The sequence below is a fragment of the Streptomyces sp. NPDC017529 genome, from assembly GCF_044329785.1.
Taxonomy (GTDB): Bacteria; Actinomycetota; Actinomycetes; order Streptomycetales; family Streptomycetaceae; genus Streptomyces.
In genome coordinates, this window is sequence record NZ_JBIRJY010000004.1 from 1 (window position 1) to 57,671 (window position 57,671).

Consider the following 57,671-nt stretch of genomic DNA (forward strand, 5'->3'; position numbering starts at 1 on the left):
GCGGTACGGCCGTCGATGGCCGCCGAGGAGTAACTGAGCCCCAGCTTGGGCTTGAGATCGCCCGGAACCGACGGCACCTCCATCGGGTACGACCAGGAGAAGGCGCCCGCGTTGCCGCCCGCCTTCCAGGAGCCCGAGGGAGAGAGCGGTGTCGCCTTGAAGTCGCCTTCGCCGCCGGACGGTGCGGCCGTCGCGGCGAGAACGGTTGCCGCGGAGGCGTGGACGGACATCGTCCGCATCTGTGGGGCCTTGCCCCCGGCGTCCTCGTCGGCCCGTTCGTCGGGGGACCGGTGGTCCTCCGCCACGGCGACGTCGGCGGTCACGGTGCCGTTCTTGGGGTCGTTGTGCGTCACCAAGGGTGTCGCGGTGCGGCAGCCGTCCTTGTCCGGTGTGGTCAGCACGCATGCGGGCAGCTGTACCAGTTGGAGCCGTGCGCCCCAGTTGGCGCCGTACGCGTCACGGAAAGCGTTGTAGTCGAGCTGCACCGAGGCGCGGCCGGCCTTCTTCCCGCCGTCGCTGCGGTTGATGCTGAGCAGGACGCCGTCGATGCCCGCTCGTGCGGTGCTGTCACGGTCGGCCAACCGCACCTTGACCTTGGAGGGGTGCTCCGTACCCTCGGCCTTCAGGTCAGCGGACCTGCGTATGCGGCCGTTCTTTTGTGTTGAAGCTTCGCCGGAATCGCCGCCGACAGCCGGAGCGATCTTTACGGGGAGGTTGCCGGCAGCGGTGTACGGAACTGCCTGGCCCGAACGGCTCAGCGAGGCGGTTTTCACGGACGCCGTGCCGTCGTTGCCGAGGTTGACCTCGCTCTCCCCGCCCTTGGGCCAATTCACCTTGGGTGGCGTCCACGGGTTCTTGTCCGTGTCGCTGAGGGGAGTGGGCGCGGTCTTCGTCAGCGGAGAGCCCGTGACGGAGGACGTCTCCTGCACGGGGCGGAGCTTGAAGTCCTTGGCGGCGGCGGTGGCGAGTTCGCTCGGGAGCAGCGAGACGATCATGGTGCTCGCGAGCAGGATGCCCGAAGCGGACGTGACGCGCTTCCACTTCTCGCGGCCGCTGGGCGTGTGTCGGTCTTGAGCTTGTTCGTCCGGTCTGTGACGGAAGCTCAGGGAGCGCGCTCTAGGGCGCAGCATGGTGTCCCCCTGGTCGTACTGGATGAGTGCCTCGAACTGAGGCGAAAGGGGGACGATAGGTAGTTGATCACTTACAGAGCAATAATTTGTAGTGGCCAACCGTTAAATGTGACTAGGCTGTTATGTCGGCATCTGCGCCTTATAAAGAGAGTGTAGGATGCGTGGTTCAGTCAGGTGCACCTCCAAGTGGGGGGCTGGCCCTCTCGTTTCCGAGGGTGCCGGGCGGGAGAGTCGAGATGACTCTCACCGGACCCGGCTCCACGGAGGAACCCCATGAAAGCTCTGCTCTGGTTGCTGCTTGTCGGTTGCCTGTTGGCCAACGTGTTCGTCAGCCTGGTGGTTGGGGACGGGGTGCAGCGCGTTCTGTTGAGCGTGGTGAGTGGCATCGGGGTGATCGGTGCCGGTACCGGGTTGTGGCTGACCCGGGAGCGACGTTCATGATGTCGGAGGCGTCGGCAGTGCCGGTGTCCGCTTCGGGGTGGTGCTGCACAGGGCCTGGGCGTAGAGGTCTTCCTTGGCGTAGTCGATCGGGTGCAGCTTCGGCGCGCCGTTCGCGTCGAGTTCGTTGTAGCGGGTCAGGTTCGTGCCGAGGGAGAACTGCCGGCTGCCGTCCGCGCTGGACAGGGACATGGTCTCGGAGCCCGGGACCATTCCGTTGTGGCCCCAGAACTGCCCGCACGGCCAGTCCCACGACAGCAGGCCGAGGCCGTACCGCATGCCCGGGGTGCCGGTCGGCACCGTCGTCTTCATCTGGCGCAGTTCGGCCTGGCCGATCAGTTTGCCGGTGAGCAGGGACCGGTAAAAGCGGTTGAGGTCGTCCATGGTCGAGACCAGCGAACCGGCGGTGCCCGCCCAGGACATGTCGTAGACGCTGAACTCGCGCGGTGGGTCGAACAGCCCGAACAGGGCCTCGTACATCTTGGAGTGCGGTCCGGTCAGGCGGGCCGAGCGCGGGAAGTACGTGTGCCGCAGCTCGGCCTTGCGTATGACGTGGTCGGAGATGTACTTCTCCGGTGCCTGGCCGGTGACCTTCTGGAGCAGCAACCCGGCCAGTACGTAGTTGGTGTTGGCGTAGTGGTGGGCCTCGCCGGGCTTGCCCGTCGGGGGCGCCGCCAGGGCCAGGCGGACCAGTTCGCGCGGGTCCCACCGGTGGAGGCGCTGGGTTTCCAGGTCCTCCGGCTTCTTCCAGAGCGCGTAGGCGTAGTCGGCGATGCCGCTGGTGTGATTGAGCAGCATCCGTACGGTGATCTTGCGGCCGCGCTCGCCGGGGACGAGGTCGGGCAGGTAGCGGCCGATCGGCGCGTCGAGTTCGATGCGGCCCTGGCCGACCTGCTGGAGCACGGCGATGGCGGTGAAGGTCTTGGTGACGCTGCCTATCCGGTGCTGGAGCTGTGGCGTCGCGGGGCGGCCGGTCTTGACGTCGGCGACGCCCGAGGCGCCCTGCCAGGACGCGGCGCCGTCCCGTACGGCCGAGTAGGCGCCGGGCATGCCCGCGTCGTGCAGCTTCTCCAGCGTCCGGGCCAGGGCCTCGCGGTCCAGGCCGGTGTGGTGTGCGGCAGCTGTCGCGGCCGGGGAGGAGGGGGCGGCGGGCGCGGCGGTGGCGGCGGTCGCCGGTGCGAGCAGGGCGAGTACGACGGCTGTGCCGGTCGCGGCCAGTCTCGTCCGGCGGCGGCTCGTGGCGGACAGGGGCATGGTGCGTCTCCGTGAGGTCGTGACCGGTGGCTCGCGCGGAGCCGGCGGTGGGCGGATGTTCGGATTCGAGCGATCTTTCGCCGACTTCGATGTTCCCGGCCGCGCAGCCCCCGGGCATCAGCCTTGGGGACGGGTTCGTTCACACGTTCGTGTGACGCATGTCAGGTTTAGAGCAATGGCTGACGCTGGCCGGGCAGCGGTCGGTGTCGCCCGGCAACGCTCGGAAAATCGTTGGCCCTTGGCGCCACCCAGCGGTGACACTTCCGGCGTGACGCTTCACGAGAACGAAATCCCCGTCGACGAGACGCTGGTTCGGTCCCTGCTGAAGGCACAGTGTCCGGAGTTGGCCGACCTGCGGCTGTCGCCCGCGGGCGCCGGCACGGACAACACCATGTACCGACTGGGCGACGACCTGCTCGTACGGCTTCCGCGTACCGCCGGCGCGGCGCGGTCCGTGCGCAAGGAGCAGGAGTGGCTGCCCCGGCTGGCGCCCCTCCTCGCGTGCGCGGTCCCCGAGCCCGTCCACGCCGGGACGCCCACCGGCACCTTTCCTGTGGCCTGGTCGGTCTACCGATGGATCGACGGTGACGAAGTCCGCCAGGACACCGTCCGGGACTGGGCCGCTTTCGGAGCCGACCTGGCGGCGGTCGTGAGGGAACTCCATGGCATTGATCTCATGGGCGCGACTCGCGCAGATGGCCTCGGTTGGTACCGAGGAGGCAGCCTGGGACCGTGCGACGAGTGGGTCGGCGGATGCCTCGACGACTGCCGGGCCGTCGTGGGTTCCGCACTCGACATCGACACTCTCGGACGGCTGTGGCGAGACGCGCTCGCCCTCCCCGGGCCCTCCGGACCGCACGTGTGGCTCCACGGCGACCTCAAGCCGTCCAACCTCCTGGTCCGCGACGGCAAGCTCCACGCAGTCATCGATTTCGGAGCCCTCTCGGTCGGTTTTCCCGACGCCGAGCACGCCACGGTCTGGGACCTGCCACCACAAGCACGACCGGCCTACCGGGACACCCTGGACCTCGACGGCCTGACCTGGGCCCGCGCCCGCGCCTGGGCGATCGCGGTGGGCGTCAGCGGACTCTCGTACTACCGGCACACCTTCCCCGCCTTCGCCGCCGAGTGCCGGGCCCGGCTTGAGGCCGTCCTCGCCGACGCCGCCGCGCGCGGGCTGTGACCCATACCACACCTTGCGCGCCAGGTGAAGAACCTGCGGAAAGAAGGCCCCGCGAGGCGCAACCAGGGCGTGTCGTATGACCATCTAATGCCTCGGAGAGGCTCGCTGCCGACGGCAGGGCCAGAACCACGCCCACGTCGCCTGACCTGTCCTGGAAGCGAGATCCCCGATGAGCCTGACGGGCACGCCCTTCTTCCTCACTGTGATCGCGCTGCTGGTCCTCGCGGTCGTGCTGCCGTTCGCGCTGTGGAGCCGCGTGCGCGGCCCGAAGGTGGTGCGGGCGGTGTCGCGCTTCGCCATGCTGCTGTTCGCGCAGGTCGCCGCGGTCACGATGGTGTTCGTCGTGGTCAACAACGCCAACAGCCTCTACGACAACTGGGACGACCTGCTCGGCACGTCCGACCACGTCGAGGCCGCCAAGGACCTCGGGCCCGACGGCATGGGCGGGCTGCAGGCGAAGGACGCGCCCAAGCAGCTCGCGAAGTTCGGGCCGCCGAAGGACCCGGTGGTCGGCCAGGGCGTCCAGGAGACCGAGTTCAAGGGGCGGATCTCCGGGGTGAGCGGCGAGGTGTACGTGTGGCTGCCGCCGCAGTACAACGACCCCGCGTACGCGGACAAGAAGTTCCCCGTCGTCCAGCTGCTGCCCGGTTTCCCCGGCTCGGCCAAGTCCTGGCTGGGCACGCTCAAGGTCGCCGAGCAGGTGAAACCGCTGATGCAGCAGGGCAAGGTCAAGCCGTTCATCCTGGTCGCGCCGCGGACCACGCTCCTGGGCAACGTGGACACCGGCTGCGTCAACCTCCCGGGCAAGGTCAACGCCGACAGCTGGCTGTCCGTGGACGTACGCCAGATGGTGATCGACAACTTCCGGGCCGCGGACAAGGCGGACTCCTGGGCGGTGGCCGGCTACTCGGCCGGCGCGCACTGCGCGACGAAGCTGGCGCTGGCCCACCCGGACCGCTACCGCGCCGGCGTCGGCCTCTCCGGCTTCAACGACCCGGCCATCGAGCCTGCCTCGCTCGCGGGCCAGGACCCCAAGCTGCGCGTCGAGAGCAACCCGGTCAACATCCTGAAGACCGCCAACAAGGCGGGCAAGCCGCCACGTACCGCGCTCTTCATCTCCGGGGCCGCCGGGGACGGGTTCGAGGCCGGGCTCAACCTCAAGCAGCTCTCCAAGAAGCCGACGACGGTCAGGGTGAAGCTGATCCCGCCGGGCGCGGGCGGCCACGGCACGGCCGTGTGGAAGAACCAGATCCCCGAGGTCTTCCGGTGGCTGAGCGGCGTGGTCAAGCCCTGACGGCGGGCGGCGCCCGACCGCTTCAGGGCCTCGGGGGCGAGGGGATGCGGGCGGCCGTGAGCGGGGCGTGGTACTGCCAGCCCAGTGAACGGTAGAGGGGGCGCCCTTCGGGGCTGGCCACCAGGATGCCGTGGACGGCGCCCAGCCGGACGGCGTGGGCCGTGAGGGCGCGCATCAGGAGGCTGCCCAGGCCGCGGCGGCGGTGCGCCCGCGCGGTGTTGATCTTGTCGTAGACCGCCGAGGGGGGCGCGGAGGCGTGGGTGAGCGCGGCCCGGCCCCACGCGGCCGGCTCGCCGGTGGCCGCGTCCAGGACGCGGCAGTCGATGATGCCGGTGCCGTCCTTGTCGGCCGTCTCGACCGTGTAGCCGGGCGGCGGCGCCACCGGACCGGCGGACGCCGGCAGGGCGGCCGACATCAGGAACTGGGGCTCGACGAACTCCCAGGCCGGGGGCAGGAGCGGCGCGATCTCCGCGCGCGGGGCGCAGACCTTGATCCACAGGTTGGGGACGGTGATCGAGGCGGCGAGGTCCCGCAGGAGACCGCGGTCCGCGACGGGGAGGACATAGCGGCCCGCGTGCTCCGGGAGGCCGATGTCGATGCGGAAGCCGCCGGGGACGGCGAGGGGGGCCGCGGTGCCGCGGCAGCGGGTCCAGCCGTGCACCCAGGTCCGGACGAGGTCCTGGTGGGCGGCGGGGAGGGGAGTGGAGTGCGAACCGGCCGTGTCTATAGGGGGGTTGTCTATAGGGAGGCTCATGCGGCCGATCTTACGGCGGGCCGCTGTACGGGTGGATGGGTCCGGCGGCGGCCCGTAACAGGGGGAGCGGGCCGCCGCCTTTCCTCTCGGCGGGGGCGGCCGACGACCGCCGGGGCGGAATCCGGCGGCGGTGGGGAGTCGGCCGCCTGATTGAGGACGCTAAACCTCGGCGACCCCGAAAGGGGAACGGTTGCCGGGCATTGCCCGCTTTCGGTGTTCCGGTGAGCGCGGATGACCGCGGCGGGATGCGTTCGGGAGGTGTCGGGTACGGGCTCCGACCGATGCGCCGGAAGAGGCGTACCTGAGTGCGGAGCGGTGATATGGGAGGGCTACGATCCACCACTATGGACGTAGTAACCAAGGTCTTCGTGGGCCTGCACATCATCGGCATCGCGTCGCTGCTCGGCGGCTTCCTGACCCAGATGAAGCCGATGAGCGCGGGCACCGCCCGCTTCACGCCGGCCATGCTGCACGGCGCGCTGACGATGCTGGTGACCGGCGTCGCCCTGGTCGGCCTCAACCAGGCCCAGGACCACTCGCTCGACAACGTCAAGCTGGGCGTCAAGCTCGCCGTACTCGTGGTGATCCTGGGCCTGGTCTACGTGAAGCGCGACGAGGAGAAGGTGGACAAGCCCTTCTTCCTGGCGGTGGGGCTGCTGACGGTGGTCAACATCTTCATCGCGCTGCTGTGGACGTGACCGGTTCCGGCAGATCCTGACCGGCCGCGGGGCAGTCACGCCCCGCGGCCGTGTGGGGTGTACGGGTTACGCGGGCCGTACGCTCCCGTAGATCGGCATGTAGTAGATCGACTCCACCCGCACGCTCGCGCCGGGCTTCGGGGCGTGGATCATCTTGCCGTCGCCGATGTACATACCGACATGGCTGATGTCGTTGTAGAAGAACACCAGGTCACCGGGCTTGAGGTCCTTGGTCGCCACCCGGTCGCCCGCCTTCACCTGATCCCAGGTGGTACGCGGCAGGGACACGCCCGCCGCCTTCCAGGCCGCCTGCGTCAGGCCGGAGCAGTCGTAGGAGTTCGGGCCGGTCGCGCCCCACACGTACGGCTTGCCCATCTGGGCGCGCGCGAACGCGAGGGCCTTGGCGGCCTTGCCGGAGTACGAACCGTCGTCGGTCCGGCCGCCGCCGGAGCCGCCGTCCGGTGTCCCGGAGCCGGTGCCCTGGCCCGGGCCGTCGTGCCGCTCGCGGTCCGCGCGTTCCCTGCGCTCCTTCTCGGCCTGCTTGCGCGCCAGCTCCTCGGCCTTGCGCTTGGCCTCGGCCTCCTTCTTGCGCTCCAGCTCCGCCAGCCGCGCCTTCTCCTGGGCGGTCAGCCGCGACAGCAGCTGCCGGGCCTCGGCCAGCTTGTCCTGGACGTCCTTCTTGGACTCCTTCAGGGACGTCTGCGTCTCGGTGAGCCGCTCCAGGCTCCGGGACGCCTCGGCGCGCTGCCGCCCGGCCGCGGCCTGCTGCTCCTGGTAGTCGGCGACGGCCTGCTGCTGCCTGCCGGTCAGTCGGTCCATGAGGTGGCTGCGGTCGGCGAACTGCTGCGGATTCTGCGCGAGGAGCAGCTGCGCGGTCGGGCTCAGACCGCCGGTGCGGTACTGGGCCGAGGCGTAGACGCCCAGCTCGCGCCGGGCGTCGTTCATCTTCTGGGTGCGCCGGGCGGACTCGTCCAGCAGCCGGTCGACGGTGCCGCGCTGCCGGTCGGCCCGCTCCTTGGCGCCGTTGTACTTCTGTGTCGCCACTTCGGCCTGGCGGTACAGGTCGTCGACCTTCTGCTTGACCTCTTCGACGGTCGGTGCGGGCTGCCGTGGCGCCGCCTCGGCGCTCTGCGAGAGCAGGGTGACGGAGGCGAGGGCGGCGGTGGTGAGCCCGGCGGCCGTACGGCGGCTTCCGGGCGAGGCGAGTATGCGGGGACGCGGCTTGCGGTGTGACACCAAGGCCGGCGACTCCTTCCGTGGACCGCCTACCGGGTTAGCTGTCAGGTTCGGGCGTACGGAAGGGTGCCCTACGGGCCGTACGGCCGCGGGAGAGGTCCTGGGGTGGTGCCCCGGGTGGTGCTCCGAGGCGCCTCTCGTCGTCGCCGTACCGGCCCGATTCACCTCGGTGGTACGTGTGGGTCCCCGGCTCCGGGTGCCTCGCGGCAGGGCCGGACTCGGCGGGGGCGGCCCGTGCGGACGCTGTCGACCGCGGGGACGCGGGCTGCCCGAGCGAGCACGGTAGCCAACCCGTGTGGCTCCTGTGAAGGCTGATGTTCGATATGCCCGAAACCTTTTCGTTATCTGGTCGAGTCCGGGACGTGTCTTGGGCCACTTCTGTCCGTACGGGGCCGTGGTTGCGGTGCGGTCCCGTACGGGGGCGTGCTAGCTCACACGGCCGGTTTTCCCGGTACGGGCCGGGCTGTCAGTGCGGCGGCCTAGACTCGGTGGGCGATGAGCAGCCTCTTTGACGACAGCTTCCTGGCGGACCTCGAACCCACGGGTGAGGGGCCCCCGCCGCCTCCCGAGGACGAGGACGGTCCGGCACAGGAGGAGATCCCGGCCGACCTGTTCGGCGGGCGCTTCGACGTGCCCGGCGGCCTCCCGCACGCCGTCGGCCCGGGCCGCGACCCGTACTACCGCGACGGCGCCCCCCGCCCCGCAGTGGATCCCGCCGCCCTCCTGGAGGGGCTCAACGACCAGCAGAAGGCCGCCGTGGTGCACACCGGCGGCCCGCTGCTCATCGTCGCCGGCGCCGGCTCCGGCAAGACCCGCGTCCTGACGCACCGCATCGCGCACCTGCTCGGCGCGCGCGGTGTGCACCCGGGCGAGATCCTCGCGATCACCTTCACCAACAAGGCCGCGGGCGAGATGAAGGAGCGCGTCGAGGAGCTGGTGGGCCCCCGGGCGAATGCCATGTGGGTCTCCACCTTCCACAGCGCGTGCGTGCGCATCCTGCGCCGCGAGTCCAAGAAGCTGGGCTTCACCTCGTCCTTCTCGATCTACGACGCGGCCGACTCCAAGCGCCTGATGGCCCTGGTCTGCCGCGACCTGGACCTCGATCCCAAGCGGTTCCCGCCCAAGTCCTTCAGCGCCAAGGTCTCCAACCTCAAGAACGAGCTCATCGACGAGGAGACCTTCGCGGACCAGGCGGCTGACGGGTTTGAGAAGTCCGTCGCCGAGGCGTACCGGATGTACCAGGCCCGGCTGCGCGAGGCCAACGCCCTGGACTTCGACGACATCATCATGACCACCGTCAACCTGCTCCAGGCGTTCCCCGATGTCGCCGACCACTACCGCCGCCGCTTCCGGCATGTCCTCGTGGACGAGTACCAGGACACCAACCACGCCCAGTACACCCTGGTGCGGGAGCTGGTGGGACCGGCCGAGACCGCCGGCGAGCTGTGCGTGGTCGGTGACGCGGACCAGTCGATCTACGCGTTCCGCGGCGCCACGATCCGTAACATCCTCCAGTTCGAGGAGGACTACCCGGACGCCACGACGATCATGCTGGAGCAGAACTACCGCTCCTCCCAGACGATCCTCAGCGCCGCCAACGCCGTCATCGAGCGCAACGAGAACCGCCGCCCCAAGAACCTGTGGACGGACGCCGGCGAAGGCCCCCGCATCACCGGGTACGTCGCCGACACCGAGCACGACGAGGCGCAGTTCGTCGCCGACGAGATCGACCGGCTGACCGACGCGGGCGACGCCAAGGCGGGCGACGTCGCGGTCTTCTACCGCACCAACGCCCAGTCCCGCGTCTTCGAAGAGATCTTCATCCGCGTCGGCCTGCCCTACAAGGTCGTCGGCGGCGTGCGCTTCTACGAGCGCAAGGAGGTCCGCGACGTCCTCGCGTACCTGCGCGTCCTCGCCAACCCGGAGGACACCGTCCCGCTGCGCCGCATTCTGAACGTGCCCAAGCGCGGCATCGGCGACCGCGCCGAAGCCATGATCGACGCGCTGTCCGCCCGCGAGAAGATCACCTTCCCGCAGGCGCTGCGCCGCGTCGACGAGGCGTACGGCATGGCCGCGCGCTCCGCCAACGCCGTCAAGCGCTTCAACACGCTCATGGAAGAGCTGCGCACCATCGTCGAATCCGGCGCGGGCCCCGCCACCGTCCTGGAAGCGGTCCTGGAGCGCACGGGCTATCTGGCCGAGCTCCAGGCATCCACCGACCCGCAGGACGAGACCCGCATCGAGAACCTCCAGGAACTGGCCGCCGTCGCCCTGGAATTCGAGCAGGACCGCGGCGAAGAGAACCCGGGCACCCTCGCCGACTTCCTGGAGCAGGTCGCGCTGGTCGCCGACTCCGACCAGATCCCGGACGAGGACGAGGAAGGCTCCGGCGTCATCACGCTCATGACGCTGCACACCGCCAAGGGCCTGGAATTCCCCACCGTCTTCCTGACGGGCATGGAGGACGGCGTCTTCCCGCACATGCGCGCGCTCGGCCAGACCAAGGAGCTGGAGGAGGAGCGGCGCCTGGCGTACGTGGGCATCACGCGCGCCCGCGAGCGGCTCTTCGTGACCCGCTCGACGATGCGCAGCGCCTGGGGCCAGCCGTCCTACAACCCGCCGTCGCGCTTCCTGGAGGAGATCCCGGAGCAGTACGTCGACTGGCGGCGCACGGGCCCCGCGACGCCCTCCGCCTCCATGGGCGCGCTGACGGGCACGGGTGGCGGCGGCTTCGGCTCGGGGCTGTCCTCGTCGCGTACGAAGGCCGGGCCGAGCGGCTTCGCGACCCGGCGCGCCAAGGACCGCGAGGTGGTCTCGCTGGCGGTCGGCGACCGCGTCACGCACGACAGCTTCGGGCTGGGCTCGGTCGTCGCGGTCAAGGGCAGCGGCGACAACGCGGAGGCGACGATCGACTTCGGCGGCGAGAAGCCGAAGCGGCTGCTGCTGCGTTACGCGCCGGTGGAGAAGCTCTGACGGAGCGCCGCTGAACCGAAACCGTCCGGCGCCCTGGGGGCGCCGGACGGATTGGCCGTCTGCTGGGCCGGTCAGTTCGGGTTCAGGCCGTGGCTGCGCAGCCACGGCAGCGGGTCGACCGCCGAGCCGCCGCCGGGCCGCACCTCGAAGTGCAGGTGGGGGCCCGTGGAGTTGCCGGAGCTGCCCGAGTAGGCGATCTGGTCGCCGGCCTTGACCTGGCCCGACCGGATCTTGGTGCTGCTCAGGTGGCAGTACCAGGTCTCGGTGCCGTCGGGGGCGGTCACGATCGCCATGTTCCCGTAGGCCGGGTTCCGCTGGGTGCGGACGGTGCCGTCCGTGGCGGCCATGACGGGCGTGCCGTAGCCGACCGGGAAGTCGATGCCGGTGTGCACGGACATCCAGTTGACGCCCGCCTGCCCGTACAGGGCGCTCAGCCCGTGCTGCGCGACCGGCAGCGCGAACTTGGGGCGCATGGCCTCCTTGCGCGCCGCTTCGTCGGCCTTGCGCTTCTTCTCCGCGGCCTGCCGGGCCTTGAGGTCGATGCGCTCCTGCGTACGGCTGGCCCGGTCGGCGAAGTCGTCGGCGCCGGCGCTGAGGCTGGCGAGCTGGGTGTCCAGCTTGTTGTTGGCCGCGGCCTGCTGTACGGCTCCGGAATCCCCGGCGGCCTGGGTCGTCGTAGCGTCCTTGGCGCCGTTCTCGGCGCCGCTGGTGACGGAGGCGGCGGCCACCGCGCAGACGCCCATGGCGGCGACGGAGGGCACCGCGACGGTCAGCAGCGCGGAGCGCTTGGCCGTACGGCGGCGGCCGCGGCCGGAGGAGCCGCTGCCCTGGGACGCGCGGCGCGAACGGGAGGCGCGCGGGCCGGGTCCCGCGTCCGCGGCGGAGCCGGCTGCGGGGGTGGCGTCGGCGGCGTCGGGGGAGATGCCGTCGAAATCGGCGGTGATCGCCGGCGTGGTCTGGGTGAGGGCCTCGGCGATGAAACGGTTGTCCACCGCGTCAGCGTTCGAGGGCGCCTCGAATGCCCCGTACGGGGACTCGTACTGATCGTTCGGGGGCGCGTACCCGTACTGGTCCGGGGCGGCCCAAGTCATGGTTTCCCACTGGTCGGTGGCGCCCGGATCGTACGCATAGTCACCGGTCTGCGGGGGGCCCGCCTGCGCCGGGATGCCGGCGATCAGGTCGCTGTCCACGGCCTCCCAGACCGCGGTGGCCTCGTAGCCGTTGGCGCCGCTCGGGCCGTCGGTCCCGCTCGGGCCGTCGGCCCCGTAGGCGCCGGTGTCGTACGCCGTGTGGGAGTACGGGTCGTAGGCCGTCTCCGGCTGTGCGCCCGAAGCGTGCGCGCCGGAGTTGAACGTTCCGGTGGCGTAGGTGTCCGCGGGGTGGGTACCCGCGTCGTAGCCGCCGGTGTCGTACGCGCCGGTCGGATACGCGGCCGTGGCGTAGGCATCGGTGCCGTACGGGGCGGTGTCGTACGCGGTCGCGCCGTACGCCGCGCCGTCGTGCGCGCCGGGGGCCTGGTGGCCGGGGGCGGCGCCGAAGAACGCGTCGTCGCCGCCGTATCCGGCGTGGCCGACGTGGGTGTCCTGGTGCCCGAAGGACTCGTAGGCGGGGTAATGCGCATACGAGGCATCGGTGGAGGGGACGGCCGGAGCAGGGGACTCCGGTGAGTGACGGTCGTTCACCACCACTTCTCTTTCGCCTCGGCAGCAGGAGAATTAGCGGCGACTGTACCCGGCGGTACGTGACGGCGACAATCTTCGGCAGGTTTCGGGCTTCTTGACAACGGGCATTTGGCCGCCTTTCGGCGGACACTATGCGCGTTCTTGGCGCCGCGTTCGAGGGCCGTTCGAGCCGCCCCGGGGCGGCAGGGGATCAAACGGAAGATCAACCGGCCGATCCGCGGCAGATCGGCCGGGAGTCCGGCCGGAAGGACGAATGGGCGGGTACGACCTTGGAAAGTGCCCGCCCCGAGGCGACCCGGAGAAGCCGGACGAAGCGGTGGTCAGGCGACCGAGGACGTGCTCGCGCTGCCCTCCGCTTCCTCCTCGGCGCTCAACACCTCCCGTATTCCGGCGGCGACCGTGCCGTTGACCGCGAGCGTGAGATGCCCGAGCCCGGATACCCGCACGCTCCGGGTGATCAAATCCTGGTGATCGATACACGCGGTCTTCGACGGGATCATCAGCTCGTCCAAGTCGCTCCAGAAGCAGACGAAATGCGTCCGGCAATTCGGGGCGGGGCGCTCCAACTCCACGATCACGTCGGAATGCGGACCCAGCTGCCGTACGAGCGGGTGGACCGATGCCAGGGAGGCGAGCCGGGTGCCGCCGTGCGGGGTACCGAGGGTGACCAGGGTGCGGACGCGGAGGTCGCCGCCGAGACGCTGGACGTAGTAGCGGGCGACCAGGCCGCCGAGGCTGTGCCCCACCAGGTCGACCCGGCTGTGGCCGGTCCGCCCGCAGAACTGCTCGACGTGGTCGCCCAGCAGTCCGGCGGCCTTGCGGAGGTCGCAGGTGAGCGGCGAGTAGTTGAGCGCTTCCACGTGGCGCCAGCCGTGCCTCAGCAGTGAGCGGCGCAGCGCGACGAAGACGGAACGGTTGCCGCTGAGCCCGTGCACCAGCAGGACTGGCGGGTGGCCGCGGCCTTGCGTGGTCGGCGACGTCGTCCGTCCGGCTGCTGCCGGGGTGACCGTGCCGATGGCGGTGCCGCCTGCGGTGCCGATGCCGATGTCGGGGGCAGTGCCGATGTCGGTGTCGGTGTCGGTGTCGGGGTTGGGGCCGGGGTCGGTGCCGAGTCCGTGTCCCGTGCCGGGGGCGGTTCTGGGCTGTTCCTGATGGATGCCGGTCGGATACAGCAGAAGGTGCCCGACGATTAACGCCAGCTCCACCACCGTCGCGCGCAGCAGTACGGACGGGCGGGCCAGACAACAGAGAAAGGGCAAGGCCTTCATGGCCGACCTCCCGAATGGCACGCGGGAGATCACTCTGTCCCCCGTATGCCCTCATGGGCAGCCGATTCCGGCGACGTACACGTACATGAACGAGCGGCTGCCAGTGAACGAGCTGCTGCCCGGACGTACGGATGCGAAGGCGGATGCGTTCAACGGCCGGGCCTCCGTGCCGTGCGGCTGACGGCGCGGAGGCTCGGCGACCTCACTGCGGCTCCCCGAGCGCCCGTCCCGCATACCTGAAGCGACGCGGAACGCAACGCGTAGCGAACGTGTCCCAATGTGTGATTTCCCCCTCCCTCCGTGTCACGAAACGGCCGCGTACGGGATGCTGGCGATAACGTTCGTTCACGCTTGGGGCGGCCGACGCGGCCGCTATTCGGTTGTCGGCCGGCGGCCCTGTCCCGTACAGGTGCCGTCCGGTGCCGAGCAGGGCTGGGAGGCAGTGATGGGTGTGCAGGGTCCGATCCGCGTGGTGGTGGCCAAGCCGGGGCTCGACGGGCACGACCGGGGGGCCAAGGTCATCGCGCGGGCGCTGCGCGACGCCGGCATGGAGGTCATCTACACCGGGCTGCACCAGACCCCGGAACAGGTCGTGGACACCGCGATCCAGGAGGACGCCGACGCGATCGGGCTGTCCATCCTGTCCGGTGCGCACAACACGTTGTTCGCGAAGGTCATCGAGCTGCTCAAGGAACGGGACGCGGCGGACATCAAGGTGTTCGGCGGCGGGATCATCCCCGAGGCGGACATCGCGCCCCTCAAGGAGCTGGGAGTCGCGGAGATCTTCACGCCGGGGGCGACGACCTCGTCGATCGTGGAGTGGGTCCGGGCCAACGTGCGCCAGCTGGCGGCCTGAGGCACCCGGGAGGCGGGCGGGCCGGCTCACGGGGCCAGCTCCGCCCGCATCGTCGCGCGCAGCCGCAGCGTGCCCACGAGGCGCTGGAACGCCTCCGACCAGTAGCCGACCGCGCCGGGCGAACCGTCCGCGGGCTCGTCCGGGGTCGCGGTGAGCATGTCGAGCCGGTCCGCCGCGCCCGGGTCCAGGCACCGCTCGGCCAGGCCCATCACCCCGCTGAAACTCCACGGGTAACTGCCCGCGTCCCGGGCGATGTCCAGCGCGTCGACCACCGCCCGCCCCAGCGGCTCCGACCACGGCACCGCGCAGACCCCGAGCATCCGGAACGCGTCGGACAGGCCGTGGGCCGCTATGAACCCCGCGACCCAGCGGGCACGTTCGTCCGCGGGCAGGACCGTCAGCAGCTTCGCCAGGTCGCGCGACGAACCGGCCGCGCCGTCGGCGCCGGTGGTGCCGCCCGCGGCGGCGGTGGCGGTGGCGGGGGAGCCGAGCAGGGCGCGCGCCCAGGAGGCGTCACGCTGCCGTACGGCCGCGCGGCACCAGGCGTCGTGCAGCTCGGTGCGCCAGCCGTCGGCCACCGACAGGGCGACGATCGCCGCCGGCTCCCGGCCGCCCAGCCACCGGCTCCAGCAGCCCAGCGGGGCGGCCTCCAGCAACTGCCCGAACCACCAGGCCCGCTCGCCGCGCCCGGTCGGCGGCCGGTGGACCACCCCGTCGCGCTGCATCGCCGCGTCGCACGCACGCGGCGCCTCGACGGCGAGCGTCCAGGAGGCGTCCTTACCGGAGGCGTCCGTATCCGAGGTGCCCGTATCCGAGGTGCCCGTACCGGAGGCGCCCGTGTTCGTGGCGTCCGTGGCGCTGCGCTCGGTGCGCACCAGAGAGACGCAGGGCCGGGCGCGGGCGGCCATTCGCGCCGCGAGGGCGGTACCGGGCAGGGACGAGAGCAATTCCGCCGCCGTGCCGCGGACGTTGCGGCTGCGGTCGGACAGCGCCTGCTCCAGGAACGGCTCGTCGGCCACCGTCAGGCCCTCCCGCAGCGAGTCGAGGAACATCAGCCGGTCCTCGGCGCGTTCGGATTCCCAGGTGGCGGCGAGGAGAGCGCGGCCCGCCGCCGGGTCCCGGCGGCGCAGCGCCGCCAGCAGCGAGACGCGCTCCGCGAACAGCCCCTCCTCCCAGAGGGCGCGTACGGCCTCGGGCTCGTCCGAGCCGGGCAGCGCGGCCGCACTCCCGATGCCGCGCAGCGCGAACTTCCACTCGCCGTTGAACCGGGCCAGCCACAGCGCCCGCGGACCGGCGAAACCGAGGGCCGCGGGGCGCAGGTCGGTCCGCGCGCGGGCCGCGTCGAGCAGCGCGGGCAGCAGCGCCTCGGGAGCGCGGTAGCCGTATCGGGCGGCGGCGGTGAGCCACTGCGGCAGCAGTTCGGTCAGGTCGGGGGCCGTGCCGCGGCGGTGGCCACCGGCGGTGCCGTCGCGGTCGGCGAGCAGCAGGGCGAGCCTGCGCCGCGCGGCCGGCGGCAGCGGGGGGCGCGGGTCGGGCGGCGCCGGTACGGGGCGCTCCCGGGCGGGCGCGGGGCGCAGCGCGGCCCGGCGCCGGACCGTGCTGACCGCCGCCGCGTCCAGCAGCGCGGCGGCGGCGCTCTGGCCCTCGCGGGCGGTGACGGGTGGCGTACGGCGTTCCGTACCGAGAAGCGCCGCGCTCACCAGCTCTTCCCAGGAGGGCTCGGCAGCGGCGGTGGTGCCGTGCTGCCTTCCGGCGCCGTGCTGCCTTCCGGCGCTGCGGTCGGTGTCGATCATGGTCATCCCCCAGACGGTGATCGTGCGGGCGGGCGGTCGGATGGACGGTCGGACTGACTGGCGGTACAGGCGGGCGGGCGGTGGTGCGTGCGACCCGGCCCGCCGGGGTCACAAGGCGACCGGCTCCGGGTCCCAGGCGGTCAGGGGAGCGAAGCCGCGGTGGCCGCACTCGCCGAAGACCGTGACCGGCTCGCCGCCGGATATGGCGGCCAGGCGCCACAGTCCCGCGCGCCCCGCGCAGCGCGGATCCACGGGCAGCGCGGACTCGCCGTGCGCGTCGGCCAGTTGCCACCGTTCGCCGTCGCGCCCCGGTATCGGTACGACGTCCTTCAGGACCACCGGCCAGGCGTCGAGCCACGGATCGTCGCGCAGTGCGTGACCGTACGCGGCAAGCGCGGCATCGGTGCCGCCGCCCGGCGGCACCGCGCCGCCCGGAACCGGGTCGGCGTGCCGCGCGCCCAGGGCGACGCGCAGCGGTCGGGCTCCCGGGTAGAAGGCGAGGTCGGCATCCAGGACGAGCCCCCGCGGCAGCGAGAGGTCCAGCGCGCGGCCGGGCCCGCCGAAGGAGAGGTGCAGCGCCATGCGCCCGGTCCGCTCACCGCGCAGCCATATCCGCCTGCTGGTCAGCATGGCTTCGGTGGCGTCCTGTTGGGCGAGCACCAGCCAGCGGTCGCGTACGGTCGCGGTGTCCGGGCCGGCGAGGACGTCGGCCGCTTCGGTGGTCAGCCCGACACGGGTGCGGACCGTGGCGGCGAGGGCGGACGGCAGGCGGTCGATACCCAGGAACGCCTGGTCGAGCAGGTGGATCAGCGCGCAGTCGGCGAGCAGGCGGGACGGCCAGTCGGAACCGGACGCCACTACCGGGCCCAACTCCCGTACGCGTGACGCGAGGCCGGGCGCTTGGGCGTCCACCATGCGGGCCGCCGTCTCGTCCCACGCGCCGTACCCCTCCCTCTCGACACCGGCCAGCCCGGAGCGCAGCAGGTCCTCCAGGCGCTGCTCCAACTCCGCGGCCCCGCTGCCGATGCGCTGGGCCCGCAGAACCGCCCGCCGCCGGGCAGCCTCCGGCCCGCCCCCGGGCGCCGAACTCCCGCCGCTCCCACTCTCCTTACGGGTGCGCTGTCGGTGCGCGGCGAGCCACTCCTCCGCCCACGCCGGAGGCTCGCCGTCGACCACGACGCCTTCGCCGCCCACCCGCAGAAGCATCAGGCCCAGCGCGTGCTTGCAGGGCAACTTGCGGCTCGGACAAGAACACTTGAAGGCCGGCGCGGCCATGTCCACGACGGTTTGGTACGGCCCGCCGCCGCTCCCCTGACACAGCCCCCACACCGCGTCGCCCCGCATCCCGCTCTCCGGCCACGAGCCCGGCGCCGCCAGCTCGCCGCCCGCCCTGCGCGACGATTCGTCGGGCGCGAGCGCGAGCACCCGGTCCGACGTCCGGCATTCCCCCTGCTGTTTCATGCCCCAAACGCTACGAGCCCCCACTGACAATCGCCCTGCCCGCGCACGAAGTAGCTGGTCAGGGCGGGCTTTCCGGTGATTGTCAGTGGTGTGGTGCAAGGTGGTTCACGCAAGCGGCCGGCGGTTGGCGGGGTGCGGGCCGCACACCTTGCGACGAGGGGGGACCATGCCCGAGAACACCACCGGAGGGCTCGGCGGCGACGGACCGGCGCAGGCGCTGCGCCCGCACGCCGAGGACGCGTTCGCGGACGAGTTGAAGGCCCTGGCCGCGGCCGACGACCGGCCGCGGCCGGAGCGCTGGCGGCTGTCGCCGTGGGCGGTGGCGACCTACCTGCTCGGCGGCACCCTGCCGGACGGCACGGTCGTCACGCCGAAGTACGTGGGCCCGCGCCGCATCGTCGAGGTCGCGGTGACCACGCTCGCGACCGACCGGGCGCTGCTGCTGCTCGGTGTGCCCGGCACGGCCAAGACGTGGGTGTCCGAGCACCTGGCGGCGGCGGTCAGCGGCGACTCGACCCTGCTCGTCCAGGGCACGGCGGGCACACCGGAAGAGGCCATCCGCTACGGCTGGAACTACGCGCGGTTGCTCGCGCACGGCCCGAGCAGGGAGGCGCTGGTGCCGAGCCCGGTCATGCGGGCGATGGCACAGGGGATGACCGCGCGCGTCGAGGAGCTGACCCGCATCCCCGCCGACGTGCAGGACACGCTCATCACCGTGCTGTCGGAAAAGACGCTGCCGATACCCGAGTTGGGCCAGGAGGTCCAGGCCGTACGCGGCTTCAACCTGATCGCCACGGCCAACGACCGCGACCGCGGGGTCAACGAACTCTCCAGCGCGCTGCGCCGCCGCTTCAACACGGTCGTACTGCCGCTGCCCGCGACGCCCGAGGAAGAGGTGGACATCGTCTCCCGGCGCGTCGAGCAGATCGGCCGCTCCCTGGACCTGCCGCCGGCGCCCGCCGGGACGGACGAGATCCGCCGCGTCGTGACGGTCTTCCGGGAGCTGCGGGACGGCGTCACCGCCGACGGGCGGACCAAGCTGAAATCCCCCTCGGGCACGCTGTCCACGGCCGAGGCCATCTCCGTACTGACGAGCGGACTGGCACTGGCGACGCACTTCGGCGACGGCGTGCTGAGGTCGGGGGACGTGGCACCGGGCATCATCGGCGCCGTGATCCGTGACCCGGCGGCGGACCGGGTCGTCTGGCAGGAGTACCTGGAAGCGGTCGTGCGCGAGCGCGACGGGTGGAAGGACTTCTACCGCGCCTGCCGTGAGGCGGGGTCATGAACCGCCGGGCGGACCGGCCGCTGCTGCTGGGGGTGCGGCACCACGGCCCGGGTTCGGCACGGGCGGTGCGGACGGTCCTGGACCGGTACGCGCCCCGTGCCCTGCTGGTCGAGGGCCCGCCGGAGGCGGACACACTGGTGGCCCTCGCCGCCGACGAGGCGATGCGGCCCCCGGTGGCGCTGCTCGCCCACGTGCCGGCCGATCCGGGCCGGGCGGCGTTCTGGCCGCTGGCGGAGTTCTCCCCGGAGTGGGTGGCGATCCGCTGGGCGCTGGCCCGTGACGTACCGGTGCGCTTCATCGACCTGCCGGCGGCCCACTCCCTGGCGCTCGGCGAGGAGGCCCCGGGAGAGGAAGGCACGGAGGAGACAGGGACCGGCCGGGCGGTCGAGGCGCGGATCGATCCGGTGGCGGTGCTGGCCGAGACCGCCGGGTACGACGACCCGGAGCGCTGGTGGGAGGACGTGATCGAGCACCGCGCCGGCGGCAGCGGCGAGGCGCGCCCGCAGGACACCGCGGGCGGTACCGACCCGCTCGCGCCGTTCGAGGCGCTGGCCGAGGCGATGGGCGCGCTGCGGGAGGCGTACGGCGACGGCGGGCACGACCGTGACCTGGTGCGCGAGGCCCATATGCGGCTGCGGCTGCGGGAAGCGCGCCGGGAGTACGGCGAGAACGTCGCGGTGGTGTGCGGGGCGTGGCACGTACCGGCGCTGGACCTGCGGACGACGGTGACCGCCGACCGGCAGCTGCTCAAGGGCCTCCCCAAGGTGAAGCCCGAGGTCACCTGGGTGCCGTGGACCCACCGCAGGCTCTCGCGCCGCAGCGGGTACGGGGCGGGCATCTCCTCGCCCGGCTGGTACGGCCATCTGTTCGGCGCGCCGGACCGGCCCGTCGAGCGCTGGATGACGAAGGTCGCCGGGCTGCTGCGCGAGGAGGACTACGCCGTCTCGTCCGCGCACGTCATCGAGGCCGTACGGCTCGCCGAGGCGCTGGCGACGCTGCGCGGGCGGCCGCTGGCGGGGCTGGCGGAGGCCGGTGACGCGGTCCGCGCGGTGCTCGGCGAGGGGTCCGACGCGCCGTCCGCGCTGATCCACGACCGGCTGGTCGTCGGCGACGTACTGGGCCGGGTGCCGGACGGTGCCCCCGCCGTGCCGCTCCAACGGGACCTCGCCCGCAGCCAGCGGTCGCTGCGCCTCAAACCGGAGGCGGCGGAGCGGGAGCTCGACCTCGACCTGCGCAAGGAGACGGACGCCGGGCGCAGCCGGCTGCTGCACCGGCTGCGGCTGCTCGGCGTGCCGTGGGGCGAGCCGGTGCGGGCGCGCGCGAGCACCGGCACGTTCCGGGAGAGCTGGCGGCTGCGCTGGGAGCCCGAGCTGTCCGTCCGGGCCGCCGAGGCGGGTGTCTGGGGCACGACCGTGGAGGCGGCCGCGACGGCCAAGGCGCGGTCCGACGCCCTCGGGACGACCTCCCTCGCCGCCGTGACGGCCCTCGCCGAGCGCTGCCTGCTCGCCGCGCTGCCCGACGCGCTCCCCGTGGTCGTGCGGGTGCTGTCGGACCGGGCCGCGCTCGACGCGGACGTGGGACACCTGGCCCAGGCGCTGCCCGCGCTGGTGCGCTCGGTGCGCTACGGCGACGTACGGGGTACGGGCACCGCCGCGCTGGGGGAGGTGGCCACCGGGCTGGCCGAGCGGATCTTCGTCGGCCTGCCGCCCGCCTGCACGGGCCTGGACGCGGACGGCGCCGAGCAGATGCGCCGCCACCTGGACGCGACCCACCACGCGGTGGGCCTCCTGGACGAGGGCACGGCCGCCGCCTGCACGCCCGCGGCCGGCAGCGACGCCGGGCCGGCCACGGGTGGCGGCCTGCGGGAGCGCTGGGCCGTGGTGCTGCGGAAGCTGGCAGAACGGGAGGCGGTTCCCGGCCTTATACGGGGGCGGGCGTTGCGGCTGCTGCTGGACGACGGGCGGCTGGCTGCCGAAGACGCCGAACGGCTGATGGGGCTGGCCCTGTCGCCAGGGAGCCCGCCACCCGAAGCGGCGGGCTGGATCGAGGGGTTCGCGGGCGGTGACGCCGGGGGGTTGCTGCTGGTGCATGACGAACGGCTGCTCGCCCTGGTGGACGGCTGGCTGACGCGCGTACCGCCGGATGCCTTCACGGACGTACTGCCGTTGCTGCGGCGGACGTTCGCCGCCTACGACGAAGGAGTGCGGCGCATGCTCGGAGAGTTGATACGCCGCGGCCCGGCAGCCGGGGCCGGGACTGACGGGGCCGGGTCTGCCGGGGCGCTCGGCGGCCAGGAGGCGGCGGCGATCCCGGGCTTCGGCCCCGGCCTGGACCGCGACCGGGCAGCGGCCGTACTGCCCACCCTGCGCACCCTGTTGGGAACACAAGAGACCGGAACGACGGAGCGTACGGGGGCGGCCGGATGAACGGGACGGAGGAGCGGCTGCGGCGGTGGCGGCTGGTGCTGGGCGGGGACGGCGCCGACGGGACCGGCTGTGAGCTGCGGGGGCGTGACGCCGCCATGGACGGGGCGCTCGGCGCGCTCTACGGAAACAGCAGACCGGACGGTGCGGGCCCCGCCGGCCCGCGGGCGGCGGGGCTGGGCGCCTCGGCGCCGGGCGTGGCCCGCTGGCTGGGTGACATCCGTACGTACTTCCCCACCTCCGTCGTCCAGGTCATGCAGCGGGACGCGATCGAACGGCTCGGCCTGTCCGCGCTGCTGCTGGAACCGGAGATGCTGGAGGCCGTGGAGGCGGACGTACACCTGGTGGGGACGCTGCTCTCGCTCAACAAGGTCATGCCGGAGACGACGAAGGAGACCGCGCGTGCCGTGGTGCGCAAGGTCGTCGGACAACTGGAGAAACGCCTGTCGTCCCGCACCCGCGCCACGCTGACCGGCGCCCTGGACCGCTCGGCGCGCGTCAGCCGGCCCCGGCACCGGGACATCGACTGGGACCGCACGATCCGCGCGAACCTGAAGAACTACCTGCCCGAGCACCGCACGGTCGTCCCCGAGCGGCTGATCGGCCACGGGCGGGCCGCGCGGTCGGTGAAGAAGGACGTGGTGCTGTGCATCGACCAGTCGGGGTCGATGGCAGCCTCCGTCGTCTACGCCTCCGTGTTCGGCGCCGTGCTGGCGTCCATGCGCGCCATCGCGACCCGGCTGGTCGTCTTCGACACCGCGGTGGCCGACCTGACCGACGACCTGGACGACCCGGTCGACGTGCTGTTCGGCACCCGGCTGGGCGGCGGTACGGACATCAACCGCGCGCTCGCGTACTGCCAGTCCCGGATCACCCGGCCCGCCGACACCGTCGTCGTCCTGATCAGCGACCTCTACGAAGGCGGCATACGCGACGAGATGCTCAAACGAGTGGCGGCGATGAAGGCGTCCGGCGTGCAGTTCGTGACGCTGCTCGCGCTGTCGGATGACGGAGCGCCCGCGTACGACCGGGACCACGCGGCGGCCCTGGCCGCCCTGGGAGCCCCCGCGTTCGCTTGTACGCCGGACCTCTTCCCGGAGGTGATGGCGGCCGCGATCGAGAAGCGGCCACTGCCGATACCGGACATGACGGAGCAACGGTAACGAGAGCCTCAGGGGGCTTGCGTGGCACCTGGCCTGTCGTGCAAGGATCAGGCCCTGCCAGCGTGTTGGCCGTACCGCCCGCACCGGCCGCGTAGCCGCAGCCGGTCATGCCCCGGCCTCCGTGCGCCCTGGCTCCCCACACGTTCTCCGGCCCGCCGAAAAGGATCTTCCCGTGTCTGCTGCGCCCGCCCTGCCTGCCGCTGCGCGCCTGCCGCGCACCGCGGTGGTGCGGAGTGCGCTGCTGGCGGGGCTGTTCCTGGCGGGGTTCGTGGCGCTGGGGCTCGCGTTCGGCGGCGGTGCGCACGCGGCGGACCGCCCGGCGGGCATGAAGCCGCAGGTCGGGACGGTGGCTACGCAGGCGTCGGTTGACGCCTCGGCGGCCGAGGCCGGGCGGGAACTGGAGCGCGGCGGCAAGACAGCCGTGGGCACGGTGACGCAGACGCCGGTCGGCAAGGCCGTACGGCCCGTTGCCGAGCGGACCGCACCGGCCGCCGAAGAGGCCGCGGGCCAGGCCACCGAGCCGGTCACCGCACCGGTACGGGACGTGGTGCGCAAGGTGCGCCAAGCGGCCGACGCGGGCTCGCTTCCCGTAGAGCTTCCGGGCCGGATTCCCGGTGTCGGCGGTAACGACAACGGCAACGGCGGCGGGGACAGCGGACGCGGCGACGACGGGCGCGGCGAGCAGCCGCACCAGGGTTCCGGTCCGCAGCATGGCCTTGGTTCGCAGCACGCCGTCGGAACCGGCGGTCAGCAGGACGCAGCACGTGTCAAGTCGCTTGATTGCGCGCCAACTTGGGCGCGTATGAGCGGACTTCGTGACGCCTCGCCGCAGCCCGCGCAGCGTGCCGGTTCGGCGTCGGAGCAGCAGCCGGGCCAAGGGTCTGGCGGCCTTCCCGGCCCGCTCCCGCAGGGGCCCGCTCCCTCGGCCTCGCACACCGCCGGCGACGGCCACGGCCCGCGCGGTGGGGACCAGTTCGCGGCCGTACCGGTGCATCCCGCGCACTTCGGGCTGGTGCCCGGAGGCGTCCTCGCGGCCGCCGAGCCGCCGACGCGGCAGCGTGCCGCGGACATCCTCGAATTCCCGGGCTAGGGCAGACCTTCAGACCTCCAGCGTCTGAGTTCCCCCGTCCGCAGACCTCGCGTCTGCTCAGGACCTGCCGCGCGGGGGCGGGACAGGTCTGCCCGTCGATCCCTGAATTCGAAGGACTTCCCTCATCATGCGTACGCACATCCGTCGTTCCATCGTCGTAGCCGCCGCCGCTTCCGGCCTGTGGGCCCTGGGCTCCGTCGCCGCCAACGCCGCCGGCCTTCCCGGCACCGCCGACCTGCCCGCCACCGGCGCGGTCACCGACACGGTGGGCAAGCTGCCCGCCGGTGACGTGGCCGGCCAGGTCACCGGCGGCGACGTCCACACCCAGGACCTGCCGACCGGCAGCCTCCCCACGAAGGACCTGCCCGCCAAGGGGCTCCCCACCAAGAACCTGCCCGCCACCCCGAACCTGCCCGCGACCGACGGCCTGGGCCAGGCCGGTGACCTGGGCAAGGCTGCTGACCTGGGCAAGGTCGCCGACCTCGGCAAGGTCGGCGACCTCCCCAAGACCGCCGACCTCGGCAAGGTGACCGACACCGCGCAGGGCGCTCTGGCCACCACCCGCCCGGTCGTCGACAGCACCACCGCCGACGTCCTGCCGCCCGTCGCCCAGCGCGTCGTCGGCAAGGTCGTGCCGGTCGCCCAGGGCGCCGTCGGCGGCGTCGGCCTGCTCGCCGGTGACGCGGCGGGCCAGGCGAACCCGTTCGCGCAGGGCGTCGCGGGCGGTGCGCAGACCTTCGTGCAGGGCGTGGCCACGGACGCCACTCCGTTCGCGCAGGGCCTGGTCGGCACCGTCAAGAACGACGCGACCGGTATCGCCGGCGGCGTCACCGCGGGTGCGCAGGACGTGCTTCCGGGCCAGACCCTGCCCGCCGTGCCCGCCCTGCCCGCCGTCCCCGGCGACCTGACCAACCCGGCCAACATCCCGGCGCTGCCGACTCTCCCGGGCACCACGTCGCTCCCGGCCCTTCCGGCCCTTCCGGCCCAGGGCGTCTGACCGTCACCGGCAGGCGGCGGGGCGCACGCACAGGGTGGTGTGCCGTACGTCCGTACCGCCGCCCGTGACGCAGGTGAGTGAACAGCCGGGTGGCTTCCCGTGGGGAGGGAGCCACCCGGCTTCGCGCTGTGCGCGGGACCGGACGGGCGGGCAGGCCGTCCACCTGGCGGCCACCCGCCCGTACCCCTCTGTGACCTGTGACCGCCGTCTCTGTGACTGTTATCACCGCCGCAGTGTGATCTGCGATTTAGGGACCCCGGTCCTGCGGGGATAACCTGCGAGACGGACATGCCGCGTACCGGCCACCGTGTACGCCTCCCTCAGTGACAGCGCAGTCACGTTGCCCTTCGCGGCACGCCCATGCAGACAACGAACCGCGATCACTACGGCGATTCTGAGTAGACAAGGGACGGACGCGCGTGGACCTGTTCGAGTACCAGGCGAGGGACCTCTTCGCCAAGCACGGTGTACCGGTGCTGGCCGGTGAAGTCATCGACACGCCTGAGGCGGCACGCGCGGCGACCGAGCGCCTCGGCGGCAAGTCCGTCGTCAAGGCGCAGGTGAAGGTCGGCGGCCGCGGCAAGGCCGGCGGCGTGAAGCTGGCCGCGAACCCGGACGAGGCCGTCGCCCGTGCGACGGACATCCTCGGCATGGACATCAAGGGCCACACGGTCCACAAGGTGATGATCGCCGAGCTGTCCCCGGAGATCGAGGCGGAGTACTACGTCTCGTACCTCCTCGACCGCACCAACCGCACCTTCCTGGCCATGGCCTCGGTGCAGGGCGGCATGGACATCGAGGAGGTCGCGGAGAAGACCCCCGAGGCCCTCGCGAAGGTTCCGGTCAACGCCGTCGAAGGCGTGGACATCGAGAAGGCCCGCGAGATCGTGGCCCAGGCGAAGTTCCCGGCCGAGGTGGCCGAGGGCGTCGCCGAGGCCATGGTGACCCTGTGGAAGACCTTCGTCGCCGAGGACGCGCTCCTCGTCGAGGTCAACCCGCTGGTGAAGACCAAGGACGGCCGCATCCTGGCCCTGGACGGCAAGGTCTCGCTCGACGAGAACGCCGACTTCCGCCAGCCGGAGCACGAGGCCCTGGAGGACAAGGCCGCGGCCAACCCGCTGGAGGCCGCCGCCAAGGCCAAGGGCCTGAACTACGTCAAGCTGGACGGCCAGGTCGGCATCATCGGCAACGGCGCGGGTCTCGTCATGAGCACCCTGGACGTCGTCGCGTACGCCGGTGAGAAGCACGACAACGTCAAGCCCGCCAACTTCCTCGACATCGGTGGCGGCGCCTCCGCCGAGGTCATGGCGAACGGCCTGGAGATCATCCTCGGCGACCCGGACGTCAAGTCCGTCTTCGTCAACGTCTTCGGCGGCATCACCGCCTGCGACGAGGTCGCCAACGGCATCGTCCAGGCCCTGGAGCTGCTCAAGTCCAAGGGCGAGGACGTCACCAAGCCGCTGGTCGTCCGCCTGGACGGCAACAACGCGGAGCTGGGTCGCAAGATCCTGAGCGACGCCAACCACCCGCTGGTCCAGCGTGTGGACACCATGGACGGCGCGGCCGACAAGGCCGCCGAGCTCGCCGCGGCTGCGAAGTAAGGGATAGAGGGACTCAGACCACCATGGCTATCTTCCTCACCAAGGACAGCAAGGTCATCGTCCAGGGCATGACCGGTGCCACGGGCATGAAGCACACCAAGCTCATGCTGGGCGACGGCACCAACATCGTCGGCGGCGTGAACCCGCGCAAGGCGGGCACCGAGGTCGACTTCGACGGGACCTCCGTACCCGTCTTCGGCTCGGTCGCCGAGGCGATGGAGAAGACCGGCGCCGACGTGTCCGTCATCTTCGTGCCGCCGAAGTTCGCCAAGGCCGCCGTCGTCGAGGCGATCGACGCCGAGATCGGCCTGGCCGTCGTGATCACCGAGGGCATCGCGGTGCACGACTCCGCCGCCTTCTGGGCGTACGCGTCGAGCAAGGGCAACAAGACCCGCATCATCGGCCCGAACTGCCCCGGCCTGATCACCCCCGGCCAGTCCAACGCCGGCATCATCCCGGGCGACATCACCAAGCCCGGCCGCATCGGTCTGGTGTCGAAGTCCGGCACGCTGACCTACCAGATGATGTACGAGCTGCGCGACATCGGCTTCACCTCGGCCGTCGGCATCGGTGGCGACCCGGTCATCGGCACCACCCACATCGACGCTCTGGAGGCCTTCGAGGCCGACCCGGAGACCGAGCTGATCGTCATGATCGGTGAGATCGGCGGCGACGCCGAGGAGCGTGCGGCCGACTTCATCAAGGCCAACGTCACCAAGCCGGTCGTCGGCTACGTCGCGGGCTTCACCGCGCCCGAGGGCAAGACCATGGGCCACGCCGGCGCCATCGTCTCCGGCTCCTCCGGCACCGCCCAGGCGAAGAAGGAGGCCCTGGAGGCCGCCGGCGTCAAGGTCGGCAAGACCCCGTCGGAGACCGCGCGCCTGGCGCGCGAGATCCTGGTCGGCTGACCCAGGTACGCATCGGCGCGGGCCCGTACTCCCTCCGGGGAGTGCGGGCCCGCGCTTTTCGTGCGCACGGGCGCGCCATGGCCCTAACGGGCCTGCGGGACGCCCTGGCCCGCCCCCACGGCCCTCCCGCGCGCCGCGCCGGACGCCCCGGCCTGCTGGGCGCGTGCGCGCCTGGCCCGCTCCGCCCGCACCTTCTCCGCCCGCGCCTTCGCCGCCTTCGCCTGCTCCGTACGGCCGCCTTTGGCCGCCGTCCCCGGCGTGGGGGAGGAGGCCAGCGCCGGGGGCCCCGCGGCCGGCGGGCCGGGGAGGGTGCCCGCCTCCTGGACGAGCGTGAAGGTGGTCGCCACCGCGATCAGCGCGGTGAGCCCGAACGCGCCCTGCGTCATCCGGCTGACGGTGCGCTCGCCGCCGTTGCGCACGACCCCGGCATCCGGTGGCGCCACCGGCTGGGTGGCGGCGAGTTCGGCCAGCCGCTCGCGCAGGATCTCTCCCTGGCGTACAGGTGTCGCCTGTGTCAGGCCGAGTTCCGGCAGCCGGTCGGCGATGACCTGCCGCGCGTGTGTCAGCCGCCCGGCCGTCGCCGGCGTGCTGGCCTCGACCTCCGCGGCCGTCTCGCTCAGGTCCAGGCCGAGGCCGTCGTGGAGGAGCAGGGCGCGCCGGTACGGGGCGGGCAGGCTCAGTACGGCGTCCCGCAGCGCGCGCTGCGGGGGAGTGGCGGGCGGTGGGGCGGGCGCCTTGGGGGTCGGCCGCTGCGCGGTCCGCATGCCGGGGCGCATGCGGTGCCAGGGTGACAGCGCGTACTCGTGGACCATGGCCCGGATACGTCCTGGAGGGTCCGGGTCCACTGCCATCTCGGGCCAGCGCTGCCAGGCCGCCTGGAACGACCGTTCGACGGCCTCCTGAGAGAGAGGGCAGTGGCCGGTGAGCACGATCGCCTGGCGGGTCAGGTCGGGTGCGTGCCGTACGTACAGGGCGTCGAAAGCGGCGGCGGGGGTGGCGGTGGGGCTGGGTGACGCGGCGTCAAGGCATGGAGCGGGCGGGCCTTCTGGCGGCGCGTCCGGTGCCGCGGCGGCCGTGGGGGCGTCCGAGGCGGTGGCGGGGGCGCCCGGAGAGGTGGTGGCCTTCGGGCGGCTCGGCGGTGTGAAAAGGTGCATAAGCATATATTGAGCGACACGTCCGGCAAACGCCTGCTCCATGGATGAATCGTGTGTTGTTGGCAGCATGGCGGCGTGAGCCAATTGACCGACCGCGGCCCGACGTTGTCGTCGCGCGGCCGCGCCGCCACCCAGCGGTCCGCCGCGCTCGGCACCGCCTTCGTCGGCGGCGTGCTGGCCGCCGGGCTCGGGCTCGGCGCGTTCGCCGTCGCGGTACTGCTGCTCTGGGTGGCCTCCCCGTACCCGGACAGCGACCCGTCCAGAGCCCTGCATCTCGCCGCCGACCTGTGGTTTCTCGCCCACGGAAGCGATCTCGTACGGGGCGTGACGCTCTCCGGCGACCCGTCGCCCGTCGCCGTGACACCGCTGCTCCTGACGGTCCTGCCCGTCTGGCTGCTGTACCGGTCGGCGCGTCACATCCTCGAATCCCCGGCCTGCGGCGACACCGGCGCGGGCCGGGGCACGGGCCCGGCCACGGACGCGCGTCCCGAACCGGCGGGCCCGGACCCGGCCCCGGCCTCCGGTCCGGACCGCGCCGACCCGGGCGAGCCCGAGGAGCCGCCGGCCCCCACCGGCCCCGGCCTCCTCCACCCCGAGGACATCGACCCGGAGCCCGGCCCCCGGCTCCTCCTCGGCTGGGTACTGGCGGGCTACCTGCTCGTCGCGGCCGCCGCCCTGCTGTACGCCTCGGCGGGCCCGCTGCACGTCGAGCCGCTGAGCGCCTTGCTGTACGTACCGTCGGCCGCCGCGGTGACCCTCGCCGTCGCGGCCTGGCACGCCGTCGGCCGGGATGCCTTCGTGCCGCTGCCCGGACCGGTCCAGCGTGTCCGCGAAGGGCTGCCGCCCGGACTGCGGGCCGCACTGGAGGGCCCGCGGCTGACCGCCGCGCTGCGCGCGGGCGCCGCGGGCCTCCTGGCGCTGCTGCTCGGCGGCGCGCTGCTGGTACTCCTCGCCCTCGGCTGGCACGCACCCGTGGTCCGCGCCGAATTCCTCGCCCTCGCCCCCGACTGGGCGGGCCGGTGCACCGTGCTGCTGCTCAGCCTCGTCCTGCTGCCGAACGCCGTCGTGTGGGGGCTGGCGTACGGGCTCGGTCCGGGCTTCACGCTCGGCGCGGGGAGCACGGCCGGGCCGCTCGGCGCCGCCGGGTATCCGGCGCTGCCGCACTTCCCGCTGTTCGGCCTGGTTCCGGAAGCGGGCGGCGCGGGACCGCTGCACTGGCTGACCGCGGCCGTACCGCTCGCCGCCGGGGTGGCGCTGGCCAGGTACGCCACGCTCACCACGAAGGCGTACGCGGCGGCGGCCCGGACGGCGGCGGACGGCGCGTCCCCGCCGAAAGCGGCCGCCGCGGAGTCCTGGGACGCGGCCGTGGCCGCCGGGTGGGCCGGCTGGCGGGAGACGGCCGCGGCCGCCGGACTCGGCGCACTCGCCTGCGGGGCGGTGTCGGCGTCGCTCGCCGGGCTGGCGGGCGGCGCGCTGGGCAACTCGGCGCTGTCCCACTTCGGTCCCGGCTGGTGGCAGACAGGGGCGGCGGCTACCGGCTGGACGGCCTTCGTCGGTGTCCCGGGAGCCCTCGTCGTGCGCGCCTGGTGGCTGCGCGGCGCGCCCCGGCCGCCGAAGCCCGCGCCGAGGCCGCGTGTGAAGTTCCGTACGCGGGTCGCGCGCGCCCTGCGGTGGCTCGCCAAGGCGGCCCTGGGTGCCGGGCGTCTGGTGTGGGCCGCGGCCCGCTTCTGCGGGCGGACACTGGGCCGTACGGCGGCCCGTCCGCTGCGCCGCGCCCCCGAATGCCCGGAACCGTACGACTACGCCCACGACCGCGACTACGGCTGCGCCTACGAGGACGGCCCCGGCGCGGAACCCCGCCCGCAGCAGCCCTGGCACGACACCGGCACCCGCCGGGCCCGCTGGTCGGCACTCCGCGCCTCGTCCGGCGGCCTGATGACGGAGTTCGACCCCGTCCTGCCGAGGGAGCAGGAGACGGACTTCCCGTACGAGGAGCCGGCCACCGCGCCCGCCGCGACCTCCGGAAACGCCTCAGCCGCCGCTCCAGAAGGCGGCGGCTGAGGAGATTTTGGGCCGGCAGGGCCCCTGCCGGGCTATTCCCGCTGGGCGCTGAGCAGCGGACGCAGCTGCTCGGGCAGCAGCTTCTCGCAGGACTGCGCGGCGGACTTGGTCAGCGCGTCGTTCACGCACGTGAAGTAGTCGCGGTAGACGAACTGGAGCGTGAAGGACGCCGCCACCATGACCAGCGCCAGCGAGGCCGTGACCAGACCGGCCACCGCCGCCGTCGTCTGCGGCCGGGTGGAGCCCGGTGCCGACGAGGGGCCCGCGGTGGAAGTGCCTGCGGCATCCGTACGGGGCGGGGCCTGCCCCGAGACGTCGGCGGCGGTGGCCCGCGCGCCGCCGCCCGCGCGGGCCGGCTTGGCGCGCAGCGAACTGATGCCCCAGTACAGGGCGAGGGCGGCCAGCAGCAGAGCGATCTCCGGCAGGTTGAACAGGACGAAGAAGAAGCCCCACATGCCGGCGAGCAGCGCGTAGCGGGCGCGGCGCTGTGCCGGGTCGGTCGGGTCCCAGCGCAGCCCGCCGGGGCCGCCGGGGCCGCCCTGGCCGCCCGGCCCCTGCTGGCCGCCGCGGCCGCCGCCCTGCCGCGTACCGAAGCCGCCGCCCTGGCGGCCCGGTTGCCGGCTGCTCCACTGGCTGCCCCACGCGGACGGCTGCCGGTCTCCCGACTGCTCCTGCTCGCCGTCCTGCCCCTGGCCCTGCTGCGGGTGGCGGGGCTGCCACAGCTGGTCGGGGGCGTCGGCGGGCGGCGGCGCGAACGGGTTGTCGCGGTCCTGCTCCCGGTTGCGGCCCCGGCCCGAGGGCCGGCTGTGGGCCCGCTCCCGGGCGGGCGTCCCGGCATCCCCTGCCGGGCCCGCACCGTCCGTCGCATCAGCGGCCCCGTCCGGCGAATCCGGGGACCCGGCCGGCTCCGGCGAGCCGGGAGAACCACCGGTGCCCGACGAGCCCGGCCGGCCCGGCGAACCCGGAGCGCCCGCGGAATCGGAGGACTGCTTGCGCTCGCGCAGCAGCACCGCCCCGGGAGCGGCGGCGGGCTGGGGGCACCTCCCAGCGATGGCTGGGGGAGGGAGGAGGAGAGCCGCGCGGCGGCGTCGGTCCGGCATCTGGAGTGTGTCTTCCCCTTGTCTCGTCCGTACGTCCGACAGGTGGGCCGGGCGGGCGGATACCACGAACAGCGTGCGTTCTCACGCCCGACGCTACCTCCCGCGTGCGCCCCCGTCCCGTGGGGGCCGCGCGGTGTGCCGGTATCGTTGCTGACGGTCGGCGCCTTCGTAGGGTTCCCCGGTTTCCGGCGACCCATGGTTTTGTACGACCGCACAACACCGCACACCGCCGTACAGCAGCACCGCGCGAGAAAGAGCTCCGCCGTGGCCTCCGCTTCTTCGTCCTTCGCCGTTCCCGCCGCTTCCCCGGCGCGGATCGTCGTCCTCGTCTCCGGTTCCGGCACGAACCTGCAGGCACTGCTCGACGCGGTCGCCGCCGAGGGAGGCCGGGCGTACGGGGCCGAAGTGGTGGCCGTCGGCGCCGACCGCGACGGCATCGCCGGGCTGGAGCGCGCCGAGCGGGCCGGGCTGCCGACCTTCGTGTGCCGGGTCAAGGACCACGCCGACCGGGCCGCCTGGGACCGCGCGCTGGCCGAGGCCACCGCCGCGTACGAGCCCGACCTCGTCGTCTCGGCCGGCTTCATGAAGATTTTGGGCAAGGAGTTCCTCGCCCGCCACGGCGGCCGGATCGTCAACACGCATCCGGCCCTGCTGCCGAGTTTCCCCGGTGCCCACGGCGTGCGCGAGGCCCTCGCGTACGGCGCCAAGGTCACCGGGTGCACCGTCCACTTCGTCGACGACGGCGTCGACACCGGCCCGGTCATCGCCCAGTCAGCGGTCGAGATCCGGGACGAGGACGACGAATCCGCGCTGCACGAGCGCATCAAGGAAGTCGAGCGCAAGCTGCTCGTCGAGGTCGTGGGGCGTCTGGCCCGGCACGGCTACCGCATTGAGGGACGAAAGGTACTGATCCCGTGACCGCCGAAGCAACGAAGCGGCCCATCCGCCGGGCGCTGGTCAGCGTCTACGACAAGACGGGCCTCGAAGAACTGGCCCAGGGGCTGCACGCGGCGGGCGTCCGGCTCGTCTCGACGGGCTCGACGGCCGCGAAGATCGCCGCGGCCGGCGTCCCGGTGACCAGGGTCGAGGAGCTGACCGGCTTCCCCGAGTGCCTGGACGGCCGGGTCAAGACGCTGCACCCCAAGGTGCACGCGGGCATCCTCGCCGACCTGCGCCTGGAGGACCACCGGCGCCAGCTCGACGAGCTGGGCGTGGAGCCGTTCGACCTGGTGGTCGTCAACCTCTACCCGTTCGGCGACACCGTGGCCTCCGGCGCCGGACCGGACGCGTGCGTGGAGCAGATCGACATCGGCGGGCCCTCGATGGTGCGCGCCGCCGCCAAGAACCACCCGTCGGTGGCCGTGGTCGTCAACCCGGACCGCTACGAGGACGTGCTCAAGGCGGCCGCGGACGGCGGCTTCGACCTGGCGTCCCGCAAGCGGCTGGCCGCCGAGGCGTTCCGGCACACCGCCGAGTACGACGTGGCCGTGGCCTCCTGGTTCGCGGGTGACTACGCGGGCGACGGCGGGGAGTTCCCCGGCTTCCTCGGCGTGACGTACGAGCGCAAGAACGTGCTGCGCTACGGCGAGAACCCGCACCAGGCGGCGGCCCTGTACACCGGCGGCTGCGGCGGCCTGGCCGAGGCCGAGCAGCTGCACGGCAAGGAGATGTCGTACAACAACTACACGGACACCGATGCCGCGCGCCGGGCCGCGTACGACCACACCGAGCCCTGCGTGGCGATCATCAAGCACGCCAACCCGTGCGGCATCGCGATCGGCGACGACGTCGCGGAGGCGCACCGCAAGGCACACGCCTGCGACTCGCTGTCCGCCTTCGGCGGCGTCATCGCCGTCAACCGCCCGGTGTCCGTGGCGATGGCCGAGCAGGTCGCGGAGATCTTCACCGAGGTCATCGTCGCCCCCGGCTACGAGGACGGCGCCGTCGAGGTGCTGTCCCGCAAGAAGAACATCCGGGTGCTGCGCTGCCCCGAGGGCCCGCAGCCGCCCGCCGAGTTCAAGCCGATCGACGGCGGCGGCCTGGCACAGGTCAAGGACGTCCTCCAGGCCGAGGGCGACGACCCGGCCAACTGGACGCTGGCGGCGGGTGAGCCGCTGAGCGACGGTGAGCTGGCCGAACTGGCCTTCGCCTGGCGGGCGTCGCGCGCCGTGAAGTCCAACGCGATCCTGCTCGCCAAGGACGGCGCGACGGTCGGCGTCGGCATGGGCCAGGTCAACCGGGTGGACTCGGCGAAGCTGGCGGTGCAGCGGGCCGGCGAGGAGCGGGCGCGCGGCTCCTACGCCGCCTCCGACGCCTTCTTCCCCTTCCCCGACGGGCTGGAGGTGCTGCTGGAGGCGGGCGTCAAGGCCGTGGCGCAGCCCGGCGGTTCGGTCCGCGACGAGCAGGTGATCGAGGCCGCGAAGGCGGCCGGCGTGACGATGTACCTGACGGGGACGCGGCACTTCTTCCACTGAGCCGCACCGACGCGAAAGGCCCGTCTCCCGTGTGCTGCGGGAGGCGGGCCTCGGCGTGTGCGCCGGGCGTGTCCGGCCGGCGCGGGCGGGTCAGTAGCGCGGGCGCGTGAACCACGCCTGGCCGTCCTGCTTGGCCGCGAAGACGATGATGAGGATGGACATCACGAAGTTCGGGATGCCGTAGATCGCGATGGCGAAGGGAATGCTGCACAGGATCGACACGGCCCCGAAGATGATCGTGCCGATGCGGATGCCGTTGGCGCCCTTGGAGTACTGGAGCGCGAGCACCAGCGCGACCGCCGCGTAGGCCGCCATGAGGATCATGCAGAAGACCATCATGCCCTTGCCCGCGTTCAAGAGGCCCTCGGTGTCCCCGCCCAGGCCGCTGTACTGCGACGAGGTGCTGCTCAGCTTGTTCAGGCCGACGGTCATCATGATGATGCCGATGACGCCCGTGACGGCGAGGACGTAGAGCATGACGCGGGCGGCCTTGATGCTGCCGGGCATCTGGTTCGGCGCAGGTATGCCGGGCATGCCGCCCGGGCCCACGGGGCCCGCGGGGAACGGGGCGTAGGGCTGCTGCTGCATCGGCTGCTGCTGCGGGTAGCCGTACTGGGGCTGGGGCGGGCCCTGGGGCTGGCCCTGGGGCGGGCCGTACGGGTTCTGGTTCGGGTAACTCACGAGCGGTGTCCTTCGAGCGGTGTGATCCGGTGTCAGCCGGTGCTGCACGGTTCCGGCGGTACCGGGTGATGTAGGAGATCGGTAAGAGCCTACGGGCCGGAGAAGGCCCCCTCGCGCGAATTTGTGCAAGGGCCTGTCGTCGGATTCGCGTCGTTTCGCCCGGAGGGCGGGCCGCGCGACGTCTGGTGCGTGCGATCGCAAGGCGCCGCGCGGCAGGCGGGAATCCGACGACAGGCCCTAGGGGGCCCCGGGTGGCGTTCGTGCTGCTTACTGGCTGCGGACTACCACCGAGCCGACGATCTTGTCGGCGAAGGTCTGCGACTTGTCGTCCCACAGCGGCCACCAGTAGCCGAGACCGCACAGCGGGGCGTCCACCGCGTGGCAGATCTTGCGGACGAGGGCCATGCCGAAGCCGAGCGGCTGGCCGGTGGCCTCGCGGACCACGCGGATGTGCAGCGCCTTCTTGCCCGGGGTCTGGCCGGTGGAGCCTTCCTTGACGAGCAGGAAGATGCCGCCGCAGAGCGCGGTCAGGGCGGCGATCACGATCAGGATGATCGCGAAGACCGGAACGCCGACGGCGTCGTCGTAGGCGTCCTGGATGCACTGGTAGTTGGTGCCGCAGTAGGACGTGTCCGGTCGCGTGCTGGTGGTGGAGCTCGCGGTGACGACGCCCGCGATGATGTACAGGATGACCGGGAGCGCACCCACGATCAGGCCGTCCAGCAGGGCGGCGCCGACGCGCGCACCCCAGCTCGCGTAACCCTGCGGCATGCCCATACCCGGCATTCCGGGCTGCTGGCCGTAGGGCACCTGCTGCTGCGGGTAGCCGTACGGCTGCTGCTGCGGCACCTGCGGCTGGCCGTACGGCTGCTGGGGAGCGCCCTGCGGCGGCTGCTGGGGGTAGCCGTAGCCCGGCTGCGGCTGCGGGGCCTGCTGCGGGTAACCGTAGCCCGGCTGGCCCTGCGGGGGCGCCTGCTGGCCGTACGGGGCCTGCGGCGGCTGGCCGTACGGGCCGGGCTGCCCCTGGGGCGGCTGGCCGTACGGGTTGTTCGGGTCGCCAAAGCTCATTGGCTGATTTCCTCCGTTGTGTCCAGTGGGGGACGGCAGGGCATGCTCGGAGGAAAAGTAGCGATAGTGGCCCGCCCCCCGATGTTGCCTGCGGCACTGAACGGCAATACTTCTAGTTGCGCATTATCGTTGTCCAGTCAAGAGGCTGTTGCGTTGTGCAAGCGCAATGATCGAATCCGGGAATGCATTTCGGTCATCTCCGGTCATCGCTCTTGTCAGCGGCCATAGCGCGCTCCGATAGCGCGCCCTGATTGGAACGGAAGTGGCCTCATCCGGGAGGATGGGGGTATGAGCGCCCAGATTCTCGATGGCAAGGCCACCGCCGCCGCGATCAAGTCCGAACTCGCCGTCCGCGTGGAGGCACTGAAGGCCAAGGGCGTCACGCCCGGCCTCGGCACCCTCCTGGTCGGCGACGACCCGGGCAGCCGCTGGTACGTCAACGGCAAGCACCGCGACTGCGCCCAGGTCGGCATCGCCTCCATTCAGAAGGAACTGCCGGACACCGCGACGCAGGAGGAGATCGAGGCCGTCGTACGGGAGCTGAACGAGGACCCGGCCTGCACCGGCTACATCGTCCAACTTCCGCTGCCCAAGGGCATCGACACCAACCGCGTCCTGGAGCTGATGGACCCGGCCAAGGACGCCGACGGCCTGCACCCGATGAGCCTGGGCCGCCTGGTGCTGGGCGTCGAGGGGCCGCTGCCGTGCACCCCGTACGGCATCATCCAGCTGCTCCGCCACCACGGCGTGGTGATCAACGGGGCGCACGTGGTCGTGGTCGGCCGCGGCATCACCGTCGGGCGCTCCATCCCGCTGCTGCTGACCCGCAAGTCCGAGAACGCCACCGTCACCCAGTGCCACACCGGCACCCGCGACCTGGCCGCGCAGCTCAAGCAGGCGGACATCATCGTGGCCGCCGCGGGCGTGCCGCACATCATCAAGCCGGAGGACGTCAAGCCGGGCGCCGCCGTCCTGGACGTCGGCGTCAGCCGGGACGAGAACGGCAAGATCGTCGGCGATGTGCACCCCGGCGTCGCCGAGGTCGCGGGCTGGATCTCGCCGAACCCGGGCGGCGTCGGCCCGATGACCCGCGCCCAGCTGCTGGTCAACGTCGTCGAGGCCGCCGAGCGCGCCGCAGGCTGAGACCGCCACCGACGCAGCACCGGAACGGATACGGAAAGGGACTGCCACCCATGAGTGCCGAAGCGCACGCGGACGGCGCCTCCGAACCGCAGCGGCCCTCGCGCCGCTTCCCGCGGATCACCACCGACACCGCGCGGCCGGAGGGCGGCGGCCGCACCGCCCCCGGCAGCGCCGCGCCGCCGGCCCGGCAGTGGCCGCTGCTGGCCGTCATGGGCGGCGTGGCCCTCGGCCTGCTCGTCGTCGCCCTCGACGGCTTCCGTATCGGGACGCTCCTGATCGGCCTGTCCCTGCTGGCCGGGGCGGTGCTGCGCCGGGTGCTGCCGAAGGTGGGCATGCTGGCCGTACGGTCCCGGTTCACGGACATGGCGACCTACGGCGGGCTGGGCCTGGCCATCGTCCTGCTCGCCCTGATGGCGCAGCCCAAGCCGTGGCTGAAGATCCCGTTCCTGGACGACCTGGTGCACTTCACGGTCTGGTGAGCCGGGGCGCCGCGCGGCTCGCCCACGCCATTCGCGTGACGTCCGCCCGCGCGCCGCCCTCAGGGGCGGCCGGGGCGTACCGCGGCCGAGTAGCTTGGCGCCCCATGGCCAAGATCAAGGTTGCCCAGCCCGTCGTCGAGCTGGACGGCGACGAGATGACCCGCATCATCTGGTCCTCCATCAGGAACCGGCTGATCCTGCCCCACCTCGACGTCGAGCTGGACTACTTCGACCTGGGTATCGAGAACCGCGACGCCACCGGCGACCAGGTCACCGTCGACGCCGCGCACGCGATCGAGAAGCACGGGGCCGGCGTCAAGTGCGCCACCATCACCCCGGACGAGGCGCGGGTCGAGGAGTTCGGCCTGAAGGCGATGTACCGATCGCCCAACGACACCATCCGCGACATCCTCGGCGGCGTCGTCTTCCGCGAGCCGATCATCATGGCGAACGTGCCGCGCCTGGTCCCCGGCTGGACCGAGCCGATCGTCGTCGGCCGGCACGCCTTCGGCGACCAGTACCGCGCCACCGACCTGAAGGTCCCGGGCCCCGGCACCCTCACCCTGACCTACACGCCCCGCGACGACGGCGACCCGGTCGAGCTGGAGGTCCACGACTTCCCCGGCCCCGGTGTCGCGCTCGCCATGTACGACCACGACGCGTCGGTCCGCGACTTCGCGCGCGCCTCGTTCCGCTACGGCCTGGCCCGCTCGTACCCGGTGTACCTGTCCACGAAGAACACGGTCCTCAAGAAGTACGACGGCCGGTTCCGCGACCTCTTCCAGGAGGTCTTCGACGCCGAGTTCAAGGCCGACTTCGACGCCCGGGGCCTGACCTACGAGCACCGGCTGATCGACGACATGGTCGCCGCGGCCCTCACCTGGCCGGGCGGCTACGTCTGGGCCTGCAAGAACTACGACGGGGACGTCCAGTCCGGCGTCGTGGCGCAGGGCTTCGGCTCGCTCGGCCTGATGACCTCGGTCCTGATGTCGGCCGACGGCCGGACCGTCGAGGCCGAGGCCGCGCACGGCACGGTGACCCGGCACTACCGGCACCACCAGCAGGGCAGGCCCACCTCGACCAACCCGATCGCCTCGGTCTACGCCTGGACCCGCGGCCTGGCCCACCGCGGCGAGCTGGACGGCACCCCCGAGGTCACCCGCTTCGCCCGGACCCTGGAGCGGGTCTGCGTGGAAACCGTCGAAGGCGGCCGGATGACCAAGGACTTGGCCCTGCTCGTCTCGGAGAACCAGCCCTACCTGTCCACGGAGGAGTTCCTCGACGCACTCGACGTAGGGCTGCAGAAGGCGATGGCCGACGAGTGCTTCCCTTCCGAGGCCCCCTGAAGGTCCAACTGAGGCCCTGCGCGGCCCTGTGAGGCGAGCGCGCGGAAGTGTACGGGGGTGCACAACCGCGTGTCCGCTGCCCTGATGCTCTCCTGCGCCCCTGAGATGGGAACTGGCATCCTGGCTCTGAGCATCCCTGTGAGTAACCACCGGAGCGGGCGGCGGGGGGTCTGTTCCGGCGGGCGAGTGAACGTAAGGGCACTGAACGGGCGCAAGCAGGCGCATACGGGGGGTTAGGGGGAGGCAATGCCTCGCTGGAGGGCGCTACCGGAAGAACTCGATCCGCAGGTGAAGGAGTTCGCCAGTCAGCTGCGCAGGCTCGTGGAGCGCAGCGGTCTGAGTGTGGCCGCCGTCGCGGACCGTACCGGCTACAGCAAGACGTCGTGGGAGCGCTACCTCAACGGGCGGTTGCTGCCGCCGCAGCGCGCGGTGGTGGCGCTGGCCGAGGCGACCGGCGCGCACGCCGGGCACCTCACCACGATGTGGGAGCTGGCCGAACGCGCCTGGAGCCGTTCGGAGATGCGGCACGACGTCACCATGGAGGCGATCCGGGTGGCGCAGGCGCGGGCCGCGCTGGGGGAGTTCGGCCCCGCCCCGGACAAGGCGAAGTCCCGTACCAAGGAGAAGGCCAAGGAACGGGGCAAGGACAAGTCCCAGGACCGCAAGCCGGACCAGGGGCGCGGCGACGAGCTGCCGTCCAGCGCGGACTTCCCCGGCCTGACCGTGCCGCCCAAGCCCTCGCCCGCCCCCTCGGCCCCGCCTGCCCCTCCCGCGCCACCGGCCATGCCGCCGCCGGAGCCCGCCGCCGGAGCAGCGGCGCCGCCCGCGGACGGGAACGGCACCGACCGGCCCGACCGTGCGGCGTGGCCCCGCATGGCCGACTACGGGGGCGCGGACCCCGCCGGCCAGGCCCCCCGGTACGACACCCCGCGGGCCGAGGCCGCCGGTCCGGCCGCCCCCGGCCCCGGCGCCGCCCCCGCCACCGACGCCGCCGACCGGCAGCTGCGCCGCCGTCGCATCACGATGTTCCTGGCCGGTGTCGTCGGCGCGCTGCTCGTGATCGCCGCCGCGGTGCTGCTGCTGGACGTGAACGCCAAGGAAGGGGGCAAGCAGGCCGCGCCGACGGCGTCGGCGTCCGCGAGCAAGAAACCGGTGCTGCCGGCCGGGGTGAAGTGCGCGGGGGCGGACTGCGCGGGCAAGGACCCCGAGGCGATGGGGTGCGGCGGCCGGAACGCCGACAGCACGTCGCGCGGTACGGCCGGGCGCTCCCTGGTCGAGGTGCGGTACAGCAAGGTGTGCGGCGCCGCCTGGGCCCGTGTCACCGGAGCGGCGCCCGGCGACCGGGCTTCCATCAGTTCGGCGGGCCGTACGGAGACGGCGAAGGCCGGGCAGGACGGCGACGCGTACACCGCGATGGTCCCGGTGACCGGGGACCCGGCGAAGATCACGGCGTGCGGGACCACCGTGACGGGCGTGAAGGGCTGCACGAAGCCGGTACCGGCGGGCTCGGGCCGTTCCGCCGGAAGGTGAAGTGACCCGGAGGCGGCGGGGCCCGTGCCCGGTACCGGCCCCTCCGTCCCGGGACGAACGCCGCGAACCGGTCGCTGCGAGAAGGGCGGCACGGCGGTGGATTGCGCGCGCGAATCCGGGGCAGGGGCATAACCAACCCCCCACGGGTGCGGCACCATCAGGCGGCCGTCCGCGCTCCCCCCTCCTTGAGCGGACGGCCGCCCGGCACGCACCCGCGGGGGCCCGCGAACGGCCCGCCCGTCCGGTTCCGGCCGGCCGGTGAGGCGTTCCACACCGGCCCGGCGACCGGGCGGGGCGGCGGTCCGATAGCCTGACGGCCGGGTCTCTCGATACCAAGAGATCTCGGTAAACGGGCAGGGGTTCCCGCCGCCACCTATGCGGTAAGGGGGCTTGCCCCCAGAAAACATCGCGCAGGAGATCGCCATGACCCGCACTCCCGTCAATGTCACCGTCACCGGCGCGGCCGGTCAGATCGGTTACGCCCTCCTCTTCCGCATCGCCTCCGGTCATCTGCTCGGCGCGGACGTGCCGGTCAAGCTGCGCCTCCTGGAGATCCCGCAGGGCCTGAAGGCCGCCGAGGGCACCGCCATGGAGCTCGACGACTGCGCCTTCCCGCTGCTGCGCGGCATCGACATCTCCGACGACCCGAACGTGGCCTTCGACGGCGCGAACGTGGCCCTCCTCGTCGGCGCCCGCCCCCGTACCAAGGGCATGGAGCGCGGCGACCTGCTGGAGGCCAACGGCGGCATCTTCAAGCCGCAGGGCAAGGCCATCAACGACCACGCGGCGGACGACATCAAGGTCCTGGTCGTCGGCAACCCCGCCAACACCAACGCCCTGATCGCCCAGGCCGCCGCCCCGGACGTACCGGCCGAGCGCTTCACCGCGATGACCCGCCTGGACCACAACCGCGCCATCTCGCAGCTCGCGCAGAAGACCGGCACCCCGGTCTCCGAGATCAAGAAGCTGACGATCTGGGGCAACCACTCCGCGACCCAGTACCCGGACATCTTCCACGCCGAGGTCGCCGGCAAGAACGCCGCCGAGGCCGTGAACGACCAGGCGTGGCTGGCCGACACCTTCATCCCGACCGTCGCCAAGCGCGGCGCCGCGATCATCGAGGCCCGGGGCGCCTCCTCGGCCGCCTCCGCCGCCAACGCCGCCATCGACCACGTCCACACCTGGGTCAACGGCACCGCGGACGGCGACTGGACCTCCATGGGCATCCCCTCGGACGGCTCCTACGGCGTCCCGGAGGGCCTGATCTCCTCCTTCCCGGTCACCACCAAGGACGGCAAGTACGAGATCGTCCAGGGCCTGGAGATCAACGACTTCTCGCGCGAGCGCATCGACGCGTCCGTCAAGGAGCTGGCGGAGGAGCGCGAGGCCGTCCGCGGTCTCGGTCTCCTCTGACCCCGGACAGCACGCGCGTCCGCTGACGCGCCCCGCACGGCCGGAGCCCGTACGGAACCCTCGGGGGACCGTACGGGCTCCGTCGTTGTGTCACACCTTGGTGTGATCTTCCGGGTCTACTCCTGGCACGGCTCACCGGCCTCATTTATGCTGCGGCGTTCGTGACACACAACCCACCCGCCCCCACGGGTGGTTGGTGCCTGGGGGGAATCAGGTGACACACACGTACGTGCCGCAGCAGTCCGGCCCGCAGGACGGCCCGCGCGCCGCGGGGCCACGGCACCCCGGCGCCAGCGAGGCCACCCGGCTCCTGTGTGCGGGCACCTACCTCGACCCCGCCTACCGCGACGCGGTGATCGACGAGCTGTACGTCCACGAAGAGCGCCTCGCCGCCCCGTCGCTGGGCTGCGACGCGGCCCGCGTGCTGGCCCACGCGCTGCGCGCCCGCCGCATCGAACTGGCCTGGGCCGCCGCCGTACTGCTCCTGTGGATCGTGTCCGTCCCGCTCTCCTCCGGGCTGACCCTGCTGTACCTGCTGCCGGTCCTGCTGCTCTCGCTGGCCACCTTCGTACGGGGCCGCGCCGCACGGCCGCCCTGGTACCGGCGGGCCGCCGGCTGGCTGCTGCGCTGGTACGGGCGCTTGAGCGCGCTGGGCGTGGCCGTGGCGCTGCTGGCCATGGTGTTCGGTGGCGACGACTCCGGCGGGTCCGCGTACGACTCCTCCGGAGGCTTCCCCGGCCCGTCCGACAACCCGCTGACGCTGTTCCTGCCCGCCGGACTCCTCGGTCAGGGCACGATCGCGGCACAGCCGCTCCACGCCTGGCTCGCCCTGGCGCTCCCCGCCCTCCTGGCCTGGGCCGTCGGCGCACAGCACGGCCAGATCGCCAGGGTGCTGACCACCGAGCTGTCCCGGAGCCGGTTCCCGGACGCCGCCGCCGACCCCGCCGAACGGGCCGAGGGCGCCCGCTTCCAGCGGCTGCGCCACCGCATCCGTACCGAACAGCACGGCCCGCTGGTCATGTACCGCGCGGCCGACCCGTTCTGCGGCGCGGGCACGCCGTACGAGACCTGGTCGCTGTCGGTGGAGCTGCGACCGCGCAAGGACGCGGCGGCGGCCGCGGACGGCGACGCCGGCGGGCCGCTGCCGCTGGACAACGACACCGTCCTCCGGCGGATCATCCCCCTGGTCGCGGCGCTGCGCGAGCCCTCGGCACACGGCTCGCCGCAGGCCGCAGCCGCGGTCCGCGACCGGCTGCGCGAGCTGGAGATCGACGAGTGCGTCTTCCTGCCGGTGGCCGGGCTGCCGTCCAGGGCCGCCGCCCCGTACGGGCCCGGCGGCTTCGAGGAGCACCGGGCCGGCGCGGTCGAGGAGGGCGGCGAGACCCGGCGGCACTTCCTGCGCGTCCGCGTCGGCGGCTGGGGCGAGGGCATCGTCACGACGGTGTTCGTACGGGTCCACACACAGGGCAACATGCTCATGCTGGAGGTCGCGCCGCACGTCCTGTGGCCCGTACGGGCCCTGTACCGCGAAGCCGACCGGATCGCGCACCGCTACCGCCACAACAACCCCTTCGGCAAGGCCGTGTGGGCACTCGCCCGGACGCCGCGCTCCGCCGGGCGCGCCGTGGTGAGCCTGTGGCGCGGCTTCGTGTCCACATGGGGCATGCTCACCGGCGGCCACCGCGGCGCGCTGCCGGACGGCCCCGCGGCCTCGGTCCGCGAACTGGGCTCCGACGGCGACGCCTCGCTCTTCCAGGAGATGGACGTCACCCGCTACCTGAAGAGCATCCAGGACCGGGTGGCGAGCGGCGTGCGGCTGGCGCTGCACGAGGCGGGCTGGCAGACCGACGAGTTCGAGCAGCGGATCGTCAACGTCGGCAACGGGGGCGTCTTCATCGAGTCCGCGCACGGCGCCGTCGGCATCGGCGACCACAACACGATCACCGGCAACGGCTTCGGCGGCGGGGGCACAATCGTGCCGGAGGCCGGAGCGTACGGCACAGCGGACGGACGGGGAGGCAGAGATGGCAAGCTCTGACGAAGGCAACCGCGGCATCCACATCGGCGAGGTGCACGGCGCCTTCGCCATCGGTGACAACAACACGGTCACCCACAACGAACACGCGCCCGGCCACCCGGGCACCGACCCCGCTCAGGAGGAACTGCTCGCCGCCGTACGCCAGTTGCGCGCAGACCTCGCCAGGGTCATCGAAACGCCGCAGGTCACGCTGCTCAGCGCCGAACTGGCCGACGCCCAGCAGGAGATCGAGACCGGCGGCCGGACTGCCCCGGGCCGGCTGGACCGGCTGCGCGTGGCCCTCTCCGACGCGGGCGCCGTGACCGGCATGCTGGCGTCCGGCGCCGCCGTGGCCCAGGCCGTGGCCGGGCTGCTGGGAGGGTGAGCATGAGCGAGCAGGGCCACGGCGCGGCCGGTGTGCGCTGGAACGACGAAGCCCAGTGCTGGGACACCGGCGGCCCCGCCCCGGCGCCGTACACCGACCCGCTGCCCCCGAAGCCGGGCTTCGTCCCCGACCAGGGACCGGTGCCCCCGCCCGGCGATGCCGGGGCACCGCCTTCCCGCCGGACCGCCTGGTCGGCGCCCGTCGTCGTCGGCGCGGCGGTCGCCGTGGTGGCCGCGGGCTTCGGTGGCGGATGGCTGCTGTGGGGCGGTGACAGTGGCGCGGTCCGCGCCGAGGACCCCCGGTCGCCGGCCTCGGCGTCCGCCGGGACCCCGGGCCCGCACGAGGCGCCGGGGACGGGCGACGTACCGGCCGGCTCCGCCACCGGCGGCCCGGCCTCCGGCTCGCCCTCGGGCGCGCTCCCGGCCGGCTACCGGCTGGCGCGGGACAGCGCGGGCTTCACCCTCGCCGTACCGGAGAACTGGCAGCGCTCCGCACGCAAGGACGGCGTCTTCTACACCGCCCCCGACGAGCGGTACCTCCTCCAGGTCTTCGAGATCACCGAACCGGACATCACGCCGTACGAGGCCCTCAAGGCCACTTCCGAGAGCCTGGCCGACAAGCCCGGCTACGTGGAGATGAGCCTCGGCCCCGTCGGCGACGTCGGCGTCGGCTCCGGCGCCACCGAGCTGGTGTACGCCTACGACAGCGAAAAACTCGGCGTCCGCGCCCGCGTCACGGACCGCGCCTTCACCGTCCCCGACGGCCGCCAGTTCGCCGTCCTCGTCCTCGGCCCCGACGCCGAATGGCCGGCCCAGGCCCGTATCCAGCGCACCGCCCTGGAGCACTTCGCCCCACGCGGCTCCTGAACGGCGGCACCCGGCGCGACCGGGTGCGCGCCCTGGCCCATCGCCTGACCACCGGCCCGTCAGGCGTACGCCGGACCGGGTGGAAGGGGCCGAATGGTGGGTTTGAGGGGGGTGGGGTGGGGCCAGTGACCCGATGCGAGGGCGGCAAACCTGTATTCAGGGGGCTGGAGGAGTGAGTCGGGTCACTTTCCGCGAACGTTTCGGCATAGGTAAAGGGGTTCCGGGGAGGGGTCCTCGTTGCTGGTGTGAACCAGTGGCAGCAAACCGGTAGTCGAAAGGCAGAACAGACGTGTCGGCAAACGAGACGATTCACGTAGACGGGGTGTGGCGCTCCGCCGTATCCGGCGCCACCCGGGAGGTCCTGGACCCCGCCGATGCGAAGACGCTCGAAGTCGTCGCCGAGGGCGGCGCCGAAGATGCCGACGCGGCGGTCGAGGCCGCGCGCCGCGCGTTCGACGGCGGGGCGGGCCAGTGGCCCCGTACCCCGGTCGCGGAACGGGCCGCGCTGCTGCGGCGGGTCGCGGACCTGCTCCAGCGGGACCGCGAGGAGATCGCCCTCATAGAGAGCCGGGACACCGGCAAGACCCTCGAAGAGGGCCGGGTGGACGTGGACGACGTCACCAACGCCTTCCGTTACTTCGCCGACTTGGTGATGAACGAGAGCGGGGGGCGCGTCGTGGACGCGGGCAGCCCGGACGTGCACAGCGTCGTCGTGCACGAGCCGGTCGGCGTCTGCGCGATGATCACCCCCTGGAACTACCCGCTTCTGCAGGCGAGTTGGAAGGTCGCTCCGGCGCTCGCCGCGGGCAACACCTTTGTGATCAAGCCGAGTGAGGTCACTCCGCTCTCGACGGTGTACCTCGTCAAGCTGCTGGTCGAGGCCGGGCTGCCGGCCGGGGTCGCCAACATCGTCACCGGCGCCGGCCTGCCGGTCGGCCAGCGGCTGGCCGAGCACCCGGATGTGGATCTCTTCTCCTTCACCGGTGGGCTGGTCAGCGGCACGAAGGCCGGTTCGGCCGCCGTCGCGGGGGCCAAGAAGATCGCGCTGGAGCTGGGCGGCAAGAACCCGAACGTCGTCTTCGCCGACTCCTGCGCCACCGACGAGGGCTTCGACACCGCCGTCGACCAGGCGCTGAACGCCGCGTTCATCCACAGCGGCCAGGTCTGCTCGGCGGGCGCCCGCCTGATCATCGAGGAATCGGTGCGGGACCGTTTCGTGGCCGAACTGGCGCGCCGCGCCGAGAAGATCAAGCTGGGCCGCGGCACCGCCGAGGGCGTCGAGTGCGGCCCGGTCGTCTCGCAGCAGCAGCTGGAGAAGGTCGAGGCGTACGTGGCCTCCGCCCTCCAGGAGGGCGCCCAGCTGCGGTGCGGCGGCCGCCGTCCCGAGCCCAGCGACGTCCGCCCGGCCACCGGTTACTTCTACAGCCCGACCGTCCTGGACGGCTGCCACCGCGACATGAAGGTGATCCGCGAGGAGACCTTCGGGCCGATCCTGACCGTGGAGACGTTCACGACCGAGGACGAGGCCGTCGCGCTGGCCAACGACACCGAGTACGGCCTGGCCGGCGCCGTCTGGTCGGCCGACACCGCCCGCGCGCGCCGGGTCGCCGCCCGCCTGCGGCACGGCACGATCTGGATCAACGACTACCACCCGTACCTGCCGCAGGCCGAGTGGGGCGGCTTCGGGAAGTCCGGCATCGGCCGGGAACTGGGCCCCGCGGGTCTGGACGAGTACCGCGAGAGCAAGCACGTTTACGAGAACCTGCGGCCGGAGCCGGTCCGCTGGTTCGCGGGCTGAGGGCCCGTCTGTTCACCGCACCACGCTCGCACGAACCTTGCAGAAGGAGTACCACCTCATGCCCGTGTACGACTACGTGATCGTCGGCGGTGGGACCGCCGGATCGGTGATCGCCTCCCGGCTCACCGAGGACCCGGACGTCCGGGTCGCCGTCATCGAGGGCGGCCCGTCCGACATCGACCGCGAGGACGTGCTGACGCTGCGCAAGTGGCTCGGCCTGCTCGGCGGCGAGCTGGACTACGAGTACACGACCACCGAACAGCCCCGCGGCAACTCGCACATCCTGCACAGCCGCGCCAAGGTGCTGGGCGGCTGCTCGTCGCACAACACCCTGATCTCCTTCAAGCCGCTGCCGTCCGACTGGGACGAGTGGGAGGCGGCCGGCGCCACCGGCTGGGGCGCCAAGGACATGGACCCCTACTTCGGCAAGCTGCGCAACAACATCGTGCGGGTGGCCAAGAAGGACCAGAACCAGATCGCCACCGACTGGATCGAGGCCACCAAGAGCGCGCTCGGCGTGCCCGAGGTCGTCGGCTTCAACGACCAGCCGTTCGACGAGGGCGTCGGGTTCTTCGACCTGTCGTACCACCCGGAGAACAACAAGCGCTCCTCCGCCTCGGTCGCGTACCTGCATCCGCACATGGAGGCCGGCGACCGCCCCAACCTCACGCTGATGCTGGAGACCTGGGCGACGAAGCTGGAGCTGGACGGCACCACCGCCAAGGGCGTCCACGTCCGTACCAAGGACGGCGAGGAGGTCTACGTCGAGGCCGCGCGCGAGGTGCTGGTGTGCGCCGGCGCGGTGGACACCCCGCGGCTGCTGATGCACTCGGGCATCGGGCCGAAGAAGGACCTGGAGGCGCTGGGCATCGACTGCAAGGTCGATCTGCCGGGCGTGGGCGAGAACCTGATCGACCACCCGGAATCGGTGATCGTCTGGGAGACCGACGGGCCGATCCCGGGGAACTCCGCGATGGACTCCGACGCGGGCCTGTTCGTCAAGCGGGACCCGGACCACAAGGGCCCGGACCTGATGTTCCACTTCTACCAGATCCCCTTCACCGACAACCCGGAGCGGCTGGGCTACGAACGCCCCGAGCACGGTGTGTCGATGACGCCGAACATCCCCAAGTCGCGGTCGCGCGGGCGCCTCTACCTCACGTCCAAGGACCCCGAGGTCAAGCCCGCGCTCGACTTCAAGTACTTCATGGACGAGGACGACTACGACGGCAAGACCCTGGTGGACGGCATCAAGCTGGCCCGCAAGGTCGCCGAGGCGGAGCCGTTCAAGAAGTGGCTCAAGCGCGAGGTCTTCCCCGGCCCGGAGGTGACCGAGGACGAGGAGATCAGCGAGCTGGTCCGCAAGGCCGCGCACACCGTCTACCACCCGGCCGGCACCTGCAAGATGGGCGCCAAGGACGACAAGCTCGCGGTCGTCGACCCCGAGCTGAAGATCCGCGGCCTGTCCGGCATCCGGATCGCCGACGCGTCGGTCTTCCCGACGATGCCCGCCGTGAACCCGATGATCGGCGTGCTGATGGTGGGGGAGAAGGCAGCCGAGCTGCTGGTTGATTCCCCGACCCGGGGAGGTGGTGCGTGATGGCCGCCGCCGCCCCCGAAGCCGGTATACCCCAGCCCCGCGAGGCCGCCGACAAGCTGACGGCCGAGGACGCCCGGGACCCCCGGGACGTCGTCTTTTCCGTCCGCAACCTGTGGAAGGTCTTCGGCCCGAAGGCCGAACGCGTCCCGGAGGACGCCGAGCTGACCGGCCTGTCCGCGCGCGACCTGCGCGAGCGGACCGGCTGCACGGCCGCCGTCCGCGACGTCAGCTTCGACGTCCACAAGGGCGAGGTCTTCGTCGTCATGGGCCTGTCGGGCTCCGGCAAGTCCACCCTGGTGCGCTGTCTGACCCGGCTCATCGAGCCGACCAGCGGCGGCCTGGACATGGACGGCGAGGACGTCCGCGCCATGGACAAGACGCAGCTGCGCGAGCTGCGCCGCCGCCGCGCCGCCATGGTCTTCCAGCACTTCGGCCTGCTGCCGCACCGCTCGGTGATCGACAACGTCGCGTACGGCCTGGAGATCCAGGGCATGTCCCGCGCCGAACGCCGTGAGCGCGCCGCCGAGATGGTGGAGAAGGTGGGCCTCGCGGGGCTGGAGAACCGCCGCCCCGGACAGCTGTCCGGCGGCCAGCAGCAGCGCGTCGGGCTCGCCCGCGCGCTCGCCGTCGACCCCGAAGTCCTGCTGTTCGACGAGCCGTTCAGCGCGCTTGACCCGCTGATCCGGCGGGACATGCAAGAAGAGGTCGTCCGGCTGCACGAGGACGAGGGCCGCACGATGGTCTTCATCACGCACGACCTCGCCGAGGCCCTGCGCATCGGCGACCGGATCGCCCTGATGCGGGACGGGAAAATCGTTCAACTCGGCACCCCCGAGGAGATCGTGGGCTCCCCGGCCGACGAGTACGTCCGCGACTTCGTCCAGGACGTGCCGCGCGAACAGGTGCTGACCGTACGGCGCGCCATGCGCCCGGCCGAGGCCGGCGAGGCGGAGGAGGGGGCCGCGCTCGCGCCGGACACCCTGGTCTCCGACGCGATCGAGGCCGTCGCCCGCTCCGGCGGCGCGGCCCGCGTGATGGACGGCAAGCGCTGCCTGGGCATCGTGGACAGCACCTGCCTGCTCAACGTCGTCGCCCGCATAGACGCCGGCCGGGGCGAGGTGGCCGCCTGATGTCCGCACATTCCAGTACCGCCAACGCCGCCGCCGTGGCGGCCGGTTGGCCACCGACCCGGCGGCCGGTACGGGTCGCCCCCGCCCAGGTGCGGACGCTCCAGCCGCCGACCCGGGACCGTACCCGGCAAGCCCCCGCACCCCACTCCCTGACCGGCCGGCTGCGTGCCGCCGTACGGCACCGCTGGCACGAGGCCCAGCGCGCCGCGGCGATGAACGCGGTGGCCGGCACGGTGAAGCGGGGGCGCGCATGACGGCCGCCACCCCCACCGCACGCACCACCGCCGCGCCCGACCAGCAGGGCGCTCTCCAGGCCGCCCTCCAGAGCCGCGGCCTGCGCAAGATCCTCGTCCTCGCCGTCGCCGCGGCGGTCCTCGTACCGCTCGCCCACGCCAAGTGGTCCAGCGGCACCTGGCCGGGCGACCTGACCGTCGACCTGACCGGACCGCTCGGCAGGACCAGCGACTGGATCATCGACAACCGCGACAGCCACCCGCTGTTCGTGTACTTCCTCGGCCACCTCAGCAACGCCGTCGTCATCTCCGTACGCGCCGTCTACCAGCTCCTGCTGCTGCTCGGCTGGACCGGTGTCACCGCCGGCGTCACCCTCGTCGCCTGGCGCGTCGCGGGCCTGCGCATCGCCGCGACCGCGCTGGTCTCCTTCGCCGTCAGCGGCGTCCTGGACATGTGGCTGCCGACCATGCAGACCCTCGCCCTGATGATCGTGGCGGTTGTCGCCTCGGTCGTCGTGGGCGCGCTGCTGGGACTCGCGGGCGGCCTCTCCGAGCGGCTGTTCAAGATCCTGCGGCCGGTGCTGGACACCATGCAGGTGCTGCCGGCCTTCGCGTACCTGCTGCCCGTCGTGCTGGTCTTCGGCATCGGCGTGCCCGCGGCGCTGCTGGCCACCGTCGTGTACGCGGCCCCGCCGATGGCCCGGCTGACCGCGCTCGGCCTGCGCGGCGCGGACCCCGGCGTGCTGGAGGCCGTCTCCTCGCTCGGCGCGACCGGCCGGCAGCGGCTGCTGACCGCCCGCCTGCCGCTGGCCCGCAAGGAACTGCTGCTCGGCCTCAACCAGACGATCATGATGGCGCTGTCGATGGCCGTCATCGCGTCGATGATCGGCGCCGCCGGCCTCGGTGACCGCGTGTACCAGGCGCTCGCCTCGGTGGACGTCGGCGCCGCGCTCGCCGCCGCCGTGCCGATCGTGCTGCTGGCCATCGTCATGGACCGGACGACCGCCGCCGCCGGCGAGCGGATGGGCGCCGACCCGGCCGCCCGCGGCCCGAAGCTGCTGCGCGGCCGGCGCGCCTGGGCCGGCATCGCCGTTCTCACCGCGCTGGTGACCGCCGCCGGCCGGCTGGCCGGCTCCACCATCTGGCCCTCCGGCTGGACGGTGGCCATCGCCCGCCCGGTCAACGACTTCAAGGAGTGGATGGTCGACCACCTCTACTCCGGGGTCCCCGTCGTCGGCGGTACCGCCGACTGGGCCGCGCACTTCACCTCCTGGGTCCTGGACCCGCTGCGCGACGGCCTGACGGCGCTGCCCTGGTGGGGCGCGCTGCTGATCGTCGCCGCGCTGGCCTGGCTGATCGGCACCTGGCGCACCGCGCTGACCGCGACGCTCGCGATGGCCGCCATCGGCGTCCTCGGCGTCTGGAAGCCGTCCATGAACACCCTCTCCCAGGTCCTCGCCGCCCTCGTGGTGACCCTGGTGCTGGGCTTCGGCGTCGGCATCCTCGCCGCGGGCAGCAAGCGCCTGGAGGCGATCCTGCGCCCGGTCCTGGACGTCATGCAGACCATGCCGCAGTTCGTGTACCTGATCCCGGTGGTCGCGCTGTTCGCCGTGGGCCGCGCCCCGGCCGCTGCCGCCGCCGTCGTGTACGCGCTGCCCGCGGTCATCCGCATCACCACCCAGGGCCTGCGGCAGGTCGACCCGGCCGCGATGGAGTCCGCCCGCTCGCTGGGCGCCACCCGCTGGCAGACCCTGCGGCAGGTGCAGCTCCCGCTGGCCAGGCCCGCGCTGCTGCTGGCCGTCAACCAGGGCGTCGTCCTCGTCCTCGCGGTCGTCATCATCGGCGGCCTGGTGGGCGGCGGCGCGCTCGGCTACGACGTGGTCACCGGTCTCGCCACCGGCAACCTGGCCCTGGGCCTGGTCGCGGGCGTGGCCATCGTCTGCCTCGGCCTGATGCTCGACCGGGTGACGCAGCCGACGCAGCGCCGTACGGCGGGGAAGGGAGCCTGACCATGACCCGTACCCGTATACGCGTTGCCGGGGCCGCCGCGCTGGCGGGGGCGACGCTGCTCGCCCTCTCCGGCTGCGGCAAGGCCGACATGACCAAGCAGGGCTCGCCCTTCCAGGCGCCGGGCGGCGCCAAGTCCGTGACGCTGTCCACGCAGACCTGGGTCGGCGCGCAGGCCAACGTGGCGGTGGCCAAGTACCTGCTCGAACACGAGCTGGACTACCACGTCGACACCGTCCAGGTGGACGAGATCCCGGCCTGGGACGCGCTCAGCCAGGGCCGGGTGGACGCGATCCTGGAGGACTGGGGCCACCCGGACCAGGAGAAGCGTTACATCAAGGACAAGAAGACGATCACGGCGGGCGGCGGCAACGGCGTCACCGGCCACATCGGGTGGTGGGTCCCCAAGTACTGGGCCGACAAGCACCCGGACGTGACCGACTGGAAGAACCTCAACAAGTACGCCGACCAGCTCCGCACCTCCGAGAGCGGCAGCAAGGGCCAGCTGATGGACGGCTCGCCGTCCTACGTCACCAACGACAAGGCGCTGGTGAAGAACCTCAAGCTGGACTACGAGGTCGTCTTCGCGGGTTCCGAGGCGGCGCAGATCACCCAGATCCAGCAGTTCGCCAAGCAGAAGAAGCCGTTCCTGACGTACTGGTACGAGCCGCAGTGGCTGTTCAACCAGGTGCCGATGGTGGAGGTCAAACTCCCCGAATACACCGACGCCTGCGCGGAAAAGGGCGCGAAGGACCCGACGACCGTCGACTGCGCCTATCCGACGACGCCGCTCCAGAAGTTCTTCAACACCGACTTCGCCAAGGGCGGCTCCGCGGCCGCGGCGTTCCTGAAGAACTTCCACTGGACGAAGGAAAACCAGAACGAGGTCTCCGAGATGATCGCCTCCGACGGGCTGTCCGCCGACGAGGCGGGCAAGCGCTGGGTGGCGAAGCACCCGGAGGTCTGGAAGAAGTGGCTGCCCAAGAAGTAATTCCGGGAAGCGCTTCCGGACGAGAGCCGGGCGGGTATGTCTTCGGGCAGACCCGCCCGGCTTTTCCTCCTCCTCAAGGTGCAGCGGTTTCGGTACCGGCGTACGGATAATCGGGGACATGCCTTTCACGCCGCCGCCGACGGCCCCGCCGTACGACGCCGACCGGCCGCGCCGGCGCAAGAGGCGCCGTCTGCTCCTCCTTCTGGAGGTGGTCGGGGGATTCGGCTATCTCGGCCTGCTCGGCCCCTATTCGTTCGGGTACTTCGAACTGCTGCCGGCCGAGAAGAAAATCGCCCTGTGCGCCGTCGCGGCCCTGCTGCTGCCCGCTCGCCGGCGCTTTCCCGTCACCGTTCTGCTGGTCCTCGCCGCGTTCGCCGGCGCTCTGCCGGTGGTCGGGATGATGACCGCCCTCGTCGCCTACGACGCCATCCGGCGCATCGACGACCCCCGCCGCCGCACCGTCGTCCTCCTCACCGCGACGGTCATTCCCCTGCTCACCGCCATCGTCGGCACGGTGTGCACGGGCTACGAGAGCTGGCGCTTCGGCTTCGCCCAGGGCGCCGTGGTCGGCGGCGTCGGCATCCTCGTCCCCGGCCTGGTCGGCAGCTCGCGCGGCCAGCAGGAACGCCTGCTGGTGGCCCTGCGGGAGCGGGCCGCCGCCGCCGAGGAGGCCCGGCGGCTGGTCGACAGCGCCTCCCGCGTCGAGGAGCGCTCCCGTATCGCCGCCGAGATGCACGACCTGGTGGGCCACCGGCTCAGCCTGATCTCGCTGCGCAGCGGCGGCCTGGAGATGGCCCTCGCCTCGAAGGCGCCCGAGCTCCAGGAGGAGGCCGCCCAGGTACGGGCCGCCACCCGGGACGCCATGAACGAACTGCGCGGCGTCCTCGGGGTCCTCGGGCCGCTGGGCCGCGACACCGGCACCCAGGCGCTCACCGACGCCACCGGCACCCGCTCCGACATCGCGGCGCTGGCCGAGGAGTCCCGGGCCGCGGGCATCCCCGTCTCCGTCCGCTGGCAGGGCGCCGACCTGGACGGGCTGGAGCCGCGGGTCCGGCGCGCGGTGCACCGCGTGGTCCGCGAGTCCCTCACCAACGTCCACCGGTACGCGGCCGGCGCGGCCGTCGAGCTGACCGTGGAGCACACCGCCGACCGGGTACGGGTGACGGTACGCAACGGGGCGCCCCCGAAGCTGCCGGAGGCCACCACCGGCCTCGGCACCGGCCGCGGGCTGACCGGGCTGCGCGAGCGGGTCGGCCTGCTCGGCGGCGAGCTGCGGGCGGAGCCCACCGGCGTCGGCGGGTTCCTGGTGCGGGCGACGGTCCCCGCGCACCCGGCCTCCCCCTCGGCGTCCGCCGCCGGGGAACCGTACGCGCCACCCGCCCTCCTGGCCGCCGAGGGGCGGCAGCCCGGCGCGCTGCCCGGCGTGCTGCGCCACCTGCCCGGCCTGGCGACCGGTGTCCTCGGGCTGGTGGGGGTGGGGACGATGCTGGCGCTGGGGCTGAACCTGGTGCAGAGTTCGCGCGAGCCGGAGCCGATCTCCGAGCGGAGCATCCACGTCGGCATGACCCGGCACGACGTCGAGTCCGCTTTTCTGTACGACAGCGCCCTGGCCCGCGCCGCGGCCGAGGGCCACGAGCCGCCCAGGCCGCCCGGCACGGACTGCCTCTTCCCGTACAACTCCGACGAACCGGAGAACGGGCGGATCGAACTCAGCCGCTACTGTTTCCGCGGCGATGTCCTGACCGATATTGACAAGTTCTGGGTGCCGGTTGCGCCTGGACCGACTGATACGACGGAGGGTCCATGACCGCCGACGCCACCCCTGCCGGGGCACGCCCCGCCATCCGGGTCCTGATCGCCGACGACGAGGAAATGATCCGGCACGGTGTCCGCCTCATCCTGCGGCACGCCGAGGACATCGACGTCGTCGCGGAGGCCGCCAACGGCGCCGAAGCGGTCGACATGGCCGCGCGGCAGCCCGTGGAGGTCGCCCTCGTCGACATCCGGATGCCGGTGCTCGACGGCCTCGCCGCCATCGAGCAGCTCGTCGGGCTCGACCCCAAGCCGCAGGTCGTCATGCTCACCACCTTCGGCGACGAGGAGAACGTCACCCGCGCCCTCCAGGCCGGCGCCAGCGGCTTCCTGCTCAAGGACGAGGGGCCGCAGGAGCTGATCAGCGCCGTACGGGCCGCCGCGGCCGGCGACGCGGTGCTCTCGCCCGGCGTCACCGGCCATGTCGTCAAGCGGATGCTCCAGGGCAGCGGCCGCGTCGGCCCGGCCGGCGGACAGCGCCCCGACGAGCGGCTCGCCGCGCTGACCGACCGGGAGCGGGAGGTGCTGGCGATGCTCGGTGAGGGCCTGTCGAACCTGGAGATCGGGCGCCGCCTGGAGATCGGCCTCGGCACGGTCAAGACGCACGTCGGCCGCATCCTCGACAAGACCGGAACGGAGAGCCGGGTACAGGCGGCACTGCTGGCACACCAGGCGGGCCTGGCACGCTGAGCCCCCGGCCGTTCCCGCAGCCGGTCAGGGCCGCCGGTCGGCACGCTCCAGAGCGTATTCCACCTCGCCGTGTTCCGATCCCGGGATGGGGTCGGGCCATTCCTCGAAAAAGGTGCGTACATACCGCAGGCCCGCTTTTTCCATGACGCGCCGGGACGCGGCGTTGACCGCCATGGTGGTGGCCGTCACGCGCCGTACACCGTATTCGGCGAACGCCGCACGGATCAGCGCGCGGGCCCCTTCGGTGGCGTAACCCCGGCCCCAGGCGGAGCGGCACAGCCGGTATCCGAGCTCCACTTCGCCGGGAATTCCCCGGTTCGTCGGAGTGAGTTCGAACCAGCCGACGAATTCCCCGGTGACCGCGTCCTCGGCGGCCCGGTAGCCGAGTTCCCCGCGCTCGCCGTGCCGGGCGAGCAGAACCGGCAGAGTCCTTTCGAGAACCTCGGCGCGCGGCACGGGCTTTCCGTCGCCGAGAAAGCGCATCACTTCCGGATCGCCGTCCAGCGCGACGATGTGCGGCGCGTCCGCTTCACCGAGCCACCGCAGCTGCAACCGCGGCGTCCGCAGGTCATGTTCCGGAAAAGAATCCACGGTGAGCGCAACCCCTCGTCGGTTACCGGACGTGTCGCACAGGCATAGTAGATGCGCCCCCGGCCGGGGGCATGTCAATAAATGACGCATCTCCGGACGCACCAGGGGGAAACCGCTCCATGTCTGCCATACGCCGTACCGCCGCGGCCGCCGCCGCGGTGGTCACGCTGCTCACCGCCGCCACCGCCTGCGGCCCGGCCGACGACAAGGCCGCCGCCGGGCCGGGAAGTTCGGCGTCCGCCGGGCAGGAGGGCGACGCGGGCGGACCCGACCTGCCGGACGGCCTGCCCAAGAACCTGGACGACCTCAAGAAGTGGGAGAAGGGCGGCTGGAAGGACTGGGACCGGTGGTCCCGCAAGGCGTCCGAGTTCGCCAACCCGATGATCAAGGACCTGTGGAACCCGTCGCGGATGGCCGAGGCGAAGACCACGCCGGACGTCACCACCCAGAGCGCCGGCGACGCGGGCGGCACCGACCCGGAACCGCGCCCGGTCCAGGCCCGGCAGGTGGCGCGCCCTTACCACCAGCACATGGCCCCCATCGGCAAGATCATGTTCGACAGCCCGCAGGGCCCGATGGTCTGCTCCGGCACCGTCGTCGAGGACCCGGCCCACCCCGGCAAGTCCAACCTGGTGTGGACCGCGGGCCACTGCGTGCACACCGGCAAGAGCGGCGGCTGGATGCGCAACATCGTCTTCGTGCCGTCCTACAACGACCAGGGCCTGCCGATGAGCCAGGTCGGCCGCGCCCCGGCACAGGAGGTCGCGCCGTACGGCGTCTGGTGGGCCGACTGGGTCACCACCTCCGGCGAGTGGATCGACATGGGCAGCACCAAGTCCGGCAACGGCGGCTCCGCGTACGACTTCGCCGTACTGCACGTCAAGCCGGAGCGGGGTGGCGGCAAGTCGCTCCAGGAGACCGTCGGCGCGGCGCTCCCGGTGTGGTTCGGCGCCCCCTCGGCCGACCGCGTCAACGGCCTCCAGGCATTCGGCTACCCGGCCGCACCCCCGTACGACGGCGCCCGCATGATGAACTGCCCCTCCCGCCCCGGCCGCCTCACGATGGCCCAGGGCACGCCCGCCATGTTCCGCATCGGCTGCACGATGACCGGCGGCACCTCCGGCGGCGGCTGGTTCACCAGCCAGGGCGGCCGCACCTACCTGGTCTCCAACAGCTCGATCGGCTCCCTGAACCACACCTGGCTCGCCGGCCCGCACCTGGGCGCGGAGGCGAAGCGCGTCTTCGACGGGATCAGCCGCAAGTTCGCGTGAACGGCGGGGCGCTGGACGCACGCGTCCAGGGCCGCGCCGTACCCGGTGCCATCAGCGGGACTACTTGAGCCGGGAGGCAAGCTGGGGCCCGACAACCCGCCGGCCTCTTTCGTGAAGCCCAAGAGCAGCGGCGTTCTTGAGATACGGGCGCAGCAGCACGAACATCCGCCGCATACGCTCATCGGCGCGGCCCGATTTCACCAACGGGTAGTCGTCCAAGGCCAAGTTCCATGTGTGGCACGCTGCCTCCAGGTGCCCGATCCGCAACTGACGTTCGGCGAGCAATCCGCGCCGATGCACCCGAGAACGCCTGTACACGCTGTGCCGTGTGCGGTCCGACT

Annotated in this window: 46 protein-coding genes, 1 pseudogene and 1 riboswitch (1 of these 48 running past the window's edge); of the genes and pseudogenes, 33 read left to right on the forward strand and 14 right to left on the reverse strand. The window is 72.4% G+C overall.

From position 1 onward, the window contains the following. Positions 1-1,130 (reverse strand): annotated as a pseudogene (locus tag ACH4K4_RS10655) (hypothetical protein); the annotation flags it as partial. A gap of 273 nt (positions 1,131-1,403) precedes the next feature. On the opposite strand from ACH4K4_RS10655, the gene ACH4K4_RS10660 reads away from it, so the two are divergent. Next, positions 1,404-1,571, forward strand: a complete 168-nt coding sequence (locus ACH4K4_RS10660; RefSeq protein ID WP_398166337.1) for a hypothetical protein — start codon at positions 1,404-1,406, stop codon at positions 1,569-1,571. Here ACH4K4_RS10660 and ACH4K4_RS10665 read toward each other — a convergent pair. Next, on the reverse strand, positions 1,566-2,822 hold the full coding sequence (locus ACH4K4_RS10665) for a serine hydrolase domain-containing protein (protein ID WP_398166339.1): 1,257 nt from the start codon (positions 2,820-2,822) through the stop codon (positions 1,566-1,568). The genes ACH4K4_RS10660 and ACH4K4_RS10665 overlap by 6 nt on opposite strands. 268 nt (positions 2,823-3,090) lie before the next feature. Between ACH4K4_RS10665 and ACH4K4_RS10670 the strand changes: the two genes are divergently transcribed. Next, positions 3,091-4,005, forward strand: a complete 915-nt coding sequence (locus ACH4K4_RS10670; protein WP_398166340.1) for an aminoglycoside phosphotransferase family protein — start codon at positions 3,091-3,093, stop codon at positions 4,003-4,005. Between the two features lie 169 nt (positions 4,006-4,174). Continuing rightward, a complete protein-coding gene (locus tag ACH4K4_RS10675) occupies positions 4,175-5,299 on the forward strand; it encodes an alpha/beta hydrolase (RefSeq protein ID WP_398166342.1) in 1,125 nt (374 codons plus the stop codon). A 22-nt stretch (positions 5,300-5,321) separates the two neighbouring features. Here ACH4K4_RS10675 and ACH4K4_RS10680 read toward each other — a convergent pair whose 3' ends face one another. Beyond that, positions 5,322-6,053, reverse strand: coding sequence for a GNAT family N-acetyltransferase (locus tag ACH4K4_RS10680; protein WP_398166343.1), 732 nt, complete (start codon positions 6,051-6,053; stop codon positions 5,322-5,324). A 344-nt stretch (positions 6,054-6,397) separates the two neighbouring features. Here ACH4K4_RS10680 and ACH4K4_RS10685 point away from each other — a divergent pair, with 344 nt between their 5' ends. Continuing rightward, positions 6,398-6,751 (forward strand): hypothetical protein, encoded by a 354-nt coding sequence (locus ACH4K4_RS10685; protein ID WP_398166345.1) that lies wholly within the window; start codon positions 6,398-6,400, stop codon positions 6,749-6,751. Between the two features lie 66 nt (positions 6,752-6,817). On the opposite strand, the gene ACH4K4_RS10690 is transcribed toward ACH4K4_RS10685, so the two are convergent. Next, positions 6,818-7,990: an NlpC/P60 family protein gene (locus ACH4K4_RS10690; protein WP_398166347.1), complete on the reverse strand. Its 1,173-nt coding sequence runs from the start codon at positions 7,988-7,990 to the stop codon at positions 6,818-6,820. Between the two features lie 7 nt (positions 7,991-7,997). Continuing rightward, a riboswitch (cyclic di-AMP (ydaO/yuaA leader) is annotated at positions 7,998-8,221 on the reverse strand. A 261-nt stretch (positions 8,222-8,482) separates the two neighbouring features. Here ACH4K4_RS10690 and pcrA point away from each other — a divergent pair. Continuing rightward, positions 8,483-10,960 (forward strand): DNA helicase PcrA, encoded by a 2,478-nt coding sequence (gene pcrA, locus ACH4K4_RS10695; RefSeq protein ID WP_398166348.1) that lies wholly within the window; start codon positions 8,483-8,485, stop codon positions 10,958-10,960. A 71-nt stretch (positions 10,961-11,031) separates the two neighbouring features. Here pcrA and ACH4K4_RS10700 read toward each other — a convergent pair whose 3' ends face one another. After that, positions 11,032-12,642 carry a peptidoglycan DD-metalloendopeptidase family protein gene (locus ACH4K4_RS10700; RefSeq protein WP_398166349.1) on the reverse strand — a complete coding sequence of 537 codons (1,611 nt, stop codon included), beginning with the start codon at positions 12,640-12,642 and terminating at the stop codon, positions 11,032-11,034. A 320-nt stretch (positions 12,643-12,962) separates the two neighbouring features. Continuing rightward, positions 12,963-13,910, reverse strand: a complete 948-nt coding sequence (locus ACH4K4_RS10705) for a lipase family alpha/beta hydrolase (RefSeq protein WP_398166350.1) — start codon at positions 13,908-13,910, stop codon at positions 12,963-12,965. A gap of 445 nt (positions 13,911-14,355) precedes the next feature. Between ACH4K4_RS10705 and ACH4K4_RS10710 the strand changes: the two genes are divergently transcribed. Then, a complete protein-coding gene (locus tag ACH4K4_RS10710) occupies positions 14,356-14,766 on the forward strand; it encodes a cobalamin B12-binding domain-containing protein (protein WP_073759125.1) in 411 nt (136 codons plus the stop codon). 26 nt (positions 14,767-14,792) lie between these two features. On the opposite strand, the gene ACH4K4_RS10715 is transcribed toward ACH4K4_RS10710, so the two are convergent. Next, complete coding sequence (locus ACH4K4_RS10715; RefSeq protein WP_398167155.1) at positions 14,793-16,559, reverse strand: DUF5691 domain-containing protein; 1,767 nt, start codon at positions 16,557-16,559, stop codon at positions 14,793-14,795. A 108-nt stretch (positions 16,560-16,667) separates the two neighbouring features. Beyond that, entirely contained in the window at positions 16,668-18,020 is a 1,353-nt protein-coding gene (locus tag ACH4K4_RS10720) for an SWIM zinc finger family protein (RefSeq protein ID WP_398166352.1), read from the reverse strand. Between the two features lie 166 nt (positions 18,021-18,186). On the opposite strand from ACH4K4_RS10720, the gene ACH4K4_RS10725 reads away from it, so the two are divergent. The 7 genes from ACH4K4_RS10725 (at position 18,187) to sucD (ending at position 27,490) form a co-directional block, all read left to right on the forward strand. After that, on the forward strand, positions 18,187-19,308 hold the full coding sequence (locus tag ACH4K4_RS10725) for an AAA family ATPase (RefSeq protein WP_398166353.1): 1,122 nt from the start codon (positions 18,187-18,189) through the stop codon (positions 19,306-19,308). Then, positions 19,305-21,734, forward strand: coding sequence for a DUF5682 family protein (locus ACH4K4_RS10730; protein WP_398166354.1), 2,430 nt, complete (start codon positions 19,305-19,307; stop codon positions 21,732-21,734). The genes ACH4K4_RS10725 and ACH4K4_RS10730 overlap by 4 nt, the downstream gene beginning before the upstream one ends. Continuing rightward, positions 21,731-22,894 (forward strand): VWA domain-containing protein, encoded by a 1,164-nt coding sequence (locus ACH4K4_RS10735; protein ID WP_398166356.1) that lies wholly within the window; start codon positions 21,731-21,733, stop codon positions 22,892-22,894. The genes ACH4K4_RS10730 and ACH4K4_RS10735 overlap by 4 nt, the downstream gene beginning before the upstream one ends. Positions 22,895-23,066: 172 nt before the next feature. Then, a complete protein-coding gene (locus ACH4K4_RS10740; protein WP_398166357.1) occupies positions 23,067-23,984 on the forward strand; it encodes a hypothetical protein in 918 nt (305 codons plus the stop codon). 127 nt (positions 23,985-24,111) lie between these two features. Then, positions 24,112-24,981: a hypothetical protein gene (locus ACH4K4_RS10745; RefSeq protein ID WP_398166358.1), complete on the forward strand. Its 870-nt coding sequence runs from the start codon at positions 24,112-24,114 to the stop codon at positions 24,979-24,981. Positions 24,982-25,400: 419 nt separating this feature from the next. Next, on the forward strand, positions 25,401-26,582 hold the full coding sequence (sucC, locus tag ACH4K4_RS10750; protein WP_398166360.1) for an ADP-forming succinate--CoA ligase subunit beta: 1,182 nt from the start codon (positions 25,401-25,403) through the stop codon (positions 26,580-26,582). 23 nt (positions 26,583-26,605) lie between these two features. Further along, positions 26,606-27,490, forward strand: coding sequence for a succinate--CoA ligase subunit alpha (gene sucD / locus ACH4K4_RS10755; RefSeq protein ID WP_360136458.1), 885 nt, complete (start codon positions 26,606-26,608; stop codon positions 27,488-27,490). Positions 27,491-27,573: 83 nt separating this feature from the next. On the opposite strand, the gene ACH4K4_RS10760 is transcribed toward sucD, so the two are convergent. Beyond that, entirely contained in the window at positions 27,574-28,644 is a 1,071-nt protein-coding gene (locus tag ACH4K4_RS10760) for a hypothetical protein (RefSeq protein ID WP_398166361.1), read from the reverse strand. 75 nt (positions 28,645-28,719) lie between these two features. On the opposite strand from ACH4K4_RS10760, the gene ACH4K4_RS10765 reads away from it, so the two are divergent. Then, the gene (locus ACH4K4_RS10765) at positions 28,720-30,705 is read left to right on the forward strand and encodes a DUF6350 family protein (RefSeq protein ID WP_398166363.1); all 1,986 of its coding nucleotides are present in this window, start codon (positions 28,720-28,722) and stop codon (positions 30,703-30,705) included. Between the two features lie 32 nt (positions 30,706-30,737). Here ACH4K4_RS10765 and ACH4K4_RS10770 read toward each other — a convergent pair whose 3' ends face one another. Then, a complete protein-coding gene (locus ACH4K4_RS10770; protein WP_398166365.1) occupies positions 30,738-31,805 on the reverse strand; it encodes a hypothetical protein in 1,068 nt (355 codons plus the stop codon). A gap of 264 nt (positions 31,806-32,069) precedes the next feature. On the opposite strand from ACH4K4_RS10770, the gene purN reads away from it, so the two are divergent. Continuing rightward, positions 32,070-32,723: a phosphoribosylglycinamide formyltransferase gene (gene purN / locus ACH4K4_RS10775; RefSeq protein ID WP_398166367.1), complete on the forward strand. Its 654-nt coding sequence runs from the start codon at positions 32,070-32,072 to the stop codon at positions 32,721-32,723. Then, positions 32,720-34,279 (forward strand): bifunctional phosphoribosylaminoimidazolecarboxamide formyltransferase/IMP cyclohydrolase, encoded by a 1,560-nt coding sequence (purH, locus tag ACH4K4_RS10780; protein ID WP_398166368.1) that lies wholly within the window; start codon positions 32,720-32,722, stop codon positions 34,277-34,279. The genes purN and purH overlap by 4 nt, the downstream gene beginning before the upstream one ends. A gap of 90 nt (positions 34,280-34,369) precedes the next feature. Here the strand turns inward: purH and ACH4K4_RS10785 are convergent, their stop codons facing one another. Beyond that, positions 34,370-34,960, reverse strand: coding sequence for a hypothetical protein (locus ACH4K4_RS10785; RefSeq protein ID WP_398166370.1), 591 nt, complete (start codon positions 34,958-34,960; stop codon positions 34,370-34,372). Between the two features lie 267 nt (positions 34,961-35,227). Continuing rightward, on the reverse strand, positions 35,228-36,028 hold the full coding sequence (locus ACH4K4_RS10790; RefSeq protein WP_398166372.1) for an RDD family protein: 801 nt from the start codon (positions 36,026-36,028) through the stop codon (positions 35,228-35,230). A 288-nt stretch (positions 36,029-36,316) separates the two neighbouring features. On the opposite strand from ACH4K4_RS10790, the gene ACH4K4_RS10795 reads away from it, so the two are divergent. From ACH4K4_RS10795 to ACH4K4_RS10870, 16 genes are all read left to right on the forward strand, one after another. After that, a complete protein-coding gene (locus ACH4K4_RS10795; protein WP_398166374.1) occupies positions 36,317-37,171 on the forward strand; it encodes a bifunctional methylenetetrahydrofolate dehydrogenase/methenyltetrahydrofolate cyclohydrolase in 855 nt (284 codons plus the stop codon). A gap of 50 nt (positions 37,172-37,221) precedes the next feature. After that, positions 37,222-37,650 carry a DUF3017 domain-containing protein gene (locus ACH4K4_RS10800; RefSeq protein ID WP_360136449.1) on the forward strand — a complete coding sequence of 143 codons (429 nt, stop codon included), beginning with the start codon at positions 37,222-37,224 and terminating at the stop codon, positions 37,648-37,650. A 104-nt stretch (positions 37,651-37,754) separates the two neighbouring features. Beyond that, positions 37,755-38,996 carry an NADP-dependent isocitrate dehydrogenase gene (locus ACH4K4_RS10805; protein ID WP_398166375.1) on the forward strand — a complete coding sequence of 414 codons (1,242 nt, stop codon included), beginning with the start codon at positions 37,755-37,757 and terminating at the stop codon, positions 38,994-38,996. Between the two features lie 246 nt (positions 38,997-39,242). Further along, the gene (locus ACH4K4_RS10810; protein WP_398166377.1) at positions 39,243-40,526 is read left to right on the forward strand and encodes a helix-turn-helix domain-containing protein; all 1,284 of its coding nucleotides are present in this window, start codon (positions 39,243-39,245) and stop codon (positions 40,524-40,526) included. Between the two features lie 423 nt (positions 40,527-40,949). Further along, complete coding sequence (locus ACH4K4_RS10815; RefSeq protein ID WP_398166379.1) at positions 40,950-41,939, forward strand: malate dehydrogenase; 990 nt, start codon at positions 40,950-40,952, stop codon at positions 41,937-41,939. 214 nt (positions 41,940-42,153) lie between these two features. Further along, positions 42,154-43,977: a hypothetical protein gene (locus tag ACH4K4_RS10820; RefSeq protein ID WP_398166381.1), complete on the forward strand. Its 1,824-nt coding sequence runs from the start codon at positions 42,154-42,156 to the stop codon at positions 43,975-43,977. Then, positions 43,964-44,341 (forward strand): hypothetical protein, encoded by a 378-nt coding sequence (locus ACH4K4_RS10825; RefSeq protein ID WP_398166382.1) that lies wholly within the window; start codon positions 43,964-43,966, stop codon positions 44,339-44,341. Before ACH4K4_RS10820 ends, ACH4K4_RS10825 begins: the two co-directional genes overlap by 14 nt. Positions 44,342-44,343: 2 nt before the next feature. Then, positions 44,344-45,207 (forward strand): hypothetical protein, encoded by an 864-nt coding sequence (locus ACH4K4_RS10830; protein WP_398166383.1) that lies wholly within the window; start codon positions 44,344-44,346, stop codon positions 45,205-45,207. Positions 45,208-45,496: 289 nt separating this feature from the next. Then, positions 45,497-47,005, forward strand: coding sequence for an aldehyde dehydrogenase family protein (locus ACH4K4_RS10835; protein ID WP_398166385.1), 1,509 nt, complete (start codon positions 45,497-45,499; stop codon positions 47,003-47,005). 58 nt (positions 47,006-47,063) lie between these two features. After that, entirely contained in the window at positions 47,064-48,605 is a 1,542-nt protein-coding gene (locus tag ACH4K4_RS10840) for a GMC family oxidoreductase (RefSeq protein WP_398166387.1), read from the forward strand. Then, positions 48,605-49,735 carry a glycine betaine/L-proline ABC transporter ATP-binding protein gene (locus tag ACH4K4_RS10845; RefSeq protein WP_398166388.1) on the forward strand — a complete coding sequence of 377 codons (1,131 nt, stop codon included), beginning with the start codon at positions 48,605-48,607 and terminating at the stop codon, positions 49,733-49,735. The genes ACH4K4_RS10840 and ACH4K4_RS10845 overlap by 1 nt, the downstream gene beginning before the upstream one ends. Beyond that, positions 49,735-49,989, forward strand: coding sequence for a hypothetical protein (locus tag ACH4K4_RS10850; RefSeq protein WP_398166389.1), 255 nt, complete (start codon positions 49,735-49,737; stop codon positions 49,987-49,989). Before ACH4K4_RS10845 ends, ACH4K4_RS10850 begins: the two co-directional genes overlap by 1 nt. Beyond that, a complete protein-coding gene (locus ACH4K4_RS10855; protein ID WP_398166390.1) occupies positions 49,986-51,977 on the forward strand; it encodes an ABC transporter permease in 1,992 nt (663 codons plus the stop codon). Before ACH4K4_RS10850 ends, ACH4K4_RS10855 begins: the two co-directional genes overlap by 4 nt. A 2-nt stretch (positions 51,978-51,979) precedes the next feature. Beyond that, positions 51,980-52,966, forward strand: a complete 987-nt coding sequence (locus ACH4K4_RS10860; protein ID WP_398166392.1) for an ABC transporter substrate-binding protein — start codon at positions 51,980-51,982, stop codon at positions 52,964-52,966. A 118-nt stretch (positions 52,967-53,084) separates the two neighbouring features. Continuing rightward, positions 53,085-54,773 (forward strand): sensor histidine kinase, encoded by a 1,689-nt coding sequence (locus ACH4K4_RS10865; protein WP_398166393.1) that lies wholly within the window; start codon positions 53,085-53,087, stop codon positions 54,771-54,773. After that, the gene (locus ACH4K4_RS10870; protein WP_398166395.1) at positions 54,770-55,468 is read left to right on the forward strand and encodes a response regulator; all 699 of its coding nucleotides are present in this window, start codon (positions 54,770-54,772) and stop codon (positions 55,466-55,468) included. Before ACH4K4_RS10865 ends, ACH4K4_RS10870 begins: the two co-directional genes overlap by 4 nt. A 24-nt stretch (positions 55,469-55,492) precedes the next feature. On the opposite strand, the gene ACH4K4_RS10875 is transcribed toward ACH4K4_RS10870, so the two are convergent. Then, the gene (locus ACH4K4_RS10875) at positions 55,493-56,161 is read right to left on the reverse strand and encodes a GNAT family N-acetyltransferase (protein ID WP_398166397.1); all 669 of its coding nucleotides are present in this window, start codon (positions 56,159-56,161) and stop codon (positions 55,493-55,495) included. Positions 56,162-56,178: 17 nt separating this feature from the next. Here ACH4K4_RS10875 and ACH4K4_RS10880 point away from each other — a divergent pair, with 17 nt between their 5' ends. Beyond that, the gene (locus tag ACH4K4_RS10880) at positions 56,179-57,330 is read left to right on the forward strand and encodes a trypsin-like serine peptidase (protein ID WP_398166399.1); all 1,152 of its coding nucleotides are present in this window, start codon (positions 56,179-56,181) and stop codon (positions 57,328-57,330) included. A gap of 60 nt (positions 57,331-57,390) precedes the next feature. Here ACH4K4_RS10880 and ACH4K4_RS10885 read toward each other — a convergent pair whose 3' ends face one another. Beyond that, a protein-coding gene (locus ACH4K4_RS10885) for a tetratricopeptide repeat protein (protein WP_398166400.1) crosses the window boundary here: on the reverse strand, positions 57,391-57,671 show its 3' portion. Its footprint extends 1,069 nt past the window's final position; only the last 281 of its 1,350 coding nucleotides appear in the window; its start codon lies off the right edge, out of view — the gene reads right to left on this strand; its stop codon occupies positions 57,391-57,393.

Excerpts from the sequence above, each read along its gene's own strand:
- ACH4K4_RS10855 (WP_398166390.1), top strand. The coding sequence starts at position 49,986 with ATGACGGCCGCCACCCCCACCGCACGCACCACCGCCGCGCCCGACCAG.
- ACH4K4_RS10705 (WP_398166350.1), bottom strand. The coding sequence starts at position 13,910 with ATGAAGGCCTTGCCCTTTCTCTGTTGTCTGGCCCGCCCGTCCGTACTG.
- ACH4K4_RS10795 (WP_398166374.1), top strand. The coding sequence starts at position 36,317 with ATGAGCGCCCAGATTCTCGATGGCAAGGCCACCGCCGCCGCGATCAAG.
- ACH4K4_RS10685 (WP_398166345.1), top strand. The coding sequence starts at position 6,398 with ATGGACGTAGTAACCAAGGTCTTCGTGGGCCTGCACATCATCGGCATC.
- ACH4K4_RS10730 (WP_398166354.1), top strand. The coding sequence starts at position 19,305 with ATGAACCGCCGGGCGGACCGGCCGCTGCTGCTGGGGGTGCGGCACCAC.
- ACH4K4_RS10870 (WP_398166395.1), top strand. The coding sequence starts at position 54,770 with ATGACCGCCGACGCCACCCCTGCCGGGGCACGCCCCGCCATCCGGGTC.
- sucD (WP_360136458.1), top strand. The coding sequence starts at position 26,606 with ATGGCTATCTTCCTCACCAAGGACAGCAAGGTCATCGTCCAGGGCATG.
- ACH4K4_RS10725 (WP_398166353.1), top strand. The coding sequence starts at position 18,187 with ATGCCCGAGAACACCACCGGAGGGCTCGGCGGCGACGGACCGGCGCAG.
- ACH4K4_RS10735 (WP_398166356.1), top strand. The coding sequence starts at position 21,731 with ATGAACGGGACGGAGGAGCGGCTGCGGCGGTGGCGGCTGGTGCTGGGC.
- ACH4K4_RS10745 (WP_398166358.1), top strand. The coding sequence starts at position 24,112 with ATGCGTACGCACATCCGTCGTTCCATCGTCGTAGCCGCCGCCGCTTCC.
- ACH4K4_RS10840 (WP_398166387.1), top strand. The coding sequence starts at position 47,064 with ATGCCCGTGTACGACTACGTGATCGTCGGCGGTGGGACCGCCGGATCG.
- ACH4K4_RS10715 (WP_398167155.1), bottom strand. The coding sequence starts at position 16,559 with ATGATCGACACCGACCGCAGCGCCGGAAGGCAGCACGGCGCCGGAAGG.
- ACH4K4_RS10710 (WP_073759125.1), top strand. The coding sequence starts at position 14,356 with ATGGGTGTGCAGGGTCCGATCCGCGTGGTGGTGGCCAAGCCGGGGCTC.
- ACH4K4_RS10830 (WP_398166383.1), top strand. The coding sequence starts at position 44,344 with ATGAGCGAGCAGGGCCACGGCGCGGCCGGTGTGCGCTGGAACGACGAA.
- ACH4K4_RS10720 (WP_398166352.1), bottom strand. The coding sequence starts at position 18,020 with ATGAAACAGCAGGGGGAATGCCGGACGTCGGACCGGGTGCTCGCGCTC.
- pcrA (WP_398166348.1), top strand. The coding sequence starts at position 8,483 with ATGAGCAGCCTCTTTGACGACAGCTTCCTGGCGGACCTCGAACCCACG.
- ACH4K4_RS10800 (WP_360136449.1), top strand. The coding sequence starts at position 37,222 with ATGAGTGCCGAAGCGCACGCGGACGGCGCCTCCGAACCGCAGCGGCCC.
- ACH4K4_RS10850 (WP_398166389.1), top strand. The coding sequence starts at position 49,735 with ATGTCCGCACATTCCAGTACCGCCAACGCCGCCGCCGTGGCGGCCGGT.
- ACH4K4_RS10790 (WP_398166372.1), bottom strand. The coding sequence starts at position 36,028 with ATGAGCTTTGGCGACCCGAACAACCCGTACGGCCAGCCGCCCCAGGGG.
- ACH4K4_RS10865 (WP_398166393.1), top strand. The coding sequence starts at position 53,085 with ATGCCTTTCACGCCGCCGCCGACGGCCCCGCCGTACGACGCCGACCGG.
- ACH4K4_RS10770 (WP_398166365.1), bottom strand. The coding sequence starts at position 31,805 with ATGCCGGACCGACGCCGCCGCGCGGCTCTCCTCCTCCCTCCCCCAGCC.
- ACH4K4_RS10825 (WP_398166382.1), top strand. The coding sequence starts at position 43,964 with ATGGCAAGCTCTGACGAAGGCAACCGCGGCATCCACATCGGCGAGGTG.
- ACH4K4_RS10675 (WP_398166342.1), top strand. The coding sequence starts at position 4,175 with ATGAGCCTGACGGGCACGCCCTTCTTCCTCACTGTGATCGCGCTGCTG.
- ACH4K4_RS10665 (WP_398166339.1), bottom strand. The coding sequence starts at position 2,822 with ATGCCCCTGTCCGCCACGAGCCGCCGCCGGACGAGACTGGCCGCGACC.
- ACH4K4_RS10760 (WP_398166361.1), bottom strand. The coding sequence starts at position 28,644 with ATGCACCTTTTCACACCGCCGAGCCGCCCGAAGGCCACCACCTCTCCG.
- ACH4K4_RS10680 (WP_398166343.1), bottom strand. The coding sequence starts at position 6,053 with ATGAGCCTCCCTATAGACAACCCCCCTATAGACACGGCCGGTTCGCAC.
- ACH4K4_RS10660 (WP_398166337.1), top strand. The coding sequence starts at position 1,404 with ATGAAAGCTCTGCTCTGGTTGCTGCTTGTCGGTTGCCTGTTGGCCAAC.
- ACH4K4_RS10880 (WP_398166399.1), top strand. The coding sequence starts at position 56,179 with ATGTCTGCCATACGCCGTACCGCCGCGGCCGCCGCCGCGGTGGTCACG.
- ACH4K4_RS10805 (WP_398166375.1), top strand. The coding sequence starts at position 37,755 with ATGGCCAAGATCAAGGTTGCCCAGCCCGTCGTCGAGCTGGACGGCGAC.
- ACH4K4_RS10860 (WP_398166392.1), top strand. The coding sequence starts at position 51,980 with ATGACCCGTACCCGTATACGCGTTGCCGGGGCCGCCGCGCTGGCGGGG.
- ACH4K4_RS10845 (WP_398166388.1), top strand. The coding sequence starts at position 48,605 with ATGGCCGCCGCCGCCCCCGAAGCCGGTATACCCCAGCCCCGCGAGGCC.
- ACH4K4_RS10815 (WP_398166379.1), top strand. The coding sequence starts at position 40,950 with ATGACCCGCACTCCCGTCAATGTCACCGTCACCGGCGCGGCCGGTCAG.
- ACH4K4_RS10810 (WP_398166377.1), top strand. The coding sequence starts at position 39,243 with ATGCCTCGCTGGAGGGCGCTACCGGAAGAACTCGATCCGCAGGTGAAG.